This is a genomic window from Streptomyces guryensis (assembly GCF_021261325.1).
In the GTDB taxonomy this organism is placed as follows: Bacteria; Actinomycetota; Actinomycetes; order Streptomycetales; family Streptomycetaceae; genus Streptomyces; species Streptomyces guryensis.
The window spans coordinates 227,065-284,735 of sequence record NZ_JAJSBI010000012.1 but is presented as its reverse complement, the minus strand read 5'-3'; the positions used below and the strand labels follow the sequence as shown (position 1 = coordinate 284,735).

The 57,671-nt window shown below is 70.9% G+C and carries 44 protein-coding genes (2 of these 44 only partly in view); 10 read left to right on the top strand and 34 right to left on the bottom strand.

Annotated elements, in window-relative coordinates; all coding sequences use genetic code 11:
- From LJ657_RS24905 to rimP, 8 genes are all read right to left on the bottom strand, one after another.
- On the bottom strand, positions 1–2,809 hold the 5' portion of the coding sequence (locus LJ657_RS24905; protein WP_232650962.1) for a trypsin-like peptidase domain-containing protein. 896 nt of this gene lie to the left of the window's left edge; only the first 2,809 of its 3,705 coding nucleotides appear in the window; it begins with the start codon at positions 2,807–2,809; the stop codon falls past the left edge of the window.
- A gap of 371 nt (positions 2,810–3,180) precedes the next feature.
- On the bottom strand, positions 3,181–4,086 hold the full coding sequence (truB, locus tag LJ657_RS24900; protein ID WP_232650961.1) for a tRNA pseudouridine(55) synthase TruB: 906 nt from the start codon (positions 4,084–4,086) through the stop codon (positions 3,181–3,183).
- Positions 4,083–4,529: a 30S ribosome-binding factor RbfA gene (gene rbfA, locus LJ657_RS24895; protein ID WP_232650960.1), complete on the bottom strand. Its 447-nt coding sequence runs from the start codon at positions 4,527–4,529 to the stop codon at positions 4,083–4,085. The genes truB and rbfA overlap by 4 nt, the downstream gene beginning before the upstream one ends.
- 32 nt (positions 4,530–4,561) lie before the next feature.
- Positions 4,562–4,855 (bottom strand): DUF503 domain-containing protein, encoded by a 294-nt coding sequence (locus LJ657_RS24890; protein ID WP_030944944.1) that lies wholly within the window; start codon positions 4,853–4,855, stop codon positions 4,562–4,564.
- Positions 4,856–4,998: 143 nt separating this feature from the next.
- Entirely contained in the window at positions 4,999–8,130 is a 3,132-nt protein-coding gene (infB, locus tag LJ657_RS48675; protein ID WP_232650959.1) for a translation initiation factor IF-2, read from the bottom strand.
- Between the two features lie 147 nt (positions 8,131–8,277).
- The gene (locus LJ657_RS24880; protein WP_232650958.1) at positions 8,278–8,556 is read right to left on the bottom strand and encodes a YlxR family protein; all 279 of its coding nucleotides are present in this window, start codon (positions 8,554–8,556) and stop codon (positions 8,278–8,280) included.
- Positions 8,557–8,657: 101 nt separating this feature from the next.
- Positions 8,658–9,692, bottom strand: a complete 1,035-nt coding sequence (gene nusA, locus LJ657_RS24875; protein WP_232650957.1) for a transcription termination factor NusA — start codon at positions 9,690–9,692, stop codon at positions 8,658–8,660.
- A gap of 2 nt (positions 9,693–9,694) precedes the next feature.
- Positions 9,695–10,198: a ribosome maturation factor RimP gene (gene rimP / locus LJ657_RS24870; RefSeq protein ID WP_232650956.1), complete on the bottom strand. Its 504-nt coding sequence runs from the start codon at positions 10,196–10,198 to the stop codon at positions 9,695–9,697.
- A 202-nt stretch (positions 10,199–10,400) separates the two neighbouring features.
- On the opposite strand from rimP, the gene LJ657_RS24865 reads away from it, so the two are divergent.
- The 3 genes from LJ657_RS24865 to LJ657_RS24855 are packed head-to-tail and all read left to right on the top strand — an operon-like array spanning position 10,401 to position 12,298.
- Entirely contained in the window at positions 10,401–10,913 is a 513-nt protein-coding gene (locus LJ657_RS24865) for a hypothetical protein (RefSeq protein WP_232650955.1), read from the top strand.
- A complete protein-coding gene (locus tag LJ657_RS24860) occupies positions 10,910–11,368 on the top strand; it encodes a ferritin-like domain-containing protein (RefSeq protein ID WP_232650954.1) in 459 nt (152 codons plus the stop codon). The genes LJ657_RS24865 and LJ657_RS24860 overlap by 4 nt, the downstream gene beginning before the upstream one ends.
- A gap of 27 nt (positions 11,369–11,395) precedes the next feature.
- Positions 11,396–12,298: an aminoglycoside phosphotransferase family protein gene (locus tag LJ657_RS24855; RefSeq protein ID WP_232650953.1), complete on the top strand. Its 903-nt coding sequence runs from the start codon at positions 11,396–11,398 to the stop codon at positions 12,296–12,298.
- A 16-nt stretch (positions 12,299–12,314) separates the two neighbouring features.
- Here LJ657_RS24855 and LJ657_RS24850 read toward each other — a convergent pair whose 3' ends face one another.
- From LJ657_RS24850 to LJ657_RS24840, 3 genes are read right to left on the bottom strand one after another with little or no spacing between them, the layout of a single operon-like run.
- Positions 12,315–13,763: a sodium:solute symporter family protein gene (locus LJ657_RS24850; protein WP_232650952.1), complete on the bottom strand. Its 1,449-nt coding sequence runs from the start codon at positions 13,761–13,763 to the stop codon at positions 12,315–12,317.
- Positions 13,760–13,957, bottom strand: a complete 198-nt coding sequence (locus tag LJ657_RS24845; RefSeq protein ID WP_232650951.1) for a hypothetical protein — start codon at positions 13,955–13,957, stop codon at positions 13,760–13,762. Before LJ657_RS24845 ends, LJ657_RS24850 begins: the two co-directional genes overlap by 4 nt.
- Complete coding sequence (locus LJ657_RS24840; protein WP_232650950.1) at positions 13,939–15,165, bottom strand: M20 metallopeptidase family protein; 1,227 nt, start codon at positions 15,163–15,165, stop codon at positions 13,939–13,941. The genes LJ657_RS24845 and LJ657_RS24840 overlap by 19 nt, the downstream gene beginning before the upstream one ends.
- Positions 15,166–15,299: 134 nt before the next feature.
- On the opposite strand from LJ657_RS24840, the gene LJ657_RS24835 reads away from it, so the two are divergent.
- Together LJ657_RS24835 and LJ657_RS24830 are read left to right on the top strand one after the other, a co-directional pair.
- Positions 15,300–16,301: an Lrp/AsnC family transcriptional regulator gene (locus LJ657_RS24835; RefSeq protein WP_232650949.1), complete on the top strand. Its 1,002-nt coding sequence runs from the start codon at positions 15,300–15,302 to the stop codon at positions 16,299–16,301.
- Positions 16,302–16,952: 651 nt separating this feature from the next.
- Positions 16,953–17,117 carry a hypothetical protein gene (locus LJ657_RS24830; RefSeq protein ID WP_232650948.1) on the top strand — a complete coding sequence of 55 codons (165 nt, stop codon included), beginning with the start codon at positions 16,953–16,955 and terminating at the stop codon, positions 17,115–17,117.
- Positions 17,118–17,173: 56 nt separating this feature from the next.
- On the opposite strand, the gene LJ657_RS24825 is transcribed toward LJ657_RS24830, so the two are convergent.
- The 8 genes from LJ657_RS24825 to LJ657_RS24790 all read right to left on the bottom strand — a co-directional run bounded on the left by LJ657_RS24825 (position 17,174) and on the right by LJ657_RS24790 (position 27,478).
- Entirely contained in the window at positions 17,174–18,877 is a 1,704-nt protein-coding gene (locus LJ657_RS24825; RefSeq protein WP_232650947.1) for a proline--tRNA ligase, read from the bottom strand.
- A 73-nt stretch (positions 18,878–18,950) separates the two neighbouring features.
- Positions 18,951–19,517, bottom strand: coding sequence for a GNAT family N-acetyltransferase (locus LJ657_RS24820; protein WP_232650946.1), 567 nt, complete (start codon positions 19,515–19,517; stop codon positions 18,951–18,953).
- An 86-nt stretch (positions 19,518–19,603) separates the two neighbouring features.
- Complete coding sequence (locus LJ657_RS24815) at positions 19,604–20,452, bottom strand: GNAT family N-acetyltransferase (protein WP_232650945.1); 849 nt, start codon at positions 20,450–20,452, stop codon at positions 19,604–19,606.
- A gap of 653 nt (positions 20,453–21,105) precedes the next feature.
- Complete coding sequence (gene ispG, locus LJ657_RS24810) at positions 21,106–22,263, bottom strand: flavodoxin-dependent (E)-4-hydroxy-3-methylbut-2-enyl-diphosphate synthase (protein WP_232650944.1); 1,158 nt, start codon at positions 22,261–22,263, stop codon at positions 21,106–21,108.
- 181 nt (positions 22,264–22,444) lie between these two features.
- Positions 22,445–23,749, bottom strand: coding sequence for a M50 family metallopeptidase (locus tag LJ657_RS24805; RefSeq protein WP_505016521.1), 1,305 nt, complete (start codon positions 23,747–23,749; stop codon positions 22,445–22,447).
- Positions 23,746–25,011, bottom strand: a complete 1,266-nt coding sequence (dxr, locus tag LJ657_RS24800; protein WP_232650943.1) for a 1-deoxy-D-xylulose-5-phosphate reductoisomerase — start codon at positions 25,009–25,011, stop codon at positions 23,746–23,748. The genes LJ657_RS24805 and dxr overlap by 4 nt, the downstream gene beginning before the upstream one ends.
- Before the next feature lie 154 nt (positions 25,012–25,165).
- The gene (locus LJ657_RS24795; protein ID WP_232650942.1) at positions 25,166–27,109 is read right to left on the bottom strand and encodes an acyl-CoA dehydrogenase family protein; all 1,944 of its coding nucleotides are present in this window, start codon (positions 27,107–27,109) and stop codon (positions 25,166–25,168) included.
- A 120-nt stretch (positions 27,110–27,229) separates the two neighbouring features.
- Positions 27,230–27,478, bottom strand: coding sequence for a hypothetical protein (locus LJ657_RS24790; protein ID WP_232650941.1), 249 nt, complete (start codon positions 27,476–27,478; stop codon positions 27,230–27,232).
- 225 nt (positions 27,479–27,703) lie between these two features.
- Here LJ657_RS24790 and LJ657_RS24785 point away from each other — a divergent pair, with 225 nt between their 5' ends.
- Positions 27,704–28,720 (top strand): LacI family DNA-binding transcriptional regulator, encoded by a 1,017-nt coding sequence (locus LJ657_RS24785; protein ID WP_232650940.1) that lies wholly within the window; start codon positions 27,704–27,706, stop codon positions 28,718–28,720.
- Between the two features lie 58 nt (positions 28,721–28,778).
- The gene (locus LJ657_RS24780; RefSeq protein ID WP_232650939.1) at positions 28,779–30,836 is read left to right on the top strand and encodes a glycoside hydrolase family 31 protein; all 2,058 of its coding nucleotides are present in this window, start codon (positions 28,779–28,781) and stop codon (positions 30,834–30,836) included.
- Positions 30,837–30,973: 137 nt separating this feature from the next.
- Here the strand turns inward: LJ657_RS24780 and LJ657_RS24775 are convergent, their stop codons facing one another.
- From LJ657_RS24775 to LJ657_RS24740, 8 genes are all read right to left on the bottom strand, one after another.
- Positions 30,974–31,552 (bottom strand): chorismate mutase, encoded by a 579-nt coding sequence (locus LJ657_RS24775; protein WP_232650938.1) that lies wholly within the window; start codon positions 31,550–31,552, stop codon positions 30,974–30,976.
- Between the two features lie 34 nt (positions 31,553–31,586).
- On the bottom strand, positions 31,587–32,300 hold the full coding sequence (locus tag LJ657_RS24770; protein WP_232650937.1) for a glycoside hydrolase family 12 protein: 714 nt from the start codon (positions 32,298–32,300) through the stop codon (positions 31,587–31,589).
- 38 nt (positions 32,301–32,338) lie between these two features.
- Complete coding sequence (locus tag LJ657_RS24765; RefSeq protein ID WP_232650936.1) at positions 32,339–34,537, bottom strand: glycosyl hydrolase family 95 catalytic domain-containing protein; 2,199 nt, start codon at positions 34,535–34,537, stop codon at positions 32,339–32,341.
- On the bottom strand, positions 34,534–36,513 hold the full coding sequence (locus LJ657_RS24760) for a beta-galactosidase (protein WP_232650935.1): 1,980 nt from the start codon (positions 36,511–36,513) through the stop codon (positions 34,534–34,536). Before LJ657_RS24760 ends, LJ657_RS24765 begins: the two co-directional genes overlap by 4 nt.
- A complete protein-coding gene (locus tag LJ657_RS24755; protein ID WP_232650934.1) occupies positions 36,513–38,720 on the bottom strand; it encodes a sialidase family protein in 2,208 nt (735 codons plus the stop codon). Before LJ657_RS24755 ends, LJ657_RS24760 begins: the two co-directional genes overlap by 1 nt.
- A gap of 142 nt (positions 38,721–38,862) precedes the next feature.
- On the bottom strand, positions 38,863–39,798 hold the full coding sequence (locus LJ657_RS24750; protein ID WP_232650933.1) for a carbohydrate ABC transporter permease: 936 nt from the start codon (positions 39,796–39,798) through the stop codon (positions 38,863–38,865).
- Positions 39,795–40,832, bottom strand: a complete 1,038-nt coding sequence (locus tag LJ657_RS24745) for an ABC transporter permease (protein WP_232650932.1) — start codon at positions 40,830–40,832, stop codon at positions 39,795–39,797. The genes LJ657_RS24750 and LJ657_RS24745 overlap by 4 nt, the downstream gene beginning before the upstream one ends.
- Before the next feature lie 27 nt (positions 40,833–40,859).
- On the bottom strand, positions 40,860–42,554 hold the full coding sequence (locus LJ657_RS24740) for an extracellular solute-binding protein (protein ID WP_232650931.1): 1,695 nt from the start codon (positions 42,552–42,554) through the stop codon (positions 40,860–40,862).
- Between the two features lie 327 nt (positions 42,555–42,881).
- Here LJ657_RS24740 and LJ657_RS24735 point away from each other — a divergent pair, with 327 nt between their 5' ends.
- Positions 42,882–45,716: a glycoside hydrolase family 3 C-terminal domain-containing protein gene (locus LJ657_RS24735; protein WP_232650930.1), complete on the top strand. Its 2,835-nt coding sequence runs from the start codon at positions 42,882–42,884 to the stop codon at positions 45,714–45,716.
- A gap of 125 nt (positions 45,717–45,841) precedes the next feature.
- Here the strand turns inward: LJ657_RS24735 and LJ657_RS24730 are convergent, their stop codons facing one another.
- From LJ657_RS24730 to LJ657_RS24720, 3 genes are all read right to left on the bottom strand, one after another.
- Positions 45,842–47,287: an aldehyde dehydrogenase family protein gene (locus tag LJ657_RS24730; RefSeq protein ID WP_232650929.1), complete on the bottom strand. Its 1,446-nt coding sequence runs from the start codon at positions 47,285–47,287 to the stop codon at positions 45,842–45,844.
- A 279-nt stretch (positions 47,288–47,566) separates the two neighbouring features.
- The gene (locus tag LJ657_RS24725) at positions 47,567–49,168 is read right to left on the bottom strand and encodes a PucR family transcriptional regulator (protein ID WP_232650928.1); all 1,602 of its coding nucleotides are present in this window, start codon (positions 49,166–49,168) and stop codon (positions 47,567–47,569) included.
- 133 nt (positions 49,169–49,301) lie between these two features.
- Complete coding sequence (locus LJ657_RS24720; RefSeq protein ID WP_232650927.1) at positions 49,302–51,425, bottom strand: ATP-binding protein; 2,124 nt, start codon at positions 51,423–51,425, stop codon at positions 49,302–49,304.
- Between the two features lie 234 nt (positions 51,426–51,659).
- Here LJ657_RS24720 and gabT point away from each other — a divergent pair, with 234 nt between their 5' ends.
- Positions 51,660–52,994: a 4-aminobutyrate--2-oxoglutarate transaminase gene (gene gabT / locus LJ657_RS24715; protein WP_232650926.1), complete on the top strand. Its 1,335-nt coding sequence runs from the start codon at positions 51,660–51,662 to the stop codon at positions 52,992–52,994.
- 221 nt (positions 52,995–53,215) lie between these two features.
- Positions 53,216–54,079 (top strand): phosphatase PAP2 family protein, encoded by an 864-nt coding sequence (locus LJ657_RS24710; RefSeq protein WP_372487963.1) that lies wholly within the window; start codon positions 53,216–53,218, stop codon positions 54,077–54,079.
- Positions 54,080–54,114: 35 nt separating this feature from the next.
- Here LJ657_RS24710 and LJ657_RS24705 read toward each other — a convergent pair whose 3' ends face one another.
- The 4 genes from LJ657_RS24705 to LJ657_RS24690 all read right to left on the bottom strand — a co-directional run.
- The gene (locus LJ657_RS24705; protein WP_232650924.1) at positions 54,115–54,567 is read right to left on the bottom strand and encodes a hypothetical protein; all 453 of its coding nucleotides are present in this window, start codon (positions 54,565–54,567) and stop codon (positions 54,115–54,117) included.
- 141 nt (positions 54,568–54,708) lie between these two features.
- Positions 54,709–56,127 carry an NAD(P)/FAD-dependent oxidoreductase gene (locus tag LJ657_RS24700; RefSeq protein ID WP_232650923.1) on the bottom strand — a complete coding sequence of 473 codons (1,419 nt, stop codon included), beginning with the start codon at positions 56,125–56,127 and terminating at the stop codon, positions 54,709–54,711.
- A 29-nt stretch (positions 56,128–56,156) separates the two neighbouring features.
- Positions 56,157–56,957 carry an ABC transporter permease gene (locus LJ657_RS24695; RefSeq protein ID WP_232650922.1) on the bottom strand — a complete coding sequence of 267 codons (801 nt, stop codon included), beginning with the start codon at positions 56,955–56,957 and terminating at the stop codon, positions 56,157–56,159.
- On the bottom strand, positions 56,958–57,671 hold the 3' portion of the coding sequence (locus LJ657_RS24690) for an ABC transporter permease (protein WP_232650921.1). 210 nt of this gene lie beyond the right edge of the window; the window shows 714 of its 924 coding nt (coding positions 211–924); its start codon lies beyond the right edge, outside the window — the gene reads right to left on this strand; it ends in the stop codon at positions 56,958–56,960.

Sequence of the window (57,671 nt, the reverse complement as noted above, 5' to 3'; positions counted from 1 at the left end):
CGGGGCGCTCGTCGTGCGCCCACCGGTCGACGGCCCGGCAGACCGTCGACGGCTCGTCCTCCGCCAGCACCGCGAGCAGCTCGTCCGCCCTGGGGTGCGCGGTCTCGACCAGCACCTCGGTCAGGTCGTCCAGGGCGAGGTGCCGGTGGGTGTGCAGCAGCGCCTGCGCCGCCTCGGCGACGGTCGCGTGCGGGGTCGCGGGGAGCGGGCGCTCGTCGGCGAACCAGCGGGTGAGGAGGGGTTGTACGGCCGTGGGGCCGTCGGCGAGGATCTGGGAGACGGCGTCCAGGAAACGGGGGCCGGTGTCCTGCGGCGGCCCGTCGGCGAGGAGCAGGTGGCGCAGCAGGTCGAGGCGTTCGGTCTGCGGGAGCGGCAGGGCGGTCCAGAAGGCGGGCGCGAAGGCGCCCGGGAGGGCGGCGGCCGAGAGGGAACGGCCGTCGGATTCCCGGGAGCCGAGGCAGTCCTGTCCCCGTGCCGCCACGAGCCGGTCGGCGAGCCGTCGCAGGACCGCCAGATACGGCATGGCGTCCGGAACCCGCAGCAGGGTCTCGGTGAGGAGGCGGGCGGGCCACCAGGAGTGCGGGTCCGCATCCAGGACGTTCGTCAACTCCTCCATTCTTACGGCGAGTTGGGCGGTCCCCTCCTGCCGGGCCAGGAGCAGCAGGGCCTCTACGACGGGGCCGATGCGGTGGTGCGGCACGGGAAGGGCGCGAGCGCCGCCGTCCGGGGTGGGGCGGTGGTGGACGAGGGTGCGGAGGGCCTCGTCGAGGTCGAGGTGCATGCCCTGAAGCCAGTCGGCGAGTTCCTCGTGGGCGAAGCGGTAGCCACTGCCGGCGGGGACGAGCAGGCCTTCGGTGAGGACGGCGGACGCCCAGCCGGCGCCGCCGCCCAGCTTCGCCGGGGCCGGGCCCCAGGGGAACACCGCTTCGAACGTCTTCCGGTCCAGCTCGCCCTCTCCGGGGCCGAGGCTGCGGCGGGCGGCCTCGTGGACCTGTCCGGAGACCCTTGCGGCGAGCCTGCGTACGGCGGTGCCGCGCAGGCCGTTCTCGGCGGCCAGCCTGACGGCGATGCGCAGGCACATCAGGTCGAGGTGGGCCGCGAAGACGTCGTTGCGGTCCACGCGGGCGTGGGGGGCGTCCTGGAGGGCGGCGCGGACCTCTGAGAGGAGGCGGAGGGTGAGGGGGTGGCGGGCGTCGGAGGGGTCCAGGGTGTGCTCGGGGATGCGGTATCGCGCGCGGGCCTTGCGGGCCTCGTCCTCCGTCAGGTCGCCGAGGCACACGCAGGGGATGCCGTCGCCCCTTCCCGTCCCGTCCCGGGGGGCTGCGCCCCCAGACCCCCCTTCGGCCCGGACGGCCTCCTCCTCAAACGCCGGACGGGCTGGAAGACGCCGCCCGGCTGAAGAGACCTGACCGGCGGAGAAAACCTCCCAGTACTCCGCCCTGCACGCCACGATCAGCCGCGTCCCCGTCTCCCGCAGCCACTCCGAGGTCCCCTCGGTCCACTCCCCCAGGCGGTGGGCCAGGGCGGGGGACATCTCCTCGGGGCCGTCCAGGAGGAGCAGCAGGGGGCGGTCCGCCGCGCGGGCGGCCTGGGCCAGGCGGTTCGGTCCGGTGTCGCCGAGGGCGGCCGCGCAGGTGGACTGCGCCGCCGCGACGATGCGGGCGGCGCGGGCCAGTGCCCGGCCCGCCGCGTCCGCGACCGAGGTGTCGTCGTCCCGCAGGTCGGCGCCACGCAGCCACAGGGTGGGAGCCGGTTCGGGACCGCGGTTGCGGCGGGCGGCGAGGGCCGCGAGTTCCGTCGTACGGCCGCTGCCCGGTGGCCCGACGAGGCCGAGGACGGTGGCCCGGCCGCGCACGAACGCATCCAAGTCCCTTGCTGTGGCCACCCGTTCGACCGGCTCGACGCCCGTTCGGCCGACGCAGCCCTCCAGCGTCCCCGGGGGGCCGTCCTGCCCCACCGAAGTGGCCGTCAGCTCCAGTACACCGGCCAGGTTGAGATCGGCTCCGTACGCGGGCACCGTAGCCGCGTTCCGGTCAAGCAGGTCGGCCAGCGGGTCGGAACAGGTCTCCTGCGGCTCGGCGGCGCCCTGAAGGGGCGCGGGGCCGTATCGATCTGCGGTTGCGCCGTGGGGCGCGACCAGCCCCAACGGCACCGCAGACGATCGACCGACCGTCGCAGCATGGCGCAGCGGGACCGCGAAGCCCACCTCACGCTGGCCGGAGTGCAGCGCTGTGCCGAGGACGGCGACGACGGCGCCGGTCTCGGCGTCCAGGACCGGTCCCCCGGCCGCCCCGCCGCCCAGCCGCAGGGCGTCCCGGCCGGTCGTGCCGATCGCCAACTCCAGGGCGTCGTCGAGGAGATGGAAGCGGTCGGTCGCCGCGTACGTCACGGAGGTCGCGCCGAGGACGCGTGCTTCGCGCCAGCAGCCGGCTGCGAGGCGTACGTACGTGCCGGTCTCGACCCGGTCCCGGACCGTGACCGGCAGCGGGTCGACGCCGAGGCCCTCGGTGCGTACGAGGGCCAGGTCCAGGTCGGGCAGCTCGGTGACCGCGTCCGCGGTCACCAGGCAGGTGCGGTCCCCGGCGGCGTGCAGGACGAGCCTGGGCAGGCCGTCGACGGCCTCGTGGCTGGTGATGACGGTGCCGTGGTGATCGGCGACGAAGCCGGTGCCCCGGGGGCGGCCGGCGAGGTCGTGGATGCGGACCAGGGCGTCGTCGAGGGCGGTCGGCTCCCCGTCAGGGGTGCGCCCGGTTCGTGTGTCCTCCGTCGGCCGGTGTCCGTCCCCGGTCCGCGGGCCCCGTCCCGCCATGTTCGAGCCTCCCCGCCGTACACCTGTGCCCTCAGTTCGACGTTAGGGGCGCGATGATCAGCGGGACAGATCACTTGGCGAACGCGCCCCCTTCCGCTCCCTCGGTTCACTCCGAGCGCCTGCCCGGACGGGTGAACAGGCGGGGGTCGGTGGATACACCCTAGGGGTGGGGGAACCGAGGGGGGACCGTGGAGCGGCGGGCACAACCCCGTGACCGCCGCTCCACGGGCGAGGTCCGCTCGGTTCAACGGCGCCCTGAAGGGGCGCGGGGCCGTATCGATCTGCGGCTCCGCCGCGGGGCGCGACCAGCCACGACGGGACCGCAGACGACCGACGGCCCGTCGCGGCACAACCTGCGGAGCGCTTGGCGCCTAGCCGAAGACGGCCAGGCTCTTCGCCTTGCCCTTCTGTTCCTCGACGAGCGCGAGGAAGGTGCCCTCGGGGTCGAAGACGGCCACCGGGCCGCCGCCCGCGTAGACGTCCGGCATCTCCAGCCGTACGCCGTTGGTGAGCAGCCGGGCCCGCTTCGCGTCGACGTCCCAGCGCGGGAACGCGGCCGTGGCCGCGTCGGCGATCGGCATCACGGCGAGCTCCTGCTGCAGCTGGTCCAGCGTCTTCGCCGAGTCCAGCTTGTAGGGGCCGACGCGGGTGCGGCGCAGGGCGGTGAGGTGGCCGCCCACTCCGAGGTCGGCGCCCAGGTCGCGGGCCAGGGCCCGGATGTAGGTGCCGGAGGAGCAGACGACGGACACGACCAGGTCCAGCACCGGGGTGCCGTTCTCGGCGACGGCGTCCCGGATGTCGTACACCGCGAAGGACGAGACGGTGACCGGGCGGGCCGGGATCTCGAACTCCTCGCCCTCCCGCGCCCGCTTGTAGGAGCGCACGCCGTCGATCTTGATGGCGCTGACCTTCGACGGCACCTGCATGATGTGGCCGGTGAGCTTGGCGATCCCGGCGTCGACGGCCTCGCGGGTGACCTTCGAGGCGTCTGCCGACCCCGTGATCTCGCCCTCCGCGTCGTCGGTCAGGGTCGTCTGCCCGAGGCGGATCGTCCCCAGGTACTCCTTCTCGGTCAGCGCGAGGTGACCGAGCAGCTTGGTGGCCTTCTCGACGCCGAGGACGAGCACGCCCGTCGCCATGGGGTCGAGGGTGCCTGCGTGCCCGACGCGTCGGGTGCGGGCGATGCCGCGCATCTTGGCGACGACGTCGTGCGAGGTGAAGCCCGACGGCTTGTCCACGATGACAAGCCCGTCGGGCGTCCGGTTCTTCTGCGTCATTCGGCGGTGTCGTCCTCGTCTTCACCCGGCTTCTTGTACGGGTCCGCTTCGCCGGCGTAGGTGGCGCCGGCCGAGACCTCGCGCACCTGCTCGTCGGACTGGCGGGCCTTGTCGAGGAGGTCCTCGATGGTCCGGGCGGTGTCCGGCAGGGCGTCCGCGACGAAGGTCAGCGTCGGCGTGAACTTCACGCCCGCCGCCGCACCGACCGCGGAGCGGAGCACGCCCTTGGCGCTCTCCAGTCCGGCGGCCGCGGCCGCCCGCTCCTCGTCGTCCCCGTACACCGTGTAGAAGACGGTCGCCTCCCGCAGGTCACCCGTGACCCGGGTGTCCGTGATGGTGACGTTCGAGCCGAGCCGCGGGTCCTTGATCCCGCGCAGCAGCTTCTGGGCCACCACCTCTCGGATGAGGTCCGCCAGCCTCTTGGCGCGCGCGTTGTCGGCCACTGGTCCGTCTCCTTAAGTGCTTACTTCTTGCTTCAGTCTTCGTCGCTGTGGAGCCTGCGTCGAACCGAGAGCAGTTCCACCTCGGGGCGCCCGGCGACCAGCCGCTCGCAGCGGTCCAGTACGTCGGAGAGGTGTCCCGTGTCCCCGGAAACCATCGCGAGCCCGATCTCGGCCCTGCGATGGAGGTTCTGGTTGCCCGTCTCCGCCACGCTCACCGCGTACTTGCGCTGGAGTTCGGCCACTATCGGACGGACGAGAGAGCGTTTCTCCTTGAGCGAGTGGACGTCGCCGAGGAGCAGGTCGAAGGACAGAGTCCCCACATACATGTGTGTCCGGATGTCCCGCCGGTTCGGGGTACGGGCGCCACGCTTCGACGCCGATACGGGAACCGTACACGCAACGGCCGGGGCCGATCGACGGAGTTTCCCAGAGGGAACTGCCGCCGACCGGCCCCGATCGCGTGCTGGGATCAGACGCGCGGCTTCTCGCGCATCTCGTACGTCGCGATGACGTCGTCGACCTTGATGTCGTTGAAGTTGCCGAGGTTGATACCGCCCTCGAACCCTTCGCGAATCTCGGTGACGTCGTCCTTGAAGCGACGCAGACCCTCGATGTTGAGGTTCTCCGCGATGACCTTGCCGTCGCGGACCAGGCGCGCCTTGGTGTTGCGCTTGACCTCGCCGGAGCGGATGAGAACACCCGCGATGTTGCCCAGCTTGGACGACTTGAAGACCTCGCGGATCTCCGCCGTACCGAGCTCGACCTCTTCGTACTCCGGCTTGAGCATGCCCTTCAGGGCCGCCTCGATCTCCTCGATCGCCTGGTAGATGACCGAGTAGTAGCGGACGTCCACGCCCTCGCGCTCGGCCATCTGCGCCGCGCGGCCTGCCGCACGGACGTTGAAGCCGATCACGATGGCGTCCGAGCCCATCGCCAGGTCGATGTCCGACTCCGTGACCGCACCGACACCGCGGTGCAGGACGCGGATGTCGACCTCTTCGCCGACGTCCAGCTGGAGCAGGGACGACTCGAGCGCCTCGACGGAACCAGAAGCGTCACCCTTGATGATGAGGTTGAGCTGCTGGACCTCGCCGGCCTTGAGCACCTTGTCCAGGTCCTCCAGCGACACGCGGCGCGTGCGCTTGGCGAACGCGGCGTTGCGCTCACGGGCGGCGCGCTTCTCGGCGATCTGACGGGCCGTACGGTCCTCGTCCACCACCAGGAAGTTGTCGCCCGCACCCGGGACGTTGGTCAGGCCGAGGACCTGGACCGGCGTCGACGGGCCGGCCTCGGCGACGTTGTTGCCGTTGTCGTCGAGCATGGCGCGGACGCGACCGTAGGCGTCGCCCACGACCATCGTGTCGCCGACCCGCAGGGTGCCTCGCTGGACGAGGACCGTCGAGACGGCACCGCGGCCGCGGTCGAGGCGGGACTCGATCGAGATGCCCTGCGCGTCCTGGTTCGGGTTGGCCCGCAGGTCGAGCGAGGCGTCCGCGGTGAGGACCACGGCCTCCAGCAGGGAGTCGATGTGCAGACCCTGCTTGGCGGAGATGTCGACGAACATCGTGTCGCCGCCGTACTCCTCGGCCACCAGCCCGTACTCGGTGAGCTGACCGCGCACCTTGGTCGGGTCGGCGCCCTCGACGTCGATCTTGTTGACCGCGACGACGATCGGGACGTCGGCCGCCTTGGCGTGGTTGAGCGCCTCGACCGTCTGCGGCATGACGCCGTCGTTGGCCGCGACGACCAGGATCGCGATGTCCGTCGACCGGGCACCACGGGCACGCATGGCGGTGAACGCCTCGTGACCCGGGGTGTCGATGAAGGTGATCGCGCGGTCCTCGTCGTTGACCTGGGTCGAGACCTGGTAGGCACCGATGTGCTGGGTGATGCCGCCGGCCTCGCCCGCGATGACGTTCGTCTTGCGGATGGCGTCGAGCAGTCGGGTCTTTCCGTGGTCGACGTGACCCATGACGGTGACGACCGGCGGACGGACCACGAGGTCCTCCTCGCCGCCCTCGTCCTCGCCGAACTCGATGTCGAAGGACTCGAGCAGCTCGCGGTCCTCCTCCTCGGGGCTGACGATCTGAACCGTGTAGTTCATCTCGCCCGCGAGGAGCTGCAGCGTCTCGTCGGAGACGGACTGCGTGGCCGTGACCATCTCGCCCAGGTTCATCATGACCGCGACGAGCGACGCCGGGTTGGCGTTGATCTTCTCCGCGAAGTCGGTGAGGGAGGCACCGCGCGACAGGCGAATGGCTTCGCCGTTGCCGCGAGGCAGCATCACACCGCCGACCGACGGGGCCTGCATGGCCTCGTACTCCTGGCGCCTCTGCCGCTTCGACTTGCGACCGCGACGCGCGGGACCGCCGGGACGGCCGAAGGCGCCCTGCGTGCCACCACGACCACCCGGACCACCGGGACGACCGCCGAAGCCGGGACGACCGCCGCCGCCCGCGCCGGCACCGGGACCACCGGGACGACCGGCGAAACCGCCGCCACCGCCACCGGGACCGCCGGGACGACCGGCGAAGCCGCCACCGCCGCCGCCACCGGGACGACCGGCGAAGCCGCCGCCGCCCGGACGACCGCCGCCACCGCCACCGGGACGACCGCCGCCGCCGGGACCGCGGCCGCCGGGGCCACCGCCGCCGGGACGCGGGCCGGCAGCAGGACGCTGCGGCATCATGCCCGGGTTGGGACGCGGGCCGCCGGGGCCTCCGCCGGGACGGGGGCCGCCGCCCTGCGGACGGGGCATGCCGCCCGGGGTCGGACGCCCGCCCGGAGCCTGCGGACGGGGACCGCCCGCCGCCCCCTGGGGACGCGGACCGCCCTGGCCTGCACCCTGCGGACGCGGAGCGCCGCCGGGAGCGCCACCCGGGCCACCGGGACGCGGCGCGCCGCCCGGACGGGGCGCCTGCGGGCGCGCCATGCCGGTGGAGCCACCGGAGGTGAAGGGGTTGTTGCCCGGACGGGGACCGGCCGGACGCGCACCGGGACGCGGGGCACCGCCACCCTGGCGCGGGGCGCCGCCGGGACGGTCACCGCGGTCACCACGGCCCTGGCCGCCCTGGCCGGGACGCTCGGGACGGGCGCCCGGACGCGGGGCCTGACCTGCCGGCCGCGGCGCGCCCGGACGCGGGCCGGAGCCGTGGCTCTGGCCCTGCGAGGCAGCCGGAGCGGCAGGAGCCGCCGGAGGTGCCGTGAACTCGGGCGTGGTCGGAGCCGGGGACGCCGGGGCGGGCCGCGGCGCGGGCTTCGGGCCCGGAGTGGGACGGGGGCCGGGAGCGGCCGGCGCGGCGGGAGCCGCGGGCTTCTCGGCGGCGGCCGGCTTGGGGGCCGGCGGGCGCGGGGCGGCCGGACGGGCTGCCTGCGCCGGAGAGGGGGCTGCCGGACGAGCCGGGGCAGCCTTGCGTGCGGGGGCGGACTTGCCGCCTCCGTTGCCCTGCTGGAGGGCGTCCGTCAGTTTACGGACGACGGGCGCTTCGATGGTCGAAGACGCCGAACGGACGAATTCACCGAGTTCTTGGAGCTTGGCCATGACGACCTTGCTCTCAACCCCGAACTCCTTGGCGAGTTCGTATACCCGGACCTTAGCCACTTCGCTCCTTTTAGGTCCGGGTTGCGTCCGGACCGTCGCTACTTCATGGGCGTACTCATCGCGTGCTCATCGAGTGCTCATCGCAATCTCGACCTACTTCCAACTCGCGGGGTACCAGGGCCGCACGGGGGTTCCGTGCGACGCGTCTTACGGTGTTGCCTGCTCGACATAGAGGCGCAACGCCTTTGTGTCGAGCGCTCCCGGGGCGCGCAACGCCCGCGTGAACGCCCGGCGGCGTACCGCCAGGTCGAGACAGACCAGGGCGGGGTGCAGGTAAGCACCCCGGCCGGGCAGCGTACCGCGATGATCGGGGACACATTCGCCCTCGACCGCCACGATGCGCAGCAGGTCCTTCTTGGCCGCTCGCTGCCTGCACCCCACACAGGTGCGCTCAGGGCATGCGCGGGCGCGCGTCCGGCCAGACACCCTTAAGTCTACCTCCCCGTGGCGACCTCACCCCTTTGGGGCAAGAATCGAACAGTTCCGCGCATACAACTGTCGTGATCTGAGCCATCCGCGGCTTGGATCTATTCCCCGCGCCGGTCTCCGCGCTGGTCTCCGCGCTGGTCTTCTCGCTGGTCCTCAGCCTGCTCGGTGTCCGGGCGGATGTCGATCCGCCAGCCGGTCAGCCGGGCCGCGAGGCGGGCGTTCTGCCCTTCCTTGCCGATCGCCAGCGACAGCTGGTAGTCCGGCACCGTCACGCGCGCGGAGCGTGCCGCGAGGTCCACGACGTCCACCTTGGAGACCCGGGCCGGTGACAGCGCGTTCGCGACCATCTCGGCCGGGTCGTCCGACCAGTCGACGATGTCGATCTTCTCGCCGTTCAGTTCACCCATCACGTTGCGCACCCGCCCGCCCATGGGGCCGATGCAGGCGCCCTTGGCGTTCAGGCCCGAACGGGTGGACCGGACCGCGATCTTGGTGCGGTGGCCGGCCTCGCGGGCGATCGCGGCGATCTCCACGGACCCGTCGGCGATCTCCGGCACCTCCAGGGCGAAGAGCTTCTTCACCAGGTTCGGGTGCGTGCGCGAGAGGGTCACGGACGGGCCACGGACGCCCTTCGCCACTCGTACGACGTACGACCGCAGCCGCATGCCGTGCGGGTACGTCTCGCCCGGCACCTGCTCCTGCACCGGCAGGATGGCCTCCAGCTTGCCGATGTCCACGAGCACGTTCTTCGGGTCGCGGCCCTGCTGGACCACACCGGTGACGATGTCGCCCTCACGCCCCGCGTACTCGCCGAGCGTCGCGTCGTCCTCGGCGTCGCGCAGCCGCTGCAGGATGACCTGCTTGGCGGTGGTGGCGGCGATACGGCCGAAGCCGGACGGGGTGTCGTCGAACTCGCGGGCCTCCTGGCCCTCCTCGAGGTCCTCGGGGTCCTCCTTCGCCCACACCGTCACGTGGCCGGTCTCCCGGTTGAGCTCCACGCGCGCGTGGCGGCGGCTTCCCTCGGTTCGGTGGTAGGCGATGAGGAGGGCCGACTCGATCGCCTCGACCAGCAGGGGGAAGGAGATCTCCTTCTCCCGTACCAAGCCCCGCAGGGCACTCATGTCGATGTCCACGGCTACGCCTCCTCTTCCTTCTCGTTCTTGTCCTTGCGATTGAACTCGACCTGCACGCGCGCCTTGTCGACGTCCGGGTAGGCGAGCCTGCGGGCGGTGGGCCTGCGGCCCTTGACTCCGGGCACTTCGAGGTCGAGGCCCTCGTCGTCGGCCTTCAGGATCCGGGCGACCAGCTCGTCACCGTCGGCCAGCTGGAACTTCACCAGCCGGCCGGTGGCGCGCACATAGTGCCGGTGTTCCTTGAGGAGGCGCTCCGCGCCCGGGGTTCCCACCTCGAGGGTGTACTCGCCCTCGCCCATCGCGTCCGTCTCGTCGAGCTTCGCCGAGAGCGCGCGGCTCACATCGGCGATCTGGTCCAGATCGGCACCGGTGTCGGAGTCGACGACCACGCGCAGCACCCGCTTGCGTCCGACGGAGTCCACTGCGATCTCTTCGAGATCCAGGCCCTGGGAGCTGACGAGCGGTTCCAGGAGCTCTCGCAGCCTCTCGCTGTGGGTGGTGCTCATCCGGGTGACTCCTCGGCCGCGTGTGCTGTTGTGGGATGGGTCGCGTGTCTGGTCAAAGGGTATCCGGTCGCAGGGTGTGTTGCCGTACACGTACGGACGTGCGGTGCCGATGAACACCGGCGGGCGTGCGCGCGGGTACCGTGATCACGGCGGGGTGGTTTCCCGCCCATGCGTTCGTACGAAGCCCCCGAGGACGTCAGCCGTGTCGTACCCCTCACCCGTGCGTGTCCCCTCGGGGCCGCGCAGAAGATCCGTGCTTGCTTCGGCTGCCGGGGCCGCCCTGTTGGTGGGCTGCTCCGGTGAAGAGTCCGAGGAGAGTGCCGGTGGCAGTCCGTCGGTCGTGGAGAAGGCGCGCACGCTCGCGGCCAGGGAGAGTGTGGGGCTGGTCGGGCGGTACGACGCCCTGATCGCCGCGCATCCCGCCGTGGCCGGGCAGCTGGGGCCACTGCGGGCGGAAGTCGTGCGGCATGCGGAGGCGTTCGGGGGGGCGGTCGGGAAGGCCTCCCCCACAGCGCCGGAGTCGGCGTCGCCCTCCGCCGCGGTACCCGCGAACGAGAAGGACGCCCTCGTCGAACTGGCCGCCGCCGAACGGGCCCTGGCCGACCGGCGTATCACGGCGCTCCTCGACGTGCCGGGTGAGCTGGCGCGGCTGCTGGCCTCGGTGGCGGCGGCCGGGGCGGCGCACGCGTATCTGCTGACGGAGGGTGCCAGGTGAGCAGGGCGAAGGAACTGAAGGCCCTGCAGGCGGCGCTGGCCGCCGAGCATGCGGCCGTGTACGGCTACGGGGTCGTCGGCGGGCGGATCCGCCCCGGACGGCGGACCGAGGCCCGGGCGGCGTACGACGCGCACCGGGCCCGGCGTGACGCGCTCACCCGAGAGGTACGGGACCTGGGAGGCGCGCCGGTGGCCGCGGCGGCGGCGTACGCGTTGCCGTTCGCGGTGCCGGACTCGGCCGCGGCCGTGCGGCTCGCCACCGAGCTGGAGGACCGGGTGGCCGGGGTCTACTCCGACCTGGTGCGGGCGACGGGGGGCGAGCGGCGCCGCGCTGCCGCCGGGGCGCTGCGGGAGGCGGCGGTGCGGGCGGTGCGCTGGAGCGGCGAGAGCGTAGCCTTCCCTGGGCTCGCCGAGCGGGCGGCCACCGCCCCGGCCTCGCCGGCACCCACGGCGTAACGCGTACTGGAAGGGAACGACTCGCGCATGGCTTTCGCACCGCCGCAGCGTCTGGTCAGGGCGCTCGGTGAGACGGCACCGGACGGCGACGACTGGCTGGAGAAGCTGCCCGAGGCTGCCCGGCAGGCCGTGGCACTACGCGAGTTGACCGTGGAACGGGTACAGGTCCCCGGCGGGCGCAGCAGCCTGGTCGTGCTGGTGCGGCGCCCCGACGGGACCCCCGCCGTGCTGAAGCTGGCCCCGCCCCGGGCCCGTCCGGAGAGCGAGCGGGCCGCGCTGGCGCACTGGGGCGGTGCGGGCACCGTACAGGTGGTCGAACCGTTCATGACGGAGGGTGTGTTGCTGCTGGAGCGGCTGCATCCGGATGTGTCGGTGCGGTCGTTGCCCGAGGCGAAGGCGCTGCTGGAGGCGGCGGGGACGTTGCGGCGGCTGTGGGTGGAGCCGCCGGGTGAGCATGTCTTCGAGACCGTGGCCGAGCGGACCGGGCGGCAGGCCGAGGCCATGCGGGCGACCGCGTCGGGCTTCGCCGAGGTGGCCGTGCTGGTCGACACCGCGTTGGCGGCCCGCGAGGGGCTGCTGGCGGATCCGCCTGAACAGCGGCTGCTGCACGGGACGTTCCGGCAGAGCAAGGTGCTGGCGGGTGAGCGGATGCCGTGGTTGGCGGTGGGGCCGGATCCGGTGGTGGGTGAGTGTGCCTTCGATCTGGCGCGGTTGGTGCGGGACCGGGTCGAGGATCTGATCGCCTCGCCGTCGGGGGCCGCGACGACCAGGCGGCGGGTGAAACGGCTTGCCGAGTCCTTGGATGTGGACCAGGGGCGGTTGCGGGGGTGGGCGTTGTTCCGGGCCGTGGAGTCCGGAGTTCGGGCGCTGCGGGTGGGGCGGGGGAAGGATGCGGAGCTGTTGCTGGAGTTTGCCGGATGGCTGGCGTAGTACCGCCGTACTCCGCTCATGCACGCACCTCCATCGGCTCTGACGTGTCCTGTGCGGACGGGCGGGTGGTCAGGCGCTCGGCGGCTGTCGCGAGGGCGAGTACGGCGATGTTCGCGGCCAGGCCCACCAGGCCGGCGTTGACGTTCCCGGCCAGGCCCTTCTGCCAGAACGTCAGCCAGACGACGACCAGTTCGCCCACGAAGAGTCCGGCGAGGACGGCCACCTTGCCCACCGGGCGGCGGGCCAGGAAGCCCAGGGCGATGGCGGGGGCCAGCTGGACGGTGCCGCTGTAGGTGAGCAGGAGGAGGTTGGCCAGCAGGTCGGGGCGGTAGATGGCGAGGAGGAGGGAGAGACCGCAGGCGGCCACCACCGTGCCGTGGTTGATCCAGAACTGCTTCCGCTCGTCCCGCACCCGGGCGATGTTGCGGGCCACCAGGGACGAGATGCCGATCAGGATGCCCGCCGCGGGCACCATCGCCGTCGCGATGGCCGCGACCACGACCAGTCCGGTCGCCCATGTCGGCAGCACCTGCTTGCTCAGCGTCAGCAGGATGCCGTTGGCCGGGGTGCCCGGCTTGAGGACGAGGACGGCGGCGAAGCCGACGATGATCGGCATCAGGAGGCAGAGTTCGTACAGGGGCATCCAGGTGTAGTTGCGGCGCAGCACCTTGGGGTCGCGGGCGGACATCACGGCCGGCCAGGCGTGCGGCAGGCACATCAGGCCGACGCCGACCATGCTGACCAGCATGCTCGTGGTGAACCAGACCTGGTCGGACGGCCCGGCGTGGATCGTCAGCATTTCGGGGTGCAGTGCGTCGATGCGGTGGAACATCGCGGTGACGCCGCCCGAGAAGTGGGCGGGGATCGCGATCAGCAGCACGGCCAGGACGACCAGCATGACTATGTCCTTGAAGTACGACGTCATCGCGACGCCGTGCAGGCCCGCCCAGAGCACGAAGGCCACGACCAGGGCACAGCCGATGATCATGCTGAGGGTGCCGGAGGCCGAGTCACCGGTGACCAGCTGGACGATCAAACCCAGCCCGGTGATCTGGAGTTGGAGGTACGGCAGCACGAACACGACGCCGAGTACGGCCGCGACCGTGCCGAGCAGCTTGCTGTCGTAGCGGTCCTCCAGGTAGTCGCCCTGGGTGAGGTAGCCGCGCTCCTTGCCCAGTGACCACAGGCGCTTGGCGAGGAAGAACAGCACCATGTAGCCGATGGGGACGTACGGGAGGGCGTAGAGGGCGGCGACTCCGCCGCTGAACGCGAGGCCGGCCATGCCGAGGAAGGTGAAGGTGGTGAACACCTCGCCGGCCTGCAGGAACCACATGCTCAGCGCGCCGAACCGGCGTCCGCCGACGGCCCATTCGGAGAGGTCGGCGGCGGGCCTGCGGCGGCCTACGAAGCCGAGGACGCCGATCAGCGCGATGCCGGTGAAGGTCATGACCAGGATCGTCGTCACTTCTCGGCCTCCTCGCGGTTCATGAGGCGCTCCGTGAGGAGCAGCGCGGGGGTGCACATCACGCACCAGACCGCACCCCAGACGAGCATCCGGGGCAGGCCGAACCACAGCCCGTCGGTGTTGACGAACGGCAGGAAGGGCATGAGGACCAGGCCCAGCGCGGGCACGGCGGGGATCAGGTGGTAGGGGCGCACGGTGCCTCCTCGGCGAGACGGTCCAGCCGGCGCACGGCGAGTTCGGCGAGCAGGGCGGCTCCGTCGGACAGCACCGCGTCGTCGAAGGCGGCGAGCGGGGAGTGGTTGGTGGGGGCGGTCTCCGGGTCGCCGGTGGCGTCTGCGCCGAGGAAGACGAAGGCACCCGGGACCCGGTCCAGGACCCGGGAGAAGTCCTCCGAGCCGGTGATCGGGTCGGCCATCGCCTGGAAGCGCTCCTCCCCGAAGGCCTCGCGGACGGTGTCGGCGAGGAAGTCGTGCTCGGCGCCGTCGTTGACCGTGACCGGGTATTCGGGGACGAAGTCGACCTCGGCGGTGAGGCCGTGGGCGGTGGCGATGTCCTGGCAGAGGCGTACGGAGACCTCCGCGATGCGTTCGGCCGCGGCCGGCGAGAAGGTGCGGACGGTCGCCTCGAAGGCCGCGTCGTCGGGGATGATGTTGCGCCGGGTGCCGGCGTGGAAGGTGCCGACGGTGACCACGACCGGGTCGAAGACGTCGAAGCGCCGGGTCACCATCGTCTGCAGCGCGGTGACCATCTCGCAGGCCGCCTGGATCGGGTCGAGGGAGTCGTGGGGGCGGGAGCCGTGGCCGCCTGCGCCGACCACGCGCACATGCAGCCCCGCCGAGGCGGCCATCAGCGGGCCGGGGCGGGAGGCGAAGACACCGGTGGGATACGACGACGAGCTGACGTGCAGTCCGTACGCCGCGTCGACCGGGCGGCCCGCCGCCTCCAGCACCCCCTCCTCGACCATGTGACCGGCCCCGTCCCAGCCCTCCTCCCCCGGCTGGAACATGAACACCACGTCCCCGGGGAGGCCTTCGCGCCGGTCCGCGAGCAGCCGGGCGGCGCCGACCAGCCCCGCGGTGTGCAGGTCGTGACCGCAGGCGTGCATCGCGCCCGCGATCCGGGAGGCGAACTCCGCGCCGGTGCGCTCGGTGACGGGCAGCGCGTCCATGTCGCCCCGCAGCAGTACGACGGGGCCGCCGGGCGCGCCGCCGCCGCGCAGGACGGCCGTCACGGAGGACAGCGAACCGCCGGTGCTGATCTCCAGCGGCAGTCCGTCCAGCGCGGCCAGCACCTTCTCCTGGGTGCGCGGCAGATGCAGTCCGATCTCCGGCTCCCGGTGCAACGCCCGGCGCAGGACGGCCAGTTCACCCTGGAGCTCACGCGCGTCGTCTCGCAGACTCATCCCTCTCCCTTCACCCGTGCACCACCTGTCGCGTGTATTGCCCACGTGGTCGGAAATGATGAGAGGGCGGTGTGGCGTCGCGCGGAAATCGGCGGAATACGCCGCTCAGGGGCCCCGAATCCGAAGGATCCGCCATGCTGACGGAAACCGACCTCGCTCTGGTCAACGCCCTCCAGGTCAGCCCCCGCGCCCCCTGGTCACTGATCGGGCGGGCGCTGGGCGTCGGCCCGGTGACGGTCGCCCGGCACTGGGACCGGCTGGTCGAGCGGCGCGCGGCGTGGCTGACCGCCTATCCGGGCCACGCCGTCGGGGGGCAGCTGGTGTTCGCCTTCGTCCAGGTCGACTGCGCGCCCGGCGAGGCCGTGCGGGTGGCGCGGAGGGCGGCTGCCGACCCGCATGCGGTGGCCGTCGACTACGTGGCCGGCCCCTGCGACCTGATGCTGCACCTGGTGACGGCCGATCTCGCGGCGGTCTCTCGGTATGTCGTGGAGCGGCTGTCGGGGCTGCCGGGTGTGCTGGCTGCGCGGACCCTGGTGGCGCCCCACCTGTACACCGAGGGCAGCCGCTGGCAGGTACGGGCGATCTCCAGCACCCAGCGCGACACGCTCACCGCCGCGCGGCCCGCACCGGGCATGGCGCCACGGTTCGGGGAACTGGACCGCGCCCTGTTGCTGGCCCTCGGGGAGAACGCCCGGGCCACGCACACGGAATTGGCCGAGCGGCTCGGCGTCGGCGCGAGCACGGTACGGCGGCATCTGAGTGCGGCTCTGGAGGGCGGGGTCATACGTCTGCGTTGTGAGATCGCCCGGTCCTGGTCGCCCGCGCCGGTGACGATGCTGTTGTGGTTGCGGGTGCCGCCGGATCAACTGGAGGGGGCGGCTCGGAGGTTGGGACGGTTTCCCGAGGTGCGGATGTGTGCCGCCGTGAGCGGCACCGCCAATCTCCTGGTGGGGGTGTGGTTGCGGTCGCCCGGCGAGGCGGTGGGGTTGGAGGGGGAGATGGTGGGGAAGTTGTCGCGGCTGGAGATTGTGGATCGGGCGGTTACTTTGCGGGCGGTGAAGCTGGGGGGCTGCCTGCTGGATGAGCGGGGGCGGATCAGCGGGCGCGTGCCGATGGATTTCTGGGCGGATGTCTAGAGCGCGCTCCCCTCGCCGTCAGGTGGTCGGAGGCGAACGGGACCACGGCGTCGAGGATGCCGATGTCGACGTGGCCGTCGATCACCGCGAGTGCGATGTGCAGGGCCATGAAGGCCGTCGCGGACCCCCGGAAGCCGGGTCGCCCTCCTGGCTCACCAAGCGCGCCGACAGCCCTGACCGCGCGTCAGCCACTGCTCCGCTCGCCCCTTGCGGGCGGCCGTACCCGAGGTGGCGAACCCGCCGTTGCGCCGGGGCGACGGTGGCGTACGAGCCCTGCGCGGGCGTCTCGTGACCGGGCCGGTGACGTCCGTGACGCGGATCTGCCAGCCGCCCGCCGGGGGGCCGCCCGCCAACGGCGGTGTCGCCGAAGAGGCTCACCAGAACTCCGCAGCCGGCCGTCTCCGCCAGCAGCACGGCGGCCATGTCGGCGACCCACGGACGAGGGTGAAGCCGCGGTCGTAGCCGATCGCGTCCATCGCCGAGCCGACCGTCGGGCCTCCGCGAGCACGGGGCTGCCCCGGGCCCGGCGGCCCGCCGTCCCGTCGACCCGCGGCCAGTTCCGAGTCGGCTCGGAAGCGGCTGCAGACCGCGTCGGCCTCGGCGAGGCGCCGGGCCACGAGCAGTCGGCAGGAGTCCAGCGGGGTGGGCGCGGTGGAGACCAGTTTGTCGCTGCTGCCGGCGCCGGCGCTCGTGCCGTTGCTCGCGGAGGTGTCGGCGTCCGCCTACATGGTGCCGATGAGGGCGAGGACTCCCGCTGTGGCCGAGAGCGCGGCGGCACCTCGTTCCCTGCTGGTCATGACCGTGCCCCTCCCATAGTGACGCTGGCACGCACTACGGTCGGGGAACGGCCTGAGAGATGTCTGTGGGCTGCCTCAAGCGGTCAGGCGGGCGATCGCCTCGTCCACCGTGAGCTCCTCGCGCTCGCCGGTCTTCCGGTCCTTGAGCTCCAGGACACCTTCGTCGGAGCGGCGGCCGGCCACCAGGATCTTCGGTACGCCGATGAGTTCGGCGTCCGTGAACTTGACGCCCGGGGAGACTCCGGCCCGGTCGTCGACCAGGACGCGCAGGCCGGCCGCCCGCAGCTTCTCGGAGACGTCGAGGGCCAGTTCGATCTGCAGGGCCTTGCCCGCGGCAACGACGTGCACATCGGCCGGGGCGACCTCGGCGGGCCAGCACAGGCCCTGCTCGTCGGCGGTCTGCTCGGCGAGGGCCGCGACCGCGCGGGAGACGCCGATGCCGTAGGAGCCCATGGTGACGCGGACCGGCTTGCCGTTCTGGCCGAGGACGTCGAGCTTCAGCGCGTCCGCGTACTTGCGGCCGAGCTGGAAGATGTGGCCGATCTCGATGGCGCGGTCCAGCTTGAGGCCGGTGCCGCACTTGGGGCACGGGTCGCCTTCCTGGACGACCACGACGTCGACGTACTGGTCGACCTCGAAGTCACGGCCCGCCACGACGTTCCTGGCATGCGTGCCCGCCTTGTTGGCGCCGGTGATCCAGGCCGTGCCGGGGGCCACGCGCGGGTCGGCGATGTACTTGACCTTCTCGCCCAGGCCCTGCGGGCCGACGTAGCCGCGGACCAGGTCGGGGCGGCCCGCGAAGTCCGCCTCGGTGACCATCTCGACGGTCCCCGGCGCGAAGTGCGCCTCGACCTTGCCCATGTCGACCTCGCGGTCACCGGGGACACCGACGGCGACGATCTCGCCGTCGACCTTCACGAGGAGGTTCTTCAGGGTGGCGGAGGCCGGGACCTCCAGGAAGGCCGCGAGGGTCTCGATGGTCGGGGTGTCGGGGGTCGGGATCTCCTCCAGCGCGGGCACGCCTGCCGCGTCCACCGGCTTGAGCTCGTAGGTGATCGCCTCGGTGTTGGCCGCGAAGTCGCAGTTCGGACAGTCCGCGAAGGTGTCCTCGCCGGCCTCGGCCGGGGCGAGGAACTCCTCCGACTTGGAGCCGCCCATCGCACCCGCGGTCGCGGCGCAGATGCGGTAGTCGAGGCCGAGGCGCTCGAAGACGCGCTGGTAGGCCTGGCGGTGCAGGGCGTAGGACTGGGCCAGGCCCTCGTCCTCGGTGTCGAAGGAGTACGAGTCCTTCATCAGGAACTCGCGGCCGCGCAGGATGCCGGCCCGCGGACGGGCCTCGTCACGGTACTTGTGCTGGATCTGGTAGAGGATCACCGGCAGGTCCTTGTAGGAGGACGCCTGGTCCTTCACCAGGAGGGTGAAGATCTCCTCGTGGGTCGGGCCGAGGAGGTAGTCGCCGCCCTTGCGGTCCTGGAGGCGGAAGAGTTCGGCGCCGTACTCGTCCCAGCGGCCGGTCGCGTCGTACGGCTCCCGCGGCAGCAGGGCGGGGAGCAGCACCTCCTGGGCGCCGATCGCGTCCATCTCCTCACGGACGATCCGCTCCACGTTGGCGAGGACCTTCTTGCCGAGGGGCAGCCACGACCAGATGCCGGCCGCCGTGCGGCGCACATAGCCGGCGCGGACGAGCAGCTTGTGGCTGAGGACCTCGGCGTCCGCCGGGTCGTCACGCAGCGTCTTCGCCATCAACTGGGACATCCGCTGGACCGGTGCGTTCGCCATGGTTCTCGTACTCCTGCTGCGTGAGGGTGATGGCAAGGAGGTTAGCCGGGGGGCCGGTGCCGGTGGAAATCCGTTAACGACGCCGCAGGGGCAGGGGGGCGCCCATCACGGCGTACGGCTTCGGGGCGCTCGGGAACAGGACCTGGCGGGCGAGGTCCTCGTAGCCGAGGGAGTGGTAGAGGCCGCGGGCCGGGCTGTCCGCGTCGATCGCCGACAGGATCGAGCGGGGCTCGGCGGCGCCGTCGGTGATGGTCGTGATCAGGGAGCGGCCGATGCCGAGGTTCTGGTGGCGGGGGTGGACATGCAGCTCGGTGATCACGAAGGAGTTGTCGAGCCAGCCGTCGTGCCCCCGCGCGCGGAGGTACGGCTCGACGACGGTGGACCACCAGTGGGTGCGGTCGTTCGGCATGCCGTAGACGAAGCCGACGAGGCGGCCTTCCACGGTGGCGCCGAATGCGCGGGCTCCGGGGTACGTCATGTGCCGCAGGACGATCTGCCGCCGTACGGCGACCTCGTCGGCGCCGAGTCCGAAGGCCACGGCCTGCACGGCGAGCGCCTCGTCGACCCGGGCGGACAGGTCGAGCGGGCCGATCACGACGTCTTCGGGATGGCGGTGTCCGTGACCGGGAAAGCGCAGCATGCCGGGGAGACTACAGGTCTCGTACGAGGGTCAGAACAGCACTGTGAACCGCGGCCGGCAGTCCGGAAGTGCGCCGCGAAGTGCGGCTAGAAGAGAACGCTCATGAAAGCGCCGACCTCCTGGAACCCCACCCTCTGGTACGCCCTTCGCGCCGGGGTGTTGAAGTCGTTGACGTAGAGGCTGACGATCGGGGCCACGTCCGCCAGCGCGTAGCGCAGGACTGCGGCCATGCCCGGGGCGGCGACCCCTCTCCCCCGGTACTCGGGGGCCACCCACACCCCCTGGATCTGGCAGGCATGGGGGGTGGCCGCGCCGATCTCCGCCTTGAAGACGACCTTGCCGTGCTCGTCGAGGCGGGCGAACGAGCGGCCGGAGCCGACGAGTTCGGCGACCCGGGCCTGGTAGAGCAACCCGCCGTCCCCCGCGAGCGGCGAGACGCCGACCTCCTCGGTGAACATGGCCACGCACGCCGGCATGATCGTCTCCATCTCGTCCTTGCGGATGCGACGGACGTACGGGTCCGGGGCGATGCCGTCGGGCATGCGGTCGGTGACCATGAGCGGCTGGTGGCCGCGGACCTCGCGGGCGGGGCCCCAGCTGGGTTCGAGCAGGCGCCAGAGCAGGGTGGTGGCCTCGACGGGGCCGACTATCGACGAGCAGCGGCGGCCGGCCCTGCGCGCGCGGTCGGCGAAGGCGCGTACGGCGCGCGGGCCGGCGCAGATCGGGACCAGGTTGGCGCCCGCGTAGCACAGGGAGGTCAGCATGCCCTCCTCGTAGAAGCCCCACATCTCGCCGCCGAGCCGCCACGGGTCGAGGCCGGCGACCTGCACCCGTGACGTCACGAAGGCGTTCGCGACCGGCTCGCGGTCGAGGACGGCGAGCGCGGCGTCCAGGTCGCTCGGTTCGAGCACCCGTGAGGTGGTCTGGGTCAACACGTGCGGGGCCTCACCCTGAGGTTCTGCTGATCTCCGCACTGTACCTGCGGAAGCTGGGCGGTGCCGCCCCGGTTGGCCTACTGTCCGTTGGCCGGTGGCCCTTGGCCGCTGTGCCGTCACTGGGGGCTGCCGCACCCCCGGACCGCCGCGGTCGGCCTGGACGGCCTCGTCCTTCAAACACCGGACGGGCTGAAGAATGCCGACCGGCGCTCGAAGAGCGCCCTCGGCGCGAAGTCCCGTCCACCGGACGTCCCGCCGGCCTGACGTTCCCCTCGGTCCGAGGTTCCAGTCAGCCCGAAGCCCTCTCGCACCGAAGGCCCCTCAGCCCGCGGTTTCCGTCGGCCGTAGCCTCTTTCGGCCCCAAGCTCCCTCAGCACGAGATCCCGCTTCGCCCGAGACCTCTTCGGCGCGAGATCCCCGACGAGACGAAGGGCCCGCCCGCGGAAATCCCGTCGGCCCGAAGCCCGTCGGCGCAAGATCCCACGCAGCCCGAAGCCCTCTCACGCCGGAGGCCGGGCCCCCTGAGGCCGAAGGGCCCGGACCGAAGCCTCTTCCAGCCCGGAACTCCCCCATCCCGAGATCCACCTCGGCCCGACGTTTCCCCGGACCGAAGGTCCCCTCAGGCCAAAAGCACCCCTCAGGCCGAGGCTTCCTCAGCCCGCCACCGAAACCGACGGCTCGCCCGAGGGGGTGCCGTCCGCTTCCATCTGTTCGGCCAGCTTCATGGCCTCTTCGATGAGGGTCTCCACGATCTTCGACTCGGGGACCGTCTTGATGACCTCGCCCTTGACGAAGATCTGGCCCTTGCCGTTGCCGGAGGCGACGCCGAGGTCGGCCTCACGGGCCTCACCGGGGCCGTTGACGACGCAGCCCATGACGGCTACCCGCAACGGGACCTCCATACCGGTCAGGCCCGCCGTGACCTCCTCGGCCAGCTTGTACACGTCGACCTGGGCCCGCCCGCAGGACGGGCAGGAGACGATCTCCAGGCCGCGCTGCCTGAGGTTCAGCGACTCCAGGATCTGGTTGCCGACCTTGACCTCCTCGACCGGCGGGGCCGAGAGGGAGACACGGATCGTGTCGCCGATGCCCTGGGAGAGCAGCGCGCCGAAGGCGACCGCCGACTTGATCGTGCCCTGGAAGGCGGGGCCGGCCTCCGTCACACCGAGGTGCAGGGGGTAGTCGCACTGGGCGGCGAGCTGCTTGTACGCCTCGATCATCACGACCGGGTCGTTGTGCTTGACCGAGATCTTGATGTCCCGGAAGTCGTGCTCCTCGAAGAGCGACGCCTCCCACAGGGCCGATTCGACCAGAGCCTCCGGAGTCGCCTTGCCGTACTTCTGGAGCAGACGCCGGTCGAGGGAACCCGCGTTGACGCCGATACGGATCGGGGTGCCGTGGTCCTTGGCGGCCCGCGCGATCTCCTTGACCTTGTCGTCGAACTGCTTGATGTTGCCCGGGTTGACGCGGACCGCGGCGCAGCCCGCCTCGATGGCCGCGAACACGTACTTCGGCTGGAAATGGATGTCCGCGATCACCGGGATCTGCGACTTGCGGGCGATCGTGGCGAGCGCGTCCGCGTCGTCCTGCGTGGGACACGCCACCCGCACGATCTGACAGCCGGACGCGGTCAGCTCCGCGATCTGCTGCAGGGTCGCACCGATGTCGGACGTACGGGTCGTGGTCATCGACTGCACGGACACGGGCGCGTCACCGCCGACCGCCACGGATCCGACCTGGATCTGCCTGCTCTGCCGACGCTCGGCAACCCTGGTCGGAACGGACGGCATGCCGAGAGAAATCGCGGTCATCTGCTGTGCAACCCCAAGTCGTGGATCAAGGTCCGGTCCCGGAACAGCGGGCTCCAGGCTTCGAGATTACGGCACGTGCGCAGGCCCGGGCACATCACCGACGTAAACCCACCCAATGGAAGGCGGCCTGGCACAGAGCGTGCCGGGCCGCCACAAACTCCACGTGACCAGTTGATTTTGGCTAGGTGATTTTCACGGGGTTGACGACGTCCGCCACCAGGACCAAAAGGGTAAAGCAGACAAAAACGCCCGCCACCACGTACGCCACCGGCATCAGCTTCGCCACGTCGAACGGGCCCGGGTCCGGCCGTCGCAGCACCCTCGCCAGGTTGCGGCGCAGGGACTCCCACAGGGCGCCCGCGATGTGCCCGCCGTCGAGCGGGAGCAGCGGCAGCATGTTGAAGAGGAACAGGGAGAGGTTGAAGCCGGCGATCAGCATCAGGGCCGTGGCCAGCTGCTGGGTCGGCGGGATGTCCAGGGTGAAGATCTCGCCGCCGACGCGGGCCGCGCCGACCACGCCCATCGGGGAGTCGGGCTGGCGGGGGGCGCCGTCGAAGGCCGCGTTCCACAGGGCGGGGATCTTGCCGGGCAGGTCGGCGATGGAGCCGACGGCCTCGCCGAGCCGGTCGCCCATCCAGGACACGGACTCGCCGAAGTCCTGGCGGACGACGCCGTTGGCGGCACTGAAGCCGAGGAAGCCGGCGGTGACGTACTTGCCCGGGACGACGTGGCCGGTGGAGTCCTTCTTCGCGACCTGGTTGGTGGCGATCTTCGCGTGCAGGGTCGTCTCCTGGCCCTTGCGGTCGACGACGATCGCCACGTCCTTGCCGGGGGTGGCGCGGATGAGGTCGGAGAGCTTGTTCCAGTCGTCGGTCCGCACCCCGTTGAAGGACACGATCTTGTCGCCGGCCTTGAGGCCCGCCGCGGCGGCCGGGGAGGCGGCGTCGGACTTCGTGCACTTGTCGCGGTTCTCGCTCTGGGCGATGACGCACTGCGAGACGGAGCTGACGGTGGTGGTCTGCTGGGTGATGCCGAAGCCCATCAGGACCGTGAGGAACAGCGCCACGGCCAGGATCAGGTTCATGAAGGGGCCCGCGAACATCACGATGACCCGCTTCCAGGGGGCGCGGGTGTAGAAGAGGCGGTTCTCGTCCCCGGGACGGAGTTCCTCGAAGGCGGCCGAGCGGGCGTCCTCGATCATGCCGCGCCAGGGCGAGGTGGAGCGCGCGGTGATCCGGCCGTCCTCGCCGGGCGGGAACATTCCGATCATGCGGATGTAGCCGCCGAGGGGGACGGCCTTGAAGCCGTACTCCGTCTCGCCCTTCTTCCGCGACCACAGGGTCGGGCCGAAGCCCACCATGTACTGCGGCACACGGATGCCGAAGAGCTTGGCGGTGGACAGATGCCCCAGCTCGTGCCACGCGATCGAGACCAGCAGACCGACCACGAAGATCACTATGCCGAGGATCATCATCAGGGATGTCATGCACGCGCCTCCGCGGCAGAAGTCGTCTGCGCCGTCAGTTCCCGGGCCCGGGCTCGTGCCCAGGTCTCCGCTTCGAGGACGTCCGGCACGGTGAGTGAAGTTCCCGTGGGCGGGGTGCCGTGTTCCTCGACCACCCTGGTCACGGTCTCCATGATCCCGTTGAACGGCAGTGCGCCACTGCGGAACGCCTCCACGCACTCCTCGTTGGCCGCATTGAACACCGCCGGGGCGGTGCCCGCGAGCGCGCCCACCTGCCGGGCCAGGTTCACCGACGGGAACGCGTCATTGTCGAGCGGGAAGAACTCCCACGTCGACGCCGTGCTCCAGTCGAAGGCAGGCGCGGCGTCCGGGACGCGCTCGGGCCAGCCCAGGCCGATGGCGATGGGCCCGCGCATGTCGGGGGGCGTCGCCTGGGCGATCGTCGATCCGTCCGTGAACTCAATCATCGAGTGGACATACGACTGGGGATGCACGACGACCTCAATGCGGTCGAAGGGAATGTCGTACAGCAAGTGTGCCTCGATGACCTCAAGGCCCTTGTTGACCAGAGTCGCCGAGTTGATCGTGATCACCGGGCCCATGGCCCAGGTGGGGTGGGCGAGGGCGTCCTGGACTGTGACGTTCGCCAGCTCGGCCTTGGTACGGCCGCGGAAGGGACCGCCGGACGCGGTGACGACGAGTTTGCGTACGTCCGCGCGCGTGCCGGCCGCCAGCGCCTGGAAGAGGGCCGCGTGCTCGGAGTCGACCGGAATGATCTGCCCCGGCTTGGCGAGCGCCTTGACCAGCGGGCCGCCGACGATGAGCGACTCCTTGTTGGCGAGCGCGAGGGTGCGGCCCGCCTCCAGGGCGGCGAGGGTCGGGGCGAGGCCGATGGAGCCGGTGATGCCGTTGAGAACGGTGTGGCAGTCGGTGCCGGCGAGCTGCGTGGCCGCCTCGGGCCCGGCGAGGATCTCCGGGAGCGGCTCCCCGGCGCCGTACTGCTCGGTGAGCGCCTCGCGCAGTGCGGGTACGGCGTCCTCACGGGCGACCGCGACGGTCCGTACCCGGAGCCGGTGAGCCTGCTCGGCGAGGAGGGCGATCCGGCCGCCGTTGGCGGAGAGTCCGGTGACCCGGAAGCGGTCGGGGTTGCGCAGCACGAGGTCGATGGCCTGGGTGCCGATCGACCCGGTGGAGCCGAGGATCACCACGTCCTTCGGGCCGGTTCCCGCCACGGGGTCGTAGACGAGATGAGGGTCGGCGAGTTGGGCTGGACTGTCGCTCATCCCTCCATTGTTGCCGAGCCGGAGCGCCGGGAGGACAGTGCGTCGCTCGGGTGGGTGGCTTGTCGCTCTCTGCGCGGGTTGAAGCGGGATCCCCCCTTGTGAAACCGGCGTGAAGATCACGCGCCGGAGGGATCCCTTCAGGGGCCGGGTGCGGTCAGCGGATGGGGCGGTGCAGGTTCTCCTTCGCCGAGGCTCCGGGGTCCGCTGCGGCGATCCACGGCCCCTCGCCCGACGGGTCGACGATGCCGTCCTCCAGCCACTCGTAGGTGCCCGACATGATGCCCTTGACCAGCTTGCGGTCGACGGCGTCGGTGTTGGTCCACAGGCGGTCGAAGAGTTCTTCGACGCGGATGCGGGACTGGCGGCAGAAGACGTCGGCGAGCTGGTAGGCCTCGCGGCCGTGCTCGCCCTGGCTGCGCAGGAGTTCGGCCCGTACGCAGGCCGCGCTCATCGCGAACAGTTCCGCGCCGATGTCGACGATACGGCCGAGGAAGCCCTGCTTGGTCTCCATCTTTCCCTGCCAGCGGGACATGGCGTAGAAGGTGGAGCGGGCCAGTTTGCGGGCGTGCCGTTCGACGTAGCGCAGGTGCGGGGAGAGGTCGACGCCGTGTTTGAACTGGCCGTAGGAGACGGGGAGTTGGCCCGGTCCCGCGACCAGTTTGGGGAGCCACTTGGCGTAGAAGACGCCCGCGTTGGCGCCCGCCTTGGCCTTGTCCTGGAGGGACTTCTCGGGGTCGATGAGGTCGCCTGCCACGGACAGGTGGGCGTCGACGGCCTCGCGCGCGATCAGCAGGTGCATGATCTCGGTCGAGCCCTCGAAGATGCGGTTGATGCGCAGGTCCCGCAGGACCTGTTCGGCCGGGACCGCCTTCTCGCCGCGGGCGGCCAGGGAGGCCGCCGTCTCGAAGCCGCGGCCGCCGCGGATCTGGACGAGTTCGTCGGCGATGAGCCAGGCCATCTCCGAGGAGAAGAGTTTGGCCAGGGCACCCTCGATGCGGATGTCGTTGCGGTCCTCGTCGGCCATCTGCGAGGAGAGGTCGAGTACGGCCTCCAGGGCGAAGGTGGTCGCCGCGATGAAGGAGATCTTCGCCCCGACCGCCTCGTGGTGGGCGATCGGCTTGCCCCACTGCTCGCGGGCCGCCGACCACTCCCGGGCGATCTTCAGGCACCACTTGCCGGCGGCGACGCAGGAGGCGGGGAGGGAGAGGCGTCCGGTGTTGAGCGTGGTCAGGGCGATCTTCAGGCCGGCGCCCTCCGGGCCGATCCGGTTGGCCGCCGGGACGCGGACCTGGTGGAACCGGGTGACGCCGTTCTCGATGCCGCGCAGGCCCATGAAGGCGTTGCGGTTCTCGACGGTGATGCCCGGCGAGTTGGTCTCCACGACGAAGGCGGTGATACCGCCCTTGTGGCCCTCGCTCTTCGGGACGCGGGCCATCACCACCAGGAGGTCGGCGACCACGCCGTTGGTGGTCCACAGCTTCACCCCGTCGAGGACGTAGTCGTCCCCGTCCGGCACCGCGCTGGTCGCGAGGCGGGCCGGGTCGGAGCCGACGTCCGGCTCGGTGAGCAGGAAGGCGCTGATGTCGGTGCGGGCGCAGCGGGGCAGGAACTGCTCCTTCTGCTCCTGCGTGCCGAACAGCTTGAGCGGCTGGGGTACGCCGATCGACTGGTGCGCCGACAGCAGTACGCCGATCGCCGGGCTGGCCGAGCCCGCCAGCGCGAGCGCCTTGTTGTAGTACACCTGGGTGAGGCCCAGGCCGCCGTACTTGGTGTCGATCTTCATGCCGAGGGCGCCGAGCTCCTTGAGCCCGTTGATCACCTCGTCGGGGATCCGGGCCTCACGCTCGATCACCGCGCCGTCGACCTTCGTCTCGCAGAAGTCGCGGAGCTTGGTGAGGAACTGCTCGCCGCGCTGCACGTTCTCGGTGGACGGGGTGGGGTGCGGGTGGATGAGGTCGAGGCGGAAGCGGCCGAGGAAGAGTTCCTTGGCGAAGCTCGGCTTGCGCCAGTCCTGTTCACGGGCCGCCTCCGCCACCTGGCGGGCCTCGCGTTCGGTGACGGTGGGGCGTCGGGAAGAGGGTGCGGGTGCTGCGGACATCAGGGCCACCTCGCCGCGAATCGGGATCTTGGTCCAGTTTGGTTACCGACGGGTGCTACCCGATCGTATGTACCCGATTCGGGGCGAGGTCACCACCCTTCGCGCAGCCGTTCAGCCGATTCAGCCGATGTCGACGGAGTTCGACCTGGTGACCGGACGGCCCGTGCCCTTGAAGACCTCGGTGCCGGACGCGATGCCGGAGACGTGTTTGTCGTTGCCGAGGAGCTTGCGCCGTACGAGTGCCTGGGTGAAACGTCCTGTCCGTCTCGCCCGCCTGCGCGACGGCGACGCGGCGGCGGCCGCGAGGGCGACCGCGGAGGTCAGGAAGGTCTTCCTCTTCTTGGACGGGCGCGGTCTGCGGTGTTGCATCGGGGGGCCCTTCCGAGGGACGGTTCGGGTACGACCTCTCAGTGGCCGCCGACGGCCGGACAGGTCGCCGCGCTCCCGGAAACGACCTCCGGCAGAAGAAAGCTGTCGAAGCGCTTCGACATCCTATGGACACCCCACCCTCGCTAGAGCTAGTGTCGAACCACCCCCACCCGCCCCTGTTCGCAATGCGCACTGTCGAAGCGCTTCACACGCTTGGAGAGCTGGATGGTCACCCTCGCCGAGGTCGCCCAGCACGCCGGAGTCTCGGCGAGCACGGTGAGCTATGTCCTCAGCGGCAAGCGGTCCATCTCCACGATCACCCGGCAGCGGGTCGAGCAGTCCATCCGCGAACTCGGCTACCACCCGAACGCGGGCGCGCGGGCCCTGGCCAGCAGCAGGTCGAACATCATCGCGCTGATGGTCCCGCTGCGCACCGACATGTACGTACCGGTGATGATGGAGATCGCCATCGCGGTCGCCACCACGGCCCGGACGCACGGGTACGACGTCCTGCTGCTGACCGGCGAGGAGGGCCCCGACGCGGTGCGCCGGGTCACCGGCAGCGGGCTCGCCGACGCGATGATCCTGATGGACGTCGAACTCGACGACGAGCGGCTGCCGTTGCTGCGCGGCACCGACCAGCCGTCGGTGCTCATCGGCCTCCCCGCCGACACGACCGGACTGACCTGTGTCGACCTCGACTTCAAGGCGACCGGCGCGCTGTGCGTGGAGCACCTCGCGATGCTCGGCCACCGCGACATCGCTGTCATAGGAGAGGCCCCCGCCGTCTACGAGCGGCACACGGGCTTCGCCGAGCGCACCCTCGACGGACTGCGGTCGCGCGCCCAGGAGCTGGGCGTACGGCTGCTGCACCGGCCGTGCGAGGGCGGGTACGACGCCATGGCCGTGACCCTCGCCCGCATTCTCGACGAGCGGCCCGGCACCACCGGCTTCGTCGTGCAGAACGAGTCGGCGGTCGAGCCGCTGCTCGCCCTGCTCCGCCAGCAGGGCCGTGCCGTGCCCGAGGACGTGTCGGTGGTCGCGGTCTGCCCGGACCAGGTCGCCATGCAGGCCTCGGTGCGGCTGACGTCCGTCGCCATCCCGGCGCAGGAGATGGGCCGGCACGCCGTGGAGCGTCTGGTCGCCAAGCTCGACGGCCGGGGTGCGGACGAAGTCGTGCTGATCGCACCGGAGTTGGCGGTGCGGGCGAGCACGGGCCCGGCACCCTCCGGTACTTCCTGATCCCGCTCTTCCGTGCGTGCCCTCCGCGGCACCCTCATGTCTTTCGGGAGCACCCTTCGTGAACCAGTCTGCCGAAAACCAGCCACAGGCCGGGGCCCAGCCCCAGGTCGGTCTCGCCCAGTCGTCACCCACCGTGGGCACCTTCCGGGAGCGGGACGGCGCGCTGGAGTGGAGCGGCCGTCAGGAGACCCTCCGCATCGAGCCGTGGGGTCCGGACGCGGTCCGGGTGCGGGCCAGGCTCGGCGGCCCGATCCTGGAGGGCCTGCCGGGCGCCCTGCTCGACATGGCGCCGGCCACCGAGAGCAGCGTCAAGATCGGTGACGGGGAAGGGCAGTTGACCGTCGGCGCCCTCACCGTGGAGGTGAGCGCCGAGGGCCTGATCCGCTTCCTGCGCACCGACGACGGCCGCGAGGTGCTGGCCGAGGAACGCGCCCACTTCTGGTGGCCGGGCTCCCGCCTCTACACCGCCGTCGGCAACGGCCACCACCGCCTGGAGCAGCGGTTCGCCGCCTACGACGACGAGAAGCTGTACGGCCTCGGCCAGCACCAGCACGGCCGCCTCGACCAGAAGGGCCTGGTCCTCGACCTGGTCCAGCGCAACGCCGAGGTCGGCATCCCGGTGCTCTCCTCCAGCCGCGGCTACACCCTGCTGTGGAACAACCCGGCGATCGGCCGCGTGGAGCTGGCACACAACGGCACCCGCTGGGTGGCCGACTCCGCCCGCCAGATCGACTACTGGATCACCGCGGGCACCCCGGCCGACGGCCAGCGCCGCTACAGCGCGGTCACCGGCCGGACACCGATGCTGCCTCAGTGGGCGGCCGGCTTCTGGCAGTGCAAGCTGCGCTACCGCACCCAGGACGAACTGCTCGCGGTGGCAAGGGAGTACAAGCGCCGGGGGCTGCCCATCTCGGCCATCGTGTGCGACTTCTTCCACTGGACGCACCTGGGCGAGTGGAAGTTCGACCCCGCCGAGTGGCCGGACCCCGCGGCGATGGTGCGCGAACTGGCGGAGCTCGGCATCAAGCTGGTGGTGAGCGTGTGGCCGTCCGTGTCGCCGCTGAGCGAGAACCACCCGGTGATGGAGCAGCGCGGCTACTTCATCGGCACCCAGTACGGCCCGATGGCGCACGCCGACTGGCCCGACAAACAGGTCGCCTCCACCGTTCAGGTCGCCTTCTACGACGCCACCAACCCGGAGGCCCGTGAGTTCGTGTGGTCGCGGGTGAAGGAGAACTACCTGGAGCCGTACGGCATCACGGCCTTCTGGCTGGACGCCTGCGAGCCGGAGCTGAAGCCGGGCTTCCAGGAGAACCTGCGCTACTGGGCGGGCCCCGGCCTGGAGGTGGGCAACAGCTACCCCGCCGAGAACTCCCGCACCTTCTACGAGGGTCTGCGCGCCGAGGGCGAGGAGGTCGTCACCCTCAACCGCTCGGCCTGGGCGGGCAGTCAGCGCTACGGCGCCGCCCTGTGGTCCGGCGACATCGGCACCGACTTCCCGACCCTGCGCCGCCAGATCGCGGCCGGCCTCAACACGGCCCTCTCGGGCATCCCCTGGTGGAACACCGACATCGGCGGCTTCCACGGGGGTGACCCGGACGACCCGGCGTACCGCGAGGTCATGGTGCGGTGGTTCCAGTTCGGGGCCCTGTCTCCCCTGATGCGGCTGCACGGGTTCCGTGACCCGGGGATGCCGCTGGGGCCGGAGATGACCGGCGGGCCGAACGAGGTGTGGTCCTACGGCGAGGAGGCCGGGGCGATCCTGGAGCGGTACCTGCGGCTGCGGGAGCGGCTGACGCCGTACGTCCTGGAGGTCATGCGGGAGGCGCATGAGGAGGGGCTGCCGGTGATGCGGCCGCTGTTCCTGGAGTTCCCGGAGGATCAGACGGCCTGGGCCGTGGATGACGCGTATCTGTTCGGGCGGGATCTGTTGGTTGCGCCGGTGCTCACGGCTGGCGCCAGCGCCCGGACTGTCCATCTTCCGGCGGGGGCCACGTGGACGGATGCGTGGACGGGAGAGACCTATGAGGGGGGTGCGGCCGTGACTGTTGACGCACCGTTGGAGCGGATTCCGTTGTTCCTGCGGGACGGGGCGCAGTTGCCTATTGCTTCGTAGGAACTGCCGCTTCAGGTCCATGGTCGACTGCTGCTTCGTCGTGGCTTGTCGCGCCCACGCGGCGGAGCCGCAAATCGATACAGCCCCGCGCCCCTGGAAGGGGCGCGGGGAACAGCACGGCCGATTGCCCCGCCTGCTCAGCTCCTGCAGACGGACTCCAGGGAACGGACCAGGGCCTTGGTGTGGAGCAGGTCCGGGTGTTTTTCGTGGTGGACCTCGATCACCGCCACTGTGAGTTCGGGGCGGCACGTCAGGGCCGTGCGCTCCGGTGTCGTGTCTGCGACTGCCTGGACCAGGTCCGTGTTGATGCGGTTGATGGTCTGGCGGACCACGTTCAGGTCGGGCTTGGTCGTCGGGGCCTGTTCGGGGTGGGCGGTCCAGCGGGCGTAGAGGGCGCGCTGGACGACCTTGTTGGCCTCGATCTGGTCGCGGAAGATGCGGCGGACCTCGTCGGGGTCGGCCCCGATCCGCTGCGCCTGTGCGGCGACGGTGTCGAGGACCACCTGCTCGCGGGCGGGGTCGTCGATAGGGCTGTCGGTGCCCCATTTGGCCGCGGCCACCAGGTCCGCGGTGGCGAGGCGTTCGGCGGCGAGGGACGCCACCGGGTGCAAGGGGGAGGACCAGGGAGAGGCGGGTGCCGCTGCCGCGGTGCCCGGTATGGCGAGCACTGCGGCAGCGGCCGCCAGCGTGGTGCGGAGGGGGGTGAGGATCTGCATGGGTCCATGAAACCTCACCCGGACCGCATCAACATCAACTGCTGCTGACGCTCTCGCTGTTGACGGTGAAGTTCAGGCCACCGGACGATGACGTGATCTCGAAGCCGAACTGCAGGTCCCCGATGGTCACGTTGCCGAACCAGCCCTTGCTGTCCTTGATCCACTTCAGGATCGGCAGAATGTCGACCGTGCCGGAGGTCGAGTTGGAGCTGCGGACGAACGAGAACACGTCGTTGGAGCCGTTGTTGCCCTTGTAGACGGTCCAGGAGTGACCGCCCAGCGTGACGTTGCCCTGCGAGGTGCCGAGCGGGCCGACGGCGCCGGTCTTGTTCATCCAGAGCATGATCTCGTACTTGTGGTTGGTGTCCCAGATGTCGTACGCCGTCTCGTACGCGCCGGACGACGGGACGGAGACGTTGTAGCTGCTGGAGAGCGAACCGAGCGAGGTGATCGACTTGTTGATCACCTTGTCGGCGTTCGGGTAGGACTTGATGCCGCCGGTGTTGGGGTGGTTGGCCCAGACGCCCCAGTTGGTGCCGGAGTTGGCCCAGATGCACTGGCTGCCGGCGCCGGAGCCCCAGATGTTGTTGTAGAGCGTGTAGCCGTTCAGGTTCGTGCTGCCGTACTGGGCGCAGGAGTTCCAGACGGCGGCGGAGGCGGGGGCGGAGGCGAGACCGACGACGGCGCCGACGGCCATCGCCGGGGCCAGCACCATTGTGGTGATCTTGCTCCGGGTGCTCTTTGCCATGGTGTCCCTTCCATGGGTGGGGGGAAGTGCGGGGGTGGTTACCACGCCCCCAGATGCAGGACGTGGTCTTCCCCGGCGACGAGGTCGAGCGGTTCGGCGCCGGAGGAAGTCCTCAGTTCGACCCGGTGGGTGCGTGTGGGGCGCAGCACCGCGGTCACTTCGGTGGGGTTCCAGGTGAGGTCGAGCTCCGCCCCGAACCGGGTGCGGATGCCGCGGAGTTCGCCCGCGGTGCAGCCCGTGGGGAGCGCCGGCAGCAGCACCAGCCGATCCGGTGTGGACTGCACGAGCATCTCGATCAGGACGGCGGGCAGGGTGTGGGCCGCGTCCGCGTTGTAGACGTTCCGGTCGGGGTAGTGCGCGCTCATCAGCGAGTCGTGGAAGAAGTCGCTCTTGAGCACCTGGCCGAGGGCGTGCGCGACCCGTTCGCCGTCGCGCAGGCGGGCGGCGACGAGGGCGTGGTGGAGGTGCCCGTGGGCCGAGTCGTTCTCGGAGCCCCGGAGTTCCAGGGCCCTGTGGGCGGCTTTGGCGAGGTCGGGGGTGTCGTAGGGGGTGATCTCGTCGAGCGGCCAGACGCCGTAGAGGTGGCTGAGGTGGCGGTGGTCGTAGGTGTCGTCGAGGCCGGGCCACGCCCATTCGGCGAGCGCGCCGTCGGCGTTGGTCCGGTGGGGCGGGAGCCGGTCGGCGAGGGCGTGCCAGTCCGCCGCCTTCTCGGGGTGGTACGCGGCGGCCGTGCGCAGGGCGTGCCGGGCGGCCGAGAGGTCCATGGCCGCGTTGATCGCGCCCCAACCGGCGTTCGCGGGGCGGTTCTCCGGTGAGTAGGAGGGCACGACGACGAGTTGGCTGTCCTCGTCGGTGCGCCGCAGGAAGTCCTCGTAGAACCGGGCGACCTCGGCGAGGGCGTGCGCGGTGCGCGGGTCCCGTTCGCCGCGGATCTCGTCGTGGTCGACGAGGGGCTTGAGCAGCCAGTCGGCTCCCGCGGTCCACAGGTGCAACGGGTACTCACGGCTGAAGTGGTACGTCAGCCCTGACTCACCGTCGGAGTGCGCCGGGGCCACGGCACCCCGGGCGCCGAAGATCTCCCGGGCGTTGTCCTGCCAGTCCGGAATCTGACGATGGATCAGTGAGGCCAGGGCTTCGGTGACTTCGGGGAGGGCCGCGCAGGCCGCCGAGGCCGTCTGGAGGTTGACGTTGGCGTCGTTGGTGAACGCTCCCGACCAGGCGGTGTCCCAGTCGCCGGTCCACAGGCCGGTCAGGCGGGGCGGGTTGAGACCGCTGGCGGAGAGCAGGTGGTAGCGGCCGGCGGCGAAGAGGCGTTCCAAAAGAGCCGGGCTGTCGGGTCTGCGGAGCAACTCCGAACCGGGCAGGGCGCGTTCGGCGCGGTCCGCGCCGAGGTCCAGGGTCACGCGCCGGTAGGCGGTGCCGTGCAGCTCGGTGTGGCGGGCGAGGAGGTGGGCGTACGGGTCGCCGTGGTCGTCGGGCAGCAGCTCTCCCAGGGACCTGGCCTCGGCGAGGACGTCCGGCTCGCCGGTGTTCCGCAGCACTCGGGTCAGCAGCAGGACGGAGTCCGCACCGGTGACGCGGAGTCCGGGGGGTGTGAGGGTCGTACGACCGCCCGTGACCGCGACAAGGGTGACTCCGGTGTAGGCGCGGTCACTGCCGGGGTGGCGGGCCCGCAGAGTGAGCAGGGCGCCCTCGGCGGTGAGGACGGCGCCGTGGCCGACGGCCAGCTGGTGGGGTGCTCCCGGGAGTCGGTGGTCGAGGGAGACGTCCAGGTCGGGGGTGGTGACCTGGTGGACGATGACGTCGTCGGCGCGGGAGACGAAGACGCGGCTGAGACGGTCCTCGGACTCCGACCGCACGACGCCGGTGGTGAAGTCGACGGAGCGGCGGTGGGCGGTGCCATCGGCGGGGGCCGTCCCTCGCAGCCGGATCTCGAAGGCGGGGTGGAAGGGCTGCACCCACTGCAAGGGGCGCCCGTCCGTGAAACGTTCGGCGGCGTCGGGCTCTCCCGCGAGCAACCGGTCCTGGAGCGCGGGGAGTCGGGCGGCGAGGCGGGGCGGACGGGCGGTTTCGGCGCCGTTGGGGCGGACCAGGGCGTGGTGGGTGACGACGATCCGCTCGTCCTGCGGGTCGCCGAACAGCAGGGTGCCGTGGCGGCCGTTGCCGCTCAGGAAGCCGTCCTCCCAGCGCGTGGCCGGTGCGGGCTCCCAGGTGCCGTGGACGGGGCCGTCGTTCATCGTTCGAGTACCACCACTCCATGGCGGCCCAGCGTCACCCGGTCCGTGCCGGCCTCGCCCGTCAGCAGGTCGCGGTGTGCGCCGGGCACCTCGACGGTCACCGACTCGCGGCCGTGGTTGAGGAGGAAGAGCAGGTCACCGCGGCGGACCGCCTCGACCCGGTCGGGCAGCCCGGCGAGGGCGGGCCGCACTCCGGCGTCGTGGGCGACACGGGCCAGGAGCTCGCGCAGGGCGTCCGGTTCCGGGAGCGTCGAGAGGTACCAGGCGCGGCCCCTGCGGAGTACGGCCGGGAGTCCGCCGAGCTCGCCGCCCTTGTAGGCGGCCTCCGTGGTGGCGTCCTCGGTCTTGTCGATCTCCTCGGACCACAACGTGCCCCGGAAACCGCCTGGTGAGCCCTCGCACTCGGCGTGCTCGCCCGCGTCGAGGGGCCACCACTCGTGCAGGGTGCGGATGCCGAACAGCTCGCGCAGCCGGGCGTCCATGCCGCCGGGGCGTACCCGGTCGTCCTCGTCGGCAATGCCGGTGAGGAACCCGGAGACGAGGGTGCCGCCCTGGCGGACGTAGGCGAGGAGGTTGTCGATCGCCGCGTCGGTGAGGGCGTAGAGCTGGGGGACGACGACCACCTTGTAGGCGGTGAGGTCGTGGTCGGGGTGGGCGAAGCCGGTGGTGAGGTGGGCCTCCCAGAGGGCGCGGTGCCAGGCCTTGAGCACGTCCGGGTAGTCGACCTCGCTGGAGAGCCGGCCGTCCTGGACGCCGGCCCACCAGGACTGCCAGTCGTGCAGGATCGCGATGTCGTTGTCGGTGTGACTGCCCGTCACCTTTTCGGACAGCACGCGGAGTTCGGCGCCGAGCTGCTTGATCTCCTGATGGACGCGGCCCTCCTCCCCCGCGTGGTCGACCATCCCGGCGTGGAACTTCTCCGCGCCCTGCCGAGACTGGCGCCACTGGAAGTAGCAGACGGCGTCGGCGCCGCGCGCGACGGCCTGGAGGGACCAGAGCCGGTTCAGACCGCGGGGCTTGGGGTGGTTCACGCCCCGCCAGTTGACCGGTCCCGCGGCCTGCTCCATGAGCATCCAGGGCCCGCGCGCCTGCGAGCGGGTCATGTCCTGGACGAGGGCGCCCTGTTGGGCGCCAAGGGGATCACGGGGGTCGGGATAGATGTCGACGGAGACGACGTCCTCCTCCTCGGCCCAGCGCCAGGCGTCCTGCCCGAACCACAGCGGCATGAAGTTGGTGGTCACGGGGAGGTGCGGGGTGGCCCGGCGGACGATGTCCCGCTCCGCGAGGTAGCACTCCAGGAGCATGTCGGAGGTGAAGCGGCGGAAGTCGAGGACCTGGGTGGGGTTCTTCATGTAGTGGGCGTGGCGAGGGGTGTGCACCTCGGCGAAGTCGCCGTAGCCCTGGCTCCAGAAGGCGGTGCCCCAGGCGGAGTTGAGAGCGTCGAGGCTGCCGTATCGCCGCTGGAGCCAGATCCTGAACCGGTCGGCGGCCCGCTCGCTCCAGTCGAAGGTGCAGTACTCGTTGTTGATGTGCCACATGGTGAGGGCAGGGTGGCCGCCGTACCGGGCGGCCAGGTCCTCGGTGATGGCGGCGGCGAACCGCCGGTAGGTGGCGCTGGAGTGCGAGAAGTGCTGGCGGCCGCCCCAGTGCTCGGTCCGGCCGTCCTGGTCGACGGGGAGGGTGTCGGGGTACAGGTGGCCCATCCAGGGCGGTGGTGAGGAGGTCGGGGTGGCGAGGACCACACCGATGCCGTTCGCGTGCATGAGGTCCATCAGCCGGTCCAGCCAGCCGAAGTTCCGCTCCCCGGGCCGGGGTTCGAGGGTCGACCAGGAGAAGACGCCGAGCGTGACGGAGTTGACGCCGGCGGCCTTCATCAGGCGGACGTCCTCCAGCCATGTGTCCTCCGGCCACTGCTCGGGGTTGTAGTCGCCGCCGTAGAGGATGCGGCCTTTCGTCGCCGTGCTCAGGTCGGGCATCAGACGGGCTCTCCGTACTGGATGCCCCGCCCGTTGGTGGCGATGTAGACCCGGCCGTACACCCGCGGGTCGGCGGCGATGGCGGCGCCGATGTAGCCCCACTGGTGCTGGTCGTCGTTGACGCGCACCCAGCTCTTCGCGCCGTCGTCGGAGCGGTACACGGCGGTGATCGCCTCCGAGGCGCCGACGTGGTAGACCGCCGGGTAGTCGGCGCCGTCGGCGGCCCTGCCGAAGGCGAGGGTGTACGAGGCCCGGCAGCTGGTGAGCTTGGTGAAGGTCGCGCCGCCGTCGGTGGACCGGTACAGGCCGTTGACCTTGGTGCTCAGCCACAGGTCGCCGGACCGGGCCGGGGCCGCGGCCAGCCGGAACTCGGCGTCACCGGAGGGCAGTCCGCTCGCGCGGCCGGTGAAGGTGAGGCCGCCGTCGGTGCTGGCGAACAGGGTTCCCGTGCCGGTGTCGTACGCGTAGAAGCGCGACGGGTCGGCCGGGTCTGCGACCGGGGTGGCGCCCGCGGGGAAGCCGGCGGCCTCCGACCAGGTCGTTCCGTTGTCCGCGGAGCGCTGGGCGGGGTTCTTGGTGCCGTTGCTGTCCCCGAAGGCCCACAGCAGCACGCTGCCGTCGCTGTTGGTGGCGATCGGGCCCGGTGCGGTCCTGGCCGCGTCGGGCTGGGCCGCGAAGGGCGCCCAGGACTTGCCGCCGTCGTTCGAGAAGGCCCCGTTGATCGTGTTTCCGAAGCCCGAGCGGACGACGTACGACGGCCTCGCGGCGGCCAGGGCGATTCCCGTCGCGTTCCAGAAGACGGGGTTGGTCGCCATGCCGCGCGAGGGCGACGCCGTGAGCCGCTCGTGGTACATCACACCGACGTCCCCGTTGCCGCTGATCAGGTGTGCCTCACCGGTCGGAGGCGAGATCAGCTGCCGTACGGAGGTCTCCTCCAGACCGCGGATCTGCGGGGCCCAGTGCCTGAGGTCCCGGGTGCCGTAGATGGTGGCGCCGGTGCCGTAGACGATGTGCTCGGAGTCGTACGGGTCCAGGGCCAGGGCCTGCATCCACCAGCCGAACTTGGGCTTGTCGGCGCCGAAGGCGAGGAACGGGGTCTCGGAGATGTCGAGGACCGCGGAGTCCTTCAGGGAGGTCCAGGTACGGCCGCCGTTCGTGGACCGGAAGACGGTGTCGATCTCCGTCCAGCGGTCGTTGGTGGAGACGACGACGGTGCCGGGGCGGCGGGCGTCGACGGACACCCCGCCGTAGCCGAAGGTGTCGGCGGTGCCGTCGCTCGCGGTCCCGCCGGGCTTCACTGGCGTGACGTCGGTCCACCTGCCCCTGGCCGTGGCCAGCTTGTGCACGCTGCCGTCGGTCTGCCCGTTGGGCCCGGGCGCGTCGGCGTAGGTGACGTACAGCTCTCGGGTGTGGCAGTCGTACGAGGCCCGGATCGGCACCTTGGCGCTCGTGCCGGAAGGCTGCGCGGGCACGGCTTCCCAGGTGGTGCCGTCCGAGGTGCGGAACAGGTTGGCGGTGGTCCCGTCGGAGTCGCCCCAGCCGGCGTAGAGGGTCCGCCCGGCGGCGACGAGCAAGGTGACACCCTGGCCGCCGCTGCTCGGGACGCCCGGGAAGCCGCTCGCGACGGACCAGGTGGCGCCCCGGTCCGTGGACTTGAGCAACCCGTCGTGTCTGGTGCCGAGCCACAGGGTGCCGCTGTCCCGGGGATCGACGAGCAGCCGCTCCCCGGCCCCCCGGCCGTCCTCGTTGCCGCCCAGCTTCACCCCCAGATCCGCACGCGTCCAGGTCGCCCCGCGGTCGTCGGACCGCAGTACGGCCCCGTTACCGGCCCAGGGCTGTGTGTAGGTGCCGACGGCGAGGTAGACGCGGCCCGGGTGGGCGGGATCGAGGGCGATCGCCTCGACGCCGAGCAGGTTCCAGTCGTCCCACCCGAGATGATCGATCAGAGGCGTCCAGCGGGCAGCACGGTCGTCCCACCGGTAAGCACCACCGATGTCGGTTCGGGAGTAGGCGAGACCCCGGACGGAGGGGTGGAAGAGAATGCCGGTGACGAACCCGGTACCGCCGATGACGGCGTTGCGCCAGCGGTAGGCGGGGGCGGCGGCTTCGCGCTCCGCGGCTTGCGCGGGCCCTGGAAGAAACGGTACGGCGGAGACCGCGGCAGCAGCTGCAACACCGCCAAGAACGGCCCGACGGGACGCGAACATGACACACCTCGTTCTGGAGACGCCTTGTTTTTGAGGGGTACGGGGCTGTATCGATGTGCGGCTCCGCCGCGTCGACGCGACCAGCCACACGAGGCCCGCACCCGCCACACAGCGGAACAGAGCCCACTCGGTGGGCCCCCGGTCACCCCTTGATCGCGCCGGTCAGCATGCCCTTCTTGAAATGCCGCTGCACGAACGGCGACAGCACGGCGACCGGCAGCAGGGCCATCACCATGACCGCCATCTGAATGGCCAGCCCCGACAACTGCCCGGTCCTGATGGCCTGTCCCAGCCCCACCGGCTGCTGCTGCCTCTGCACGAGCTGGATCATGACGTTCTGCAACGGCATCTTGTCCTGGTCGTTCAGATAGAGCGACGCGTTGAACCAGGCGCTCCAGTACCCGACGGCGTAGAACAGCGTGATCACCGCGAGGACGGCCCGCGACAGCGGCATGACGATCGTCCACAGGATCCGGAAGTCCCCGGCCCCGTCGATGCGCGCGCTGTCGATGAGTTCCGGCGAGATCTCCGTGAAGAACCCGCGCAGCACGAGGATGTTGAAGACGCTGATCGCGCTGGGAAGGATCAGCGCGAGATACGTGTCCGTCAGCCCGAGCGACTGCACGAGCAGATACGTCGGGATGAGGCCGGCGCTGAAGAACATGGTCGCCAGCAGCGTCATCAGGATCCAGCGGTGCGCGAGCGATCCGCTGCGGGACAGACCGTAGGCGCACAGGACGGACACCGTCATCGAGAACAGTGTGCCGACCAGGGTGATGAGGATGCTGATGACCGTGGCCCGGGTGACCTGGCCGCCGCTGAGCAACTCCTTGTAGGCGATGAAGGTGAGGTCCTTGGGCACGATCACCAGCCCGCCCGCCTCGTCGATCGCCTTGCGGGAGGAGAGACTGGTGACGATCACGATCCACAGTGGGAAGAGGACCGCCAGGCAGGCGAAGGTCAGGACCAGACCCTTGCTGGCGAGGCCGGCCTTCGAGGGCTCCTCCTCCCACGCCGGGCGCTCGGGGGCGGCCCACCGGAACGGCTTGCTCGCGGGTTTGTCGACGACGGTGGTCACTTCTTGTAAACCCCCTGCTCGCCCAAGAGATGGGCCACCTTGTTCGCGGCGAGGACGAGGCCGATGCTGACCACGCCCTTGATCAGACCGGCGGCGGCCGCGTAGCCGAAGTCCTGGTTGTGCACGCCGTTCCACCACACGAAGGTGTCGAGGACCTCTCCGGCGTCCGGCCCCACGGCGTCACGTTGCAGCAGGATCTGTTCGAACCCGACGGTGAGGGCGTCACCGACGCGCAGCACGAGGAGCAGGGCCACCACCGGGCGCAGGGCGGGCAGCGTGACGTGCCACATGCGGCGCCAGCGGCCGGCGCCGTCCATCGCGGCCGCTTCGTAGAGGTCCTGGGAGACCGAGGCCAGCGCGGCGAGGAAGACGATGATCCCCCACCCGGCGTCCTTCCACACGCTCTGCGCGGTGACCAGCAAGGGGAAGGTGTGGGGGTCGGTCATGATGTCGATGCCGTTGTACCCGTGCTGGCGCAGCAGTTGGGCGAGCATGCCCGCGCCGCCGAACATCTGCTGGAAGACGGCGATGACCAGCACCCAGGAGAAGAAGTGCGGCAGGTAGAGCACGGCCTGTGCGACCGCCCGCACCCGGGGCCGGACCACGCTGTTGATGAGCAGCGCGAGCAGGATCGGGATCGGGAAGAACAGCAGCAGCTGGACGAAGAACAGCACGAACGTGTTCTGGACGGCGTTCCAGAAGGCGGAGTCCCCGAAGATCTCCTGGAAGTTCGCCAGGCCCACGAAGGGGCTGTGCAGCATGGCGACGATGCCGTTGTCGCTGACGTAGGGGTCGTAGTCCTGGAAGGCGACCACATTGCCCAGGATCGGCAGGTAGTTGAAGACCAGGACCAGCACGATGGCCGGCAACGTCATGAGGAGCAGGGTGCGGTCTCGTCTGAACCTGAGCCGGAAGCCCAGCTTGCCCGGACCGCGTCGGGCCTCCCGGGCGCCGGTGACGTCGTCGGACGCCACCGGGCTCTCCACCGTCGTGCCGGCCTCGGCGCTGGTCCGAGGCACCGTGCTGTGGGACACAGCTGTTCTCCTTGCCTCAGAGCCTGATCAGCTCGCCGCCGAGCCGTTCTCGTCGAGAAGCTTCTTGTACCAGTCGCGCAGCTTGTCACCGCCCCGCTTCTTCCAGTCGGAGACGGCCTGCTGCATGTCGCTGATCTTCTTGTGGCCGCGGACGATGTCGTCCTCCAACTGCTCGAAGTTGTCCGAAAGGTTCGTGTAGCGGTTGGGCTCGGCGACCTGCAGGCCCCAGAAGGACGACTTCCTGGTGAAGGCGCCCATCCGCTGCTCCCACTCGACCATGGCCCTGGTGACGTCCGGGAAGTCGGGGTGGGCGATGGTCGGGGCGGGGCTCGCGACCATGACGTAGGCGTTGACGACCTCGTTGTTGCCCGTGTCGTTCTTGACGGGCACACCGTTTTTGATGGTGTAGTGCGTGCCCTCGACGCCGTAGTTGGTCATCATCCACTCCTTGGTGCCGTACGGCGCCGCGGTGACGTTGGCGACGGCCAGTACGTCGCGGATGACGGACTCGGAGGCCTTCTTGTTGACGAAGGCGAAGATGCCGGCCGGGTTCGCGGCCCACAGCGTCGGGTTACCGCCGTCGTGGTTCCAGATGTCCATGCCCCAGACCTTGAAGTCGGGGTTCTGGGCGGCCTGGGATGCCTGCTGCCCGTACCAGTTGACGAGGTTGTTGTTCCAGATCAGGAACTCACCCTTGGCGAACAGGGGGGCCGGGTCGCCGATCTGGCTCTTGCCCAGCTTGAACTGGGGGTGGACGTAGCCGGCGGCCATGAGCTTGCGCGCAAACTCCAGCGCTTCCAGGTACTCCGGGGTCTCGATGCGGTAGACCAGCTTGCCGTCGACCAGGTTCCAGCCGAGCGGCTTCTCCGCGCCGCTGAACACACCGAAATTGTTGAACGCGGTCCACTTCATGTCACCGCAGGCCCACCGCTTGGCCCTGGGGTTGGTGATCTCCTTGCACAGGGCCATGAAGTCGTCGGCGGACTTCGGGACCTCGTAGCCCTCCTTGTCGAAGATGTCCCGGCGGTAAAGAGGCACGATGTTCGCGGCGCTCTCGGTGGGCTGCGGCAGGCCCCTCAGCGCGCCGCCGAAGATGGACCGCTGCCAGGCGTCGCTGGGGATCGCCGCGAGGTTCGGGTACTCCTTGGCCTTGTCCCCCGACAGGTAGGGGCCGAGATCGGCGAACTTGCCCGCGATGGCGCTGGGTATCCGGCCGGTCATGTTCCAGCCCGGGATCACCACCACATCCGGGATGTCACTGGAGGCGAGGACCGCGCCGAGCTTCTGGTCGTAGGTGTTGCCGTCCTGGTTCTGCCACTGGACGTCGACGCCGATCATGGCGTTGGCCGCGGTGTAGTAGGCGCAGCTCTGCTTCGGCGGTGAGCCCCAGAACGGCGACATGATGGTGACCTTGCCGCCCTTGCCGAGCTTCTTGGGCACCGAGGACTTCAGGGTGGCGACGTCGAGCTTGCCGGTGAAGCCCATGGCGGAGCCGTTCTTGGCCGGGATGTCCGGCGTCACCACGTTGCTGGCCACATAGGCCGGGAGGATCTTCTTCGCGTTCTTGCCCGACGTGGTGCCCCCGCCCGACCCGCTCTCCGATCCCCCGCAGGCGGCAAGCAACGGCATCCCGCCCGCAACAGCGGCCGTGGCGACGGCAGTCGATGCGAGGAAACTTCTCCGGCTGGGCCCGGACGAGGCGGAAGCGGCGTTCGGCGTCATTGCGTCAACCCTTCATGGCGCACCAGGACACCCGGCGGTGGGCCGTCGGCTGCGGTGTCTCGAGTGGAACTGGCTGAGCTGAAGCGGTCTTTCGACGGCCGCGGGCGAAACCCGTAGTCGAAGCGCTTCGATGTTGCTGTGAGGTTAAGTGAACGCCTGGGGGTGCACAAGGGTCGATTCCAAGATTCCTGCGGGCCTGCACGGACAACCTCTTCTCATGCGCCGCATGAAGTAACCGTGTCCGTCTCTTGACACCCGCCCATATGTCGAATGAGCATCGAAGCGCTTCGAAAGCGCTCCGTCGCTCCATCGCAAGGGAATCCCCACGTGACCGAACAGACGCCGCCCACGCCACCGTTCCGCGATCCGCACCTGCCGTTCGCGAAGCGCATCGACGACCTGCTGGAGCGCCTGACCCTCGACGAGAAGATCTCCTTTCTGCACCAGTACACACCCGCCGTGGACCGCCTCGGCATCGGCGCCTGGCGCACCGGCCAGGAGGCCCTGCACGGCGTGGCCTGGATGGGCCCGGCCACGGTGTTCCCGCAGGCGGTCGGCCTCGGCGCCACCTGGAACACCGATCTCGTACGACGCGTCGGCGAGGCGGTCTCCCGGGAGACCCGCGCCATGAGCGCCAAGGACGACCGCGTCGGCCTCAACGTCTGGTCCCCGACGGTGAACCTCCTGCGCCACCCCCTGTGGGGCCGCAACGAGGAGGGCTACTCCGAGGACCCGAAGCTCACCTCCGCCATCGCCACCGCCTACACCCGCGGCCTGCGCGGCGACCACCCGGCGTACTGGCGCACGGCCCCCGTGCTCAAGCACTGGCTGGCCCACAACAACGAGACGGACAGGGCGACCTCGTCGTCCTCGGTCCGGCCGCGCGTGCTGCACGAGTACGACCTGCGCGCCTTCCGCGAGACCGTCGAGGCGGGCGCGGTCGCCGGGGTGATGCCGGCGTACAACCTGGTCAACGGCCGCCCCAACCACGTCTCCCCTTACCTGCGCGAGCAGTTGCGCGCCTGGACGGACGAGGAGCTGCTGGTCTGCTCCGACGCGGCGGCGCCCTCCAACCTGGTCGACCTCGAGCACTACTTCGACACGCACGAGGAGGCGACGGCGGCCGCACTGATCGCCGGGGTGGACAGCTTCACCGACCACGGCACCGACAGTTCCAAGATCGTCGGGCGGGTCAGGAAGGCGTACGAACAGGGGCTGTTGAGCGAGGCCGACATCGAGACGGCCGTCCGGCGCCAGCTCTCCGTCCGCTTCCGCCTCGGCGAGTTCGACCCGCGCCTCGACCCCTACGCCGGGACCCAGGACTTCGACACCCCGGCCCACCGCGCCCTCGCGCAGGAGGCCGCCGAGCAGTCGGTCGTGCTCCTGAAGAACGACGGCGTGCTGCCCCTCGCCCCCGGCACCCGTGTCGCCGTGGTCGGTCTCCTGGCCGACGAGTGCAAACTCGACTGGTACAGCGGCACACTGATCCACCGCTCGACTCCTCTGGAGGGCCTGTACGAGCAGTTCGGCGCCGAGCGCGTGGAGTTCGCGGAGGGCGTGGACCGCATCCGCCTCAAGACGTCGTCCGGCGACTTCCTGCACGTTCCCGCCGTGGACGCCGACGACCAGGTGCGCGGCGCCGAGGGCGCGCTGGACCCGGCGCTGCTCACCGGCCGCACCGACCTCCCGCCCCTGACCACCGACCCGGCGGGCACCGAGCTGGCGCTGATCGACTGGGGCGGCGGCGTCCTCACGCTCCGCGCCCCCGACGGCCGTTATCTCTCGGTCGCCGACGACGGGTACGTCCGCGCCTCCGCCGACCAGCCCGGAGGCTGGATCGTCCAGGAGACGTTCCGCCTGGAACCCCACGAGCACGGGCACCTCCTCAGGCACATCGGTACGGGCCGTCATGTCTCTGTCACCGCCGACGGAGTAAAGGTTGCCGACGGGAATCCGGAAATCCTCCAGCTGATCATCGCCGAGCGCGGTGAGGAGGCGGTGCACCGGGTCGCCGAGCGGGCGGACGTGGTCGTGGTGGTGGCGGGCAACGACCCGCACATCAACGGCCGGGAGACCGAGGACCGTACGACCCTGCTCCTCCCCGACCACCAGGAACGCCTGCTGCGCGCGGCCCGCGCCGCGAACCCCCGGACGGTCCTGGCCCTGGTCTCGGCCTACCCGTACGCGGTGCGGACCTCCGACCTCCCGGCGGTCCTGTGGACCTCGCACGGCGGTCAGGCGGCCGGCGCCGCCCTGGCGAGGATCCTGTCCGGCGAGGTCTCCCCCGCCGGCCGTCTCCCCCAGACCTGGTACGAGAGCGACGGCGACCTGCCCGGCCTCCTCGACTACGACGTGATCGGCGGCCGCCAGACCTACCTCTACTTCGAGGGCACACCCCTGTTCCCGTTCGGACACGGCCTGTCGTACGCGGCCTTCTCCTACGGCGACCTGGCGACGCGGGTGGAGGGCGACACACTGCACGTCTCCTTCACCGTCACGAACACCGCGGACATCACGGCGGACGAGGTCGCCCAGCTCTACACCCGTGCCGTGGAGCCGACGGTCCCGCGCCCCCGCCGCGAACTCCTGGCGCACAGCCGCGTCACACTCGCCCCCGGCGAGCGGCGGACCCTGTCCTTCGAAGTCCCCCTGTCCGCCTTCGAGTTCTGGGACGTGGCGCGGGGCGGCCCGCGGCTGGAGGGGGGCCCGTACGACATCCTCGTCGGCGCCTCCAGCGAGGACGTGCGGCTGCGGACGACGGTCCTGCTCGACGGCGAGCCGCACGCGGCGCGTGCGGTGCTCGGGCGGGGCCTGGACGCGGCCGACTTCGACGAGCAGAGCGGTGCCGCGATCGTCGACCGGACGAGGACGGCGGGCGACGCAGTGACCCCGGAGCCGGGCCGGAGGGCCGAACTGGTCTACCGCGACTGCGACTTGGGGGACGGCGTCACGGAAGTGCGGGTCACGGTGGCTGGCGGGGGCACGGTCGAACTCTCCCTGGACGGGGGCGCGGTGCTGGCCGTACTGGAACTGAAGGACGCCACGCCCTCCCCGTACGACTACACCACCCTCGCGGCCGACATCGTCGCCGACGGCGTGCACGACGTGCACCTCGAACTGCGCGGCCCGCTGCGGCTCGCGCACGTCGGCTTCTCCGGTTGAGGGTCCGGAGGAGGCCGGCACAGTGAAGGGGCCCGGCACCGGAAGGCAGCGGTGCCGGGCCTCTTCGACCAGCTTACATGAAAATGGTTCCCATTAGCCAGAAGGGGTCACGGGAGCCCGGTGCGCTACAGCGCCAGCCCGGTCAGGACCAGCACGCGCTCGTACGTGTAGTCGTCCATCGCGAACTTCACGCCCTCGCGGCCCACACCGGACTGCTTGGCCCCGCCGTACGGCATCTGGTCGGCGCGGTAGGAGGGGACGTCACCGATGACCACGCCACCCACCTCCAGCGCGCGATGGGCCCGGAAGGCGACCTGGAGGTCGTGGGTGAACACGCCCGCCTGGAGGCCGTACTTGGAGGAGTTGACGGCGGCGAACGCCTCGGCCTCGCCGTCCACCTTCTGCACGGTGAGGACGGGCCCGAAGACCTCCTCGCAGGAGATCGTCGTGTCGGCCGGTACGTCGGTGAGGACGGTCGGCGCGTAGGAGGCGCCGTCGCGGTCGCCCCCCGTGAGCAGGGTCGCCCCGGCCTCGACGGCCTCCTTCACCCACGACTCGACGCGCTTGGCGGCGTCCTCGCTGACGAGCGGCCCGACATCGGTCTTGTCGTCGGAGGGGTCACCCGTCACCTGGGCCTCGACGGCGGCGACGATCCGCGGCAGCAGCCGGTCGTACACCGACGCGTCGGCGATGACCCGCTGCACGGAGATGCAGGACTGGCCGCCCTGGTAGTTGGAGAAGGTGGCGATCCGGGTCGCGGCCCAGTCGAGGTCGGCGTCGGAGGCGTAGTCGCCGAGGACGACCGCGGCGCCGTTGCCGCCCAGCTCCAGGGTGCAGTGCTTGCGCGGCACCGAGTCCATGATCGCGTAGCCGACCTTCTCGGAACCGGTGAAGGAGATGACCGGCAGACGCTCGTCCTGGACGAGGGCGGGCATCTTGTCGTTGGCGACCGGGAGGATGCTCCAGGAGCCGGCCGGGAGGTCCGTCTCGGCGAGCAGGTCGCCGATGATCAGGCCGGACAGCGGGGTGGCGGGCGCCGGCTTCAGGATGATCGGCACGCCGGCCGCGATCGCCGGGGCGATCTTGTGGGCGCACAGGTTGAGCGGGAAGTTGAAGGGCGCGATGCCGAGGACGACGCCCTTGGGGAAGCGGCGGGTGAGGGCGAGACGGCCCTGACCGCCGGCGTCGGTGTCGAGGCGCTGGGCCTCGCCGCCGTTGAACCGGCGGGCCTCTTCCGCCGCGAACCGGAAGACGGAGACTGCGCGGCCGACCTCGCCGCGGGCCCACTTGACCGGCTTGCCGTTCTCGGCGGAGATCAGCTGGGCGATCTCCTCGGTGCGCTCGACGAGCCTGCGGCTCACGTGGTCGAGGGCGGCGGCGCGGACGTGGGCGGGGGTTGCCGCGAAGTCCTCGATGACGGCGTGTGCGGCGGCGACGGCCTCCTCGACCTGGGCGTCGCTCGGCACGCTCACCTTGCCGACGAGGTGGCCGTCCCACGGGGAGGTGACGTCGAAGGTGTCCTCGCCCGTGGCCTGGCGGCCGGCGAGCCAGAAGGCGGTGGTGGAAGTCATGCGGGTCCCGGCCCTTCCGCGTTGGGGGTGTGCAGGTGGTTGGGTCCACGGTAGGGCGGTGGGGGTGGGGGTGTGGTTGGCCGGGGTGTAGTGGTCGGGGCGGGGTGTGCGACGGTTTGGCGTGGTGGGTGGGCGCGGCCGGGATTTCTTTTTGATCTTTTCAGCCCGTCCGGCGTTTGAGGACGAGGCCGTTCAGGCCGAAAGCGGGGGTCCGGGGGCGCAGCCCCCAGGGGACGGGAATGGGAAGGGGCGGCGGGGGCGAAGAAACCCCGGCGGTGGCTACTCCGCCGACGTCGCCTTCAGGGCCAGCCACAACTCCATCCGCACATCCGGATCGTCCAGCGACCGCCCAAGAATCTCCTCCACCCGCCGCATCCGATACCGCAACGTATGCCGGTGAACCCCCAGATCCGCAGCCGCCGCATCCCACTGCCCGTGCCGCGACAGCCACGCCCGCAAGGAGGCCACCAGATCCCCCCGCCCGGTCGCGTCATGCTCGTACAACGCCCGCAGCAAGCCGTCCGCGAACGCCTTCACCGCGTCGTCGGCCAGCAACGGCAGCACGGATCCGGCCGCCAACTGCTCGTGCCCGACGAACACCCGCCCCCGCCGCCGCGCCACCGACAACGCCTGCTCGGCCTGCTTGTACGCCGCCGCGGCCGCGATCGGCCCCACCGGCGCCGACAGCCCGACCACCAGCTCCTCCTCCTCGCCGCCGGCGGCATCCCGCGTCGCCTCCGCCCCGCCCCGCGCAGCCTCCACCGCCGCCGCGTACTCCCCGCACGCAGTGACCGCCGCGCCCCCGTCCGCGGCCAGCACGACCAGCCGCTCCCCCTCGGGGACGACCAGCACGGCCTCACCCGCCCGCACGGCCGCCGACTCCACGAACTCGGCGAGCCCGGCCGACGGATCGCCGACCGCATCGGCAAAGACCCGCGCGGCCGACTCCGCGATGATCATCCGGAAGGGGGCGTCCAGCAGGCCCCCGTACAGGTGGCCCGCCACCGCCCGCGCATGATCCGGCTCCCCCGCGAGCAGCATCCGCAGCACCGCCGCCCCGATGCGCTGTTCGGCAGCGTGCAGCGACCTCGACCGCTCCGTCGTCAGCGACAGCAGCGCGATCGCCGAGTGGACGGCGTACCGCTCCGCCGTGCCGGGCGCGGCCGCCGTCCCCACCGCCAGCGCGGCCCGCGGCCGCCGTCCCGTGCCCAGCGAGTGCAGTTCGACGCGGTCCTCGTTGTCGGGAGGGCCGACCACCGAGGACGCCGGCGCGGGCCGCTCCCGCAGCCGCTCCACGTCCGCCGTCAGCCGCTTGGCCCGCCGCCCCGCCCACTCCGGTGCGGTCGCGACGACGGCGCCCGAGGCGTCGTACAGCGCCGCCCACCCGTCGACCTGCGAGGCGAGCACGGACAGCACCCCCTCGGGGCCGCCCGTCAGCGCCTGCTTGGTCAGTTCGCGCTGTGCGGCGAAGCCTGCCGTCACCGCCCGGTACTGGTCGGCGGCGATCGCCGCGGACACGGCCTTGCTGATGGCGAGGAAGGGCGTCCGCCGCGGCACCTCCAGGAGGGGCAGCCCCTCGCCCTCCGCCGCGTCGACCAGCGCCTGCGGGATCTCCTCGTAGTTGACCCCGACGGCGAAGCCGAGCCCGACGACTCCCGCTCCCACCAGCCGCTTCACATAGCGCCGCATCGCCTCCGGATCCTCCGCGTCCAGCTTCAGCGCGGTGATCAGCAGCAGCTCCCCGCCCTCCATGTACGGCACGGGGTCGGCGAGCTCGCTGACGTGCGCCCAGCGGACCGGCACGTCGAGGCGGTCCTCGCCCGCGCGCACGGTCAGCTTGAGCGCGGAGTGGTGGACGAGCGAGGCAAGCGTCGGGGGCATGAGGCCTTCAAATCAGGTTTGCGGGGATCGGGCGAACCTTGTGATCTTTTGGCCGCCCCGTATGAACGGCCTGTGCCGATTCTGCCTCACCGTACGGTCCCCCGGCGCTGTGAAGTCCAGACCTGCCCCAGACCTAACCTCTCAGATCCACCAGCAGCGGCGGCGCGTGCTCGCCCTTCACGGTCGTCAGCGACAGCACCGCGTGCCCGGGCGGCACCCCGTGCGCCAGCTCGGACGCCGACCACCGCTCCCGCTCCACCTGGCGCACGGTCACGGCCCGTGCGGTGGGGGCCTTTCCTGTGATGACGCGCCGGAGCATGTGGACGGCCTTTCCGGCCGGGGTCTCGGCGATGATCTGCCGGTCGGTGACGTCCCGCGCCTCGGTCCACTCCTTGCCCCAGACCTCGGCGAAGTCCTGCCCGTCCCACGGGGTGAGCCCGGACAGCGCCATACGGCATCCGGTGGAGCCGAGCAGCGGCCCGCGCAGCGGTCTCGGCACGTCGTCCAGGGTCCGCAGGGTCAGTACGACACCGGCGTTCCCCGACCGCAGCCGCTGCACCCCGCGCACCGCCTCCGGGGTCACCGCCCCCGTCGCGTCGTCCAGCACCAGACAGGCGAACAGCGACCGGTCCTCCCGCACCGCCACGCTCGCCGTGAACTGCGCGAGCACCAGCCTCGCCAGCATCCGCGAGGCGTCGGCGTGCCCGCGCTCGGGCAGGTCGATCCGCACCCGAACCGGGTGGTCGAGGGCCTTCAGCGAGAACGGCTTGGACTGCCCGGAGGTGTCGAAGAAGCCCGCGAAGGCCGGCCGGTCCAGTAGTGCCACCCGGTCCGCCAGTACGGCCGCCACATCCCCAGGCTGCCCCAACTGCCGTTCCCTGGCGTCCAGTTCACGCAGCAGCGACTCGTGCCCGGAACCCTGCAGCGCGGTACGCAGTGCCTCCAGCGGCCCGGGCGCCCCGTCGAGCAGCTGCCGCAGCTCCGGCACGGCGGGGAAGCGGCCGTGGACCGCCCGGAAGGGGCCGAGCAACTGGGCGAGGACGGTCGTGGACCGACGGCTGTCGCTCCCCGGGTGCGGATCGGCGAGGTCCCCGACCAGGGCCTCGGCGAGCACGGCCGCGGCCTCGTCGGGATCACTGGTCCCGCCGTAAAGATCGAGGTCGTACACCGATTCCGGATTCCCGATCCGTACGACGACGTCGTACGCGTCGACCGGTCCGAGCTCCGCGCCCGCCGCGCCGACCACGACGACCACGGCCCGCCCGGCGAGGGCGTGCAGACAGAGCGACTCGGCGAGCGGCCGCACCACGGTGCCGGTCTTGCCGGAACCGGCCGGGCCGACGGCGAGCAGGGAGGTGCCGAGCAGATCGGGGCCGAGACCGAGGCCGGCGCCGCGGTAGGCGTACGGGTTGCGGGGGTCGTCGGCGGTCGTGCCGAGCCGTACCTGCCCGGTCATCAGATCGTGCCGGGCGAGCCGGGCCGGCAGGTCGCGTTCCCCGGAGGGGTGCAGACAGGCGGCGGCGCCGTCCTTGAGCACGGCGCCGGTGAACGCGGCGAGCGTGTGCCGACCGGTGCGCACGCCCTGCCAGGCACGCACGATCCGGGCGTGGTCCACGTCCCGCATCAGCCCGGACCGGGCCTCCGCGGCGAGCCGCTCAGCGGCGTCCACGGCGCCGGCGGCGCGGAGGGCGGGCCATTGTGCGGGATCCTCCGTCGGCGTGAGCGGCATCTCCTGGCGCTCCGGGCGCCGGAAACGCGGGGTGATGAAGCGGCGCCACACCTCGCCCCAGCGACCGAGTTTGCCCACGACGACCATGATGATCAACGCGACGAGCACCTGGTAGCCGTCGTAGAGGAAGACGGTGCCCGCCGGGCCGAGGTCACCGTTGTCGCCGCGCCAGGAGTCGGGGGTGAACAGAAAGAGCGGGACCCACCACCAGCCGCCGAGATAGCCGTTCTGGAGCAGGGACCAGATCAGCCAGCCCACCAGGAACGCGATCACAGCCCCGCTGATCAGCTGCCGCCCCGGAATGTTCTCCGGCTCCTCCTCCGGCCGCGGCCGATGCCCGAACCGCCACACGCCGGGCGGCGTCTCGGGGCGCGGCGCCCGCAGCCAGGTCAGGAACGCCGACCCGTCCGGCCGCGGCGGCACGCCGGGCGCGGCCGTGGGCCGCGGCGGTACCTCCGGCGGACCTGCCGGACGCGGCACGGGATTCGCATGCGTACCCCGTGCGTCCTGCGTCCCGTCGCTGTCCATCGCCCTCGCTCCCTGACCAGCCGTTCCGTCCACCGTCAGCGGCCAATCTAACGCCCCGGCAGGGGGAGTTCACCGCTTACGCGGCCGGACCCCGCGCGGGGCGCCATGTCCACCACGGACAAACCCGCACCCCCGACAGCGCCCACATGGAGCATGCCCACCCCCCTCTCCCGGTCCTAACCTGCGAGAAAAGAAGGCAAGAGTCCGTAAAGCCGCACACCCCAGGAGCCCCTCATGAGTGCACTTCCGCAGGAGCGCCGGATCGTCACCGCCATCCCCGGCCCGAAGTCGCAGGAACTGCAGGCCCGCCGTACCGCCGCGGTCGCGCAGGGCGTCGGCTCCGTGCTGCCCGTGTTCACCGCGCGCGCGGGCGGCGGGATCATCGAGGACGTCGACGGCAACCGGCTCATCGACTTCGGCTCCGGCATCGCGGTGACGTCCGTCGGCGCGTCCGCCGAGGCCGTCGTACGCCGGGCCTCCGCGCAGCTCGCCGACTTCACCCACACCTGCTTCATGGTCACCCCGTACGAGGGCTACGTGGAGGTCGCCGAGGCGCTCGCCGAGCTCACCCCGGGTGACCACGCCAAGAAGTCCGCGCTGTTCAACTCCGGCGCCGAGGCCGTCGAGAACGCCGTCAAGATCGCCCGTGCGTACACCAGGCGCCAGGCCGTCGTGGTCTTCGACCACGGCTACCACGGCCGTACCAACCTGACGATGGCGCTGACGGCGAAGAACATGCCGTACAAGCACGGCTTCGGGCCGTTCGCGCCCGAGGTGTACCGGGTGCCGGTCGCCTACGGCTACCGCTGGCCGACCGGCCCGGAGAACGCCGGCCCCGAGGCCGCCGCGCAGGCCATCGACCAGATCAGCAAGCAGGTCGGCCCGGACAACGTCGCCGCGATCATCATCGAGCCGGTGCTCGGCGAGGGTGGCTTCATCGAGCCCGCCAAGGGCTTCCTGCCGGCCATCCGGAAGTTCGCCTCCGACAACGGGATCGTCTTCGTCGCCGACGAGATCCAGAGCGGCTTCTGCCGTACCGGTCAGTGGTTCGCGTGTGAGGACGAGGGCATCGTGCCCGACCTGATCACCACCGCCAAGGGCATCGCGGGCGGTCTGCCGCTCGCCGCCGTCACCGGCCGCGCCGAGATCATGGACGCCGCGCACGCGGGCGGCCTGGGCGGCACCTACGGCGGCAACCCGGTCGCCTGCGCGGGCGCGCTCGGGTCGATCGAGACGATGAAGGAGCTCGACCTCAACGCGAAGGCGAAGAACATCGAGGCTGTCATGAAGGGCCGCCTCACCGCCATCGCCGAGAAGTTCGACATCATCGGCGACGTCCGCGGCCGTGGCGCCATGATCGCCATCGAGCTGGTCAAGGACCGTACGACCAAGGAGCCGAACCCGGAGGCGACCGCAGCGCTGGCCAAGGCCTGCCACCAGGAGGGCCTGCTGGTCCTGACCTGTGGCACCTACGGCAACGTCCTGCGCTTCCTGCCCCCGCTGGTCATCGGCGAGGACCTCCTGAACGAGGGTCTCGACATCATCGAGCAGGCCTTCGCGCGGATCTGAGACAAACGGAATCCCCAGCTCAGCCACAGGGTGCGCGTCCCATGCGCATCACCCGCCCCAGCCCTGACATCCGTCGCGATTCCGGTGCCGGGGCGGTCGGCGTCAGGCCGTGTGAAGAACGTGTGCGAGGTGGATGGCGGGACGCGATTCCGTCTGTCTTCCGCCCATCCCCTGCCGTAGGTTCTACCCAGATGAGAGATACACCCCGCTCACAGGGGACTGTGGGCGATTTCAGGCCGTGGCCTCCCCAGCTACGACCTGGTCGTGCCCTCGCGCACACACCCGGAGCTTCCGGCTCCGGATCTCCTCACCGATCGGACAGTCGCCCGCCCCAAACCCCCCGGGACGGGCGTCGATCCGATCTGATCGGCCGCCCCGGAACTACCCCCCCTGTTCCGGGGCGGCCGACCTCCTTTCTTCTCCTTCTCGGGCTTCCCGCCCTCCTCTTCGCGCTGATCACCTGGCAGGTCGTGTCCAACGGCCTGCTTCTGCGCGTGGACCGGCGGGTCAGCGGCGCTCTCGCCCACCCGGACCGCTTCTCGGAACTCCTCGCCGACCTGGGCGATATCGGGGTCGCCGTGCCCGTGCTCACCGTCGTCCTGGCGTACGTGGCCTGGCGGGGACGTGCGGCGGGGACGTACCGCTGGTGGCTGCCGCCGCTCGCGGCCGCGCTCCTGATGGCGCTGGTCCCCGCCCTGGTCGTGCCCCTGAAGGTGCTGATCGACCGCCCGGGCACCCCCGTCGTGCCCCCTGGCACCGGCTACTACCCGTCCGGCCACACCGCGACGGCCGCCGTCGCATACGGCTCGGCGACCCTGCTCCTGCTCCCCCGGTTCCGCGCGGTGCACACCCGCCGTGCGCTGGTCATCGCCTGCGCCGCCGTCAATCTCGCCGTCGGGTTCGGGCTGGTGCGGCGCGGCTATCACTGGCCCCTGGACGTCGTGGCCAGCTGGTGTCTGTGCGCGGTGCTGCTCGCATCTCTGTGGATCTTCCTGCTCCGCGTCGGCCGCACGGGGGGCCGACGCGAGTTCGGTGAGTCCGAGCAGTCCGTCCTTGTCCGCCGCCTGGGTGAGCAGTCTGCGTAAGCCGTCCGTGTAGACCTCTGGCCATCAGTGGCCCGTCAGGTGTCCTCCTCGCGCGCCAGGCCCGCCGCCGCCTCGTGCATCGCCAGTTCGAGGAGCGCGGGGTCGGTGAGCGTGCCCGAGCCGTCCGGCGGGACCAGCCAGCGGACGCCGCCGGTCGAGCGTCCCGGGTACGGCACCACGATCCAGGTGCCGGACCCTGCCGTACGGATGCCGGTACCGAGCCAGCGGGCCGCGGTGCCCGGCGGCACGAAGAAGCCCATGCGGGCGTCCCCGAAGTCGACCAGCACCGGGCCGGGCCGGTCGAGGAAGCGGGTGAGGACGTCGAGCGTGGGATAACCGAGCTCGCCCGGCAGGATGAGTACGTCCCAGGCCCTGCCCGCGGGCAGCAGCGCGATCCCCAGGGGACTGCGCTCCCACTCCCAGCGGCAGGCCTCGGGGTTTGGAGCAACGGACGCCAGCCACTCGACCGCCGTGTTCGCCCCAGCCATGAGGAGACCTCCTGTCTCTCCTGGACGCCGGTCGCGTCACAGGAGAGAGGGGGGTCTCCCGGCGGGCATTACGCGGGTCTTCCCGACCCGATAAAGTGATCTGGATCACAATCGCCGCAATCGCCCAGGGGCGGGGGCATCTCAGCTGTCGAAGCCGAGGCCCAGCCTGTCCATCGTGCGCAGCCAGAGGTTGCGGTGGCCGCCATGTGAATCCGCGCGCGCCAGCGACCACTTGGTGAGCGCGATGCCGGTCCAGGCGAAGGGCTCGGGCGGGAAGGGCAGGGGCTTCTTGCGGACCATTTCGAGGGAGGTGCGTTCCGTGCTCTCCTCCGCCAGCAGGTCGAGCATCACTTCCGCGCCGAAGCGGGTGGCGCCCACGCCGAGACCCGTGTAGCCCGCCGCGTAGGCGACGTTGCCGTGGTGCGCGGTGCCGAAGAACGCCGAGAAACGCGAGCAGGTGTCGATGGCTCCGCCCCACGCGTGCGTGAAGCGGACGCCCTCCAGCTGCGGGAAGCAGGTGAAGAAGTGCCGGGCGAGCTTGGCGTAGGTCTCCGGACGGTCGTCGTACTCGCGGCGCACCCGGCCGCCGTAGTGGTGGATCGCGTCGTAACCGCCCCACAGGATGCGGTTGTCCGCGGAGAGGCGGAAGTAGTGGAACTGGTTGGCGCTGTCCCCGAGGCCCTGGCGGTTCTTCCAGCCGATCGACGCCAGCTGCTCCTCGCTGAGCGGCTCGGTCATCAGCGCGTAGTCGTAGACCGGGACGGTGTACGCCCGGACGCGCTTGACCAGGTTGGGGAAGATGTTGGTGCCGAGGGCGACCTTGCGGGCGCGGACGGAGCCATAAGGAGTGCGTACGGCCATCCCGGCGCCGTACGGCTTCAGGGTGAGGGCGGGGGTGTGCTCGTAGATGCGGACGCCCAGGGCGAGGCAGGCGCGCTTGAGGCCCCAGGCGAGCTTCGCCGGGTTGAGCATGGCGACGCCACCGCGGTCCCAGAGGCCGGCCTGGAATGTCGGTGAGTCGACTTGTTCCCGTACGGCTTCCGCGTCCAGGAACTCGACACCTCCGGCCAGGCCCTCGCGCTCCATCTCCTCGTACCAGTCGCGCAGTTCCCGTGCCTGGTACGTCTCGGTCGCGACGTCGATCTCGCCGGTGCGCTCGAAGTCGCAGTCGAGGGAGTGGCGGGCGACCGCCTTCTCGATCTCGTCGAGGTTGCGGGCGCCCAGTTCCTGGAGCTTGTGGATCTCGTCGGGCCAGCGGGTCAGACCGTTGGGCAGGCCGTGGGTGAGGGAGGCGGCGCAGAAGCCGCCGTTGCGGCCCGAGGCGGCCCAGCCCGCCTCGCGGCCTTCCAGCAGGACGACATCCCGTGCGGGGTCGCGCTCCTTGGCGATGAGCGCGGTCCACAGTCCGCTGTATCCGCCGCCGACGACCAGCAGATCGCAGGTCTCGGCGCCGGTGAGCGCGGGCTCGGGGTGGGGCTTGCCGGGGTCTTCCAGCCAGTACGGGACCGGCTGTGCGTCGGAAAGAGATCTCGTCCAACGGTTCATGGCGCTCGGGGCCATGATTTCAACTCCCTACAGGGCTTCTGCGACTACGCCTTTTGCTTGTTGCGGCGATTTCCGATGATCATCGAGGAAAGGACCAACAATACGGCGACGAGGAACATGGCCGTACCGATGACATTGATCTGAACGGGCGTCCCGCGCTGTGCCGAGCCCCAGACGAACATGGGGAAGGTGACGGTCGAGCCCGCGTTGAAATTGGTGATGATGAAATCGTCGAAGGAGAGCGCGAAGGACAGCAGCGCACCCGCGGCGATTCCGGGGGCCGCGATGGGCAGGGTGACGCGCAGGAAGGTCTGCGCCGGGCCGGCGTAGAGGTCCTGCGCCGCCTGCTCCAGGCGGGGGTCCATGGACATCACGCGCGCCTTGACGGCGACGACGACGAAGCTGAGGCAGAACATGATGTGGGCGATGAGGATCGTCCAGAAGCCCAGCTGTGCGCCCAGGTTGAGGAAAAGGGTGAGCAGCGAGGCCGCCATGACGACCTCGGGCATCGCCATCGGCAGGAAGATCAGCGAGTTCACGGTGGACCGCGCGCGGAACCGGTAGCGGACCAGCGCGAAGGCGATCATCGTGCCGAGGACGGTGGCGCCGATCGTCGCCCAGAGCGCGATCTGGAGGCTGATGGACAGCGAGCCGCACATGTCGGCGACACCGCACGGATCCTTCCACGCGTCGGTGGAGAACTGCTGCCACTGGTAGTTGAAGCGCCCCTTCGGCTTGTTGAAGGAGAACACCGTGACAATGACGTTCGGAAGAAGGAGATATCCGAGTGTCAGCAGTCCCGCGATGACGACGAGATGGCGCTTGAGCCAGTTGAGGACGGACATTTAAACCAGATCCTCCGTCCCGGACTTGCGAATGTAGATGGTGACCATGAGGAGAATCGCGGCCATGAGGATGAAGGAGAGGGCCGCCGCCGTCGGATAGTCCAGGATCCGCAGGAACTGGGTCTGGATGACGTTTCCGATCATGCGGGTGTCGGTCGAGCCGAGCAGTTCGGCGTTGACGTAGTCGCCGGCCGCCGGGATGAAGGTCAGCAGCGTGCCGGAGACCACGCCCGGCATCGACAGCGGGAAGGTCACCTTGCGGAAGGTGGTCCAGGGCTTGGCGTAGAGGTCGCCGGCCGCCTCGTGCAGCCGCCCGTCGATGCGCTCCAGCGAGGTGTACAGCGGCAGGATCATGAACGGCAGGAAGTTGTACGTCAGTCCGCAGACCACCGCGAGCGGGGTGGCCAGGACGCGGTCGCCGGAGGTCCAGCCCAGCCAGTTGGTGACGTCCAGGACGTGCAGCGTGTGGAGGGTGCTCACCACCGGGCCGCTGTCCGCGAGGATCGTCTTCCAGGCGAGCGTGCGGATCAGGAAGCTGGTGAAGAACGGCGCGATCACCAGCACCATGATCAGGTTGCGCCAGCGGCCCGCACGGAAGGCGATCAGATACGCCAGCGGGTAGCCCAGCAGCAGACACAGCACCGTGGCGGCGGCCGCGTACGCGACCGAGCGCAGGAACTGCGGCCAGTACTCGGACAGCGCGTCCCAGTAGGT

What these genes read in the sequence shown, in the direction of transcription:
- truB (WP_232650961.1), bottom strand. Translation starts at nt 4,086, where the DNA reads ATGACGCAGAAGAACCGGACGCCCGACGGGCTTGTCATCGTGGACAAG.
- LJ657_RS24890 (WP_030944944.1), bottom strand. Translation starts at nt 4,855, where the DNA reads ATGTATGTGGGGACTCTGTCCTTCGACCTGCTCCTCGGCGACGTCCAC.
- rimP (WP_232650956.1), bottom strand. Translation starts at nt 10,198, where the DNA reads ATGAGCACCACCCACAGCGAGAGGCTGCGAGAGCTCCTGGAACCGCTC.
- LJ657_RS24855 (WP_232650953.1), top strand. Translation starts at nt 11,396, where the DNA reads ATGGCTTTCGCACCGCCGCAGCGTCTGGTCAGGGCGCTCGGTGAGACG.
- LJ657_RS24840 (WP_232650950.1), bottom strand. Translation starts at nt 15,165, where the DNA reads ATGAGTCTGCGAGACGACGCGCGTGAGCTCCAGGGTGAACTGGCCGTC.
- LJ657_RS24835 (WP_232650949.1), top strand. Translation starts at nt 15,300, where the DNA reads ATGCTGACGGAAACCGACCTCGCTCTGGTCAACGCCCTCCAGGTCAGC.
- LJ657_RS24825 (WP_232650947.1), bottom strand. Translation starts at nt 18,877, where the DNA reads ATGGCGAACGCACCGGTCCAGCGGATGTCCCAGTTGATGGCGAAGACG.
- LJ657_RS24820 (WP_232650946.1), bottom strand. Translation starts at nt 19,517, where the DNA reads ATGCTGCGCTTTCCCGGTCACGGACACCGCCATCCCGAAGACGTCGTG.
- ispG (WP_232650944.1), bottom strand. Translation starts at nt 22,263, where the DNA reads ATGACCGCGATTTCTCTCGGCATGCCGTCCGTTCCGACCAGGGTTGCC.
- LJ657_RS24805 (WP_505016521.1), bottom strand. Translation starts at nt 23,749, where the DNA reads ATGACATCCCTGATGATGATCCTCGGCATAGTGATCTTCGTGGTCGGT.
- dxr (WP_232650943.1), bottom strand. Translation starts at nt 25,011, where the DNA reads ATGAGCGACAGTCCAGCCCAACTCGCCGACCCTCATCTCGTCTACGAC.
- LJ657_RS24795 (WP_232650942.1), bottom strand. Translation starts at nt 27,109, where the DNA reads ATGTCCGCAGCACCCGCACCCTCTTCCCGACGCCCCACCGTCACCGAA.
- LJ657_RS24790 (WP_232650941.1), bottom strand. Translation starts at nt 27,478, where the DNA reads ATGCAACACCGCAGACCGCGCCCGTCCAAGAAGAGGAAGACCTTCCTG.
- LJ657_RS24785 (WP_232650940.1), top strand. Translation starts at nt 27,704, where the DNA reads ATGGTCACCCTCGCCGAGGTCGCCCAGCACGCCGGAGTCTCGGCGAGC.
- LJ657_RS24775 (WP_232650938.1), bottom strand. Translation starts at nt 31,552, where the DNA reads ATGCAGATCCTCACCCCCCTCCGCACCACGCTGGCGGCCGCTGCCGCA.
- LJ657_RS24770 (WP_232650937.1), bottom strand. Translation starts at nt 32,300, where the DNA reads ATGGCAAAGAGCACCCGGAGCAAGATCACCACAATGGTGCTGGCCCCG.
- LJ657_RS24765 (WP_232650936.1), bottom strand. Translation starts at nt 34,537, where the DNA reads ATGAACGACGGCCCCGTCCACGGCACCTGGGAGCCCGCACCGGCCACG.
- LJ657_RS24760 (WP_232650935.1), bottom strand. Translation starts at nt 36,513, where the DNA reads ATGCCCGACCTGAGCACGGCGACGAAAGGCCGCATCCTCTACGGCGGC.
- LJ657_RS24755 (WP_232650934.1), bottom strand. Translation starts at nt 38,720, where the DNA reads ATGTTCGCGTCCCGTCGGGCCGTTCTTGGCGGTGTTGCAGCTGCTGCC.
- LJ657_RS24740 (WP_232650931.1), bottom strand. Translation starts at nt 42,554, where the DNA reads ATGACGCCGAACGCCGCTTCCGCCTCGTCCGGGCCCAGCCGGAGAAGT.
- LJ657_RS24730 (WP_232650929.1), bottom strand. Translation starts at nt 47,287, where the DNA reads ATGACTTCCACCACCGCCTTCTGGCTCGCCGGCCGCCAGGCCACGGGC.
- LJ657_RS24725 (WP_232650928.1), bottom strand. Translation starts at nt 49,168, where the DNA reads ATGCCCCCGACGCTTGCCTCGCTCGTCCACCACTCCGCGCTCAAGCTG.
- LJ657_RS24720 (WP_232650927.1), bottom strand. Translation starts at nt 51,425, where the DNA reads ATGGACAGCGACGGGACGCAGGACGCACGGGGTACGCATGCGAATCCC.
- gabT (WP_232650926.1), top strand. Translation starts at nt 51,660, where the DNA reads ATGAGTGCACTTCCGCAGGAGCGCCGGATCGTCACCGCCATCCCCGGC.
- LJ657_RS24705 (WP_232650924.1), bottom strand. Translation starts at nt 54,567, where the DNA reads ATGGCTGGGGCGAACACGGCGGTCGAGTGGCTGGCGTCCGTTGCTCCA.
- LJ657_RS24700 (WP_232650923.1), bottom strand. Translation starts at nt 56,127, where the DNA reads ATGGCCCCGAGCGCCATGAACCGTTGGACGAGATCTCTTTCCGACGCA.
- LJ657_RS24695 (WP_232650922.1), bottom strand. Translation starts at nt 56,957, where the DNA reads ATGTCCGTCCTCAACTGGCTCAAGCGCCATCTCGTCGTCATCGCGGGA.